This is a genomic window from Streptomyces sp. NPDC055243, assembly GCF_044544025.1.
GTDB lineage: Bacteria > Actinomycetota > Actinomycetes > Streptomycetales > Streptomycetaceae > Streptomyces.
Map to the genome: position 1 here is coordinate 387,615 of NZ_JBITWR010000008.1, position 54,098 is coordinate 441,712.

The following is a 54,098-nucleotide window of genomic DNA, read 5'->3' on the forward strand; positions in this document are numbered from 1 at the left end:
GCAACGACGCCGGCCGGGAGGGCCGCCCCCTGAGCGAGGCAGCCACCATCGAGTACGCGGTGTGCGTACTCGGAGTCCGCGACATCGTCGTCTGCGGACACTCGCACTGCGGCGCGGTGGGCGCCCTGGTGCGGGGCGAAGACCTGTCGGCCGTGCCGGCCGTGCGCGACTGGCTGGACCACTCCGTCGCCCCCGACGCCGCCGTGCGCGCTCTCGTCCCGGCCTCCGCCGACGTGGCCGAGGCCGTGCAGACACACGTGCTCGCACAGGTGGAGAGGTTGCGCGCGTACCCCTGCGTGAGAGAGCGGATCGACGAGGGATCGCTCACCCTGCACGCCTGGTACTACGAAGTACACACCGGCACCGTCACCGCCCATCGTCCGTCGTTCGACGACCGGCCGGCGTTCGGTCCGCTGTGAGAGCCGCCGCGCCCCACCGACCGGACCGCTCCCACGACAGGACCCCCCACCCTCATGCCCTCCTTCCTCTCCTCCCTTCGCTCCCCCTTCCGCCCACTGCGTGAACCGGGCGTCCTGCGCCAGGACTTCCTCGCCTCACTCGTCGTCTTCCTGGTCGCCCTGCCGCTGTGCGTCGGCGTGGCGGTCGCCTCCGGCGTCCCGGCCGAACTGGGCCTGGTCACCGGCATCGTCGGCGGCCTGGTCGTCGGCTTCCTGCCGGGCAGCGCCCTTCAGGTGAGCGGGCCCGCCGCCGGACTGACCGTGCTCGTCTTCGAGGCGGTGCAGGAGTTCGGGCTCGGCATGCTCGGCGCGATCGTGCTGCTCACCGGCGCCCTGCAGATCGTCCTCGGCCTGCTGCGCTGCGGCCGGTGGTTCCGCGCCATCTCCGTGTCCGTCGTACAGGGCATGCTGGCAGGCATCGGACTCGTCCTGATCCTCGGTCAGCTGTACACGATGGCCGGCGCCGAACAGCCGCGCTCCGGGCTCGAGAAGATAGCCGGGCTGCCCGGACTCCTTGCCGACGTGCTGGGTGACACCACCTCACTGACCGCCGTGGCATTGGGTCTTGGCACCATCGCCGTGCTGGTCCTGTGGCCGAAGCTGCCCGCGGCCGTGCGCGTGGTGCCCGCCCCGCTGGCCGCCGTCGCCCTGGCCACCGCCGTGTCCGCCGGGCTGAGCCTGGACGTGGCCAACGTGACGGTGCGCGGCCTGTTCGACGCCATTCAGCCGCCGGGCTTCGGCGACCTGACGGCCCTGGGCGGCGTGGCCGTGCTCGGCACGGTCCTGGCCTTCACCCTCATCGCCTCGGCCGAATCGCTGTTCAGCGCCGCCGCGGTGGACCGCATGCACGACGGACCGCGCACGCAGTACGACAAGGAGCTCGTCGCCCAGGGCGTCGGCAACACGGTGTGCGGCGTGCTCGGCGCACTGCCGATGACGGCGGTCATCGTGCGCAGCTCGGCCAACGTCGAGGCCGGCGCCCGCACACCGCTCTCCCGCGTCCTGCACGGCGCCTGGCTGCTGCTGTTCGCCGTGCTCCTTCCGGCCGCGCTCGGCATCATCCCGCTGGCGGCGCTCGCGGGTGTACTGGTCCACGCGGGCTGCAAGCTGATCCCCGTCAAGGAGATCGTCCCGCTGGCCCGCGCCCACCGGGGCGAGGCCCTGGTCCTTGCCACCACCGCGATCGCCATCGTGGTGACCAACATGTTCGAGGGCGTCGTCCTCGGATTGGTGCTCGCCGTGGTCAAGTCCGCCTGGGACACCTCCCATGTCCACCTGGACGTACGGGAGTTGACCGGCGGACGGATGGTGGTCACCCTCACCGGCAACGCCACGTTCCTGCGGCTGCCGCGCATCCTGGAGACGCTGGAGGCCCTGCCCAAGGACCGGCCCATCGAACTGGACCTGACCGCGCTGCGCCATCTGGACCACGCCTGCCGCACGACCCTGGAGAACTGGGCGATGCGGCACAACGACAGCGGTACGGAGGCCGTACGCATGAAGACGTTCCCGGTTTCCGATGCCGGGACCGAGGAACCCGTGGAGGCACCGATGCGGCGCTGACGCGTCCGCCCCACCTGCCCGCCGCGACGCCCGCCACCCGCCCCGGTGGCGGGCGTCGCGGTGTCCCGCGAAATCCATCCGCCGAAGCAGGCATGACGCCGACTTCTCCGGGCACCCGCCTCTATGGCCCCGCCGCGTCCCCCCGTCGCGGCGGGGTCGCTGTGCTCTGCCCCCTTGCCACGGGGCACTGTTTTGCTACGGTGCGCCGATGTCATCGATCAAGCAGTTCCAAGTCACCTTCGACTGCGCTGAGCCCGCGCGCCTGGCCGGCTTCTGGTGCGAGGTGTTGGGGTACGTCCTTCCGCCGGTCCCGAAGGGGTTCGCCAGTTGGGAGGAGTACCACCGCTCGCTGCCGCCTGAGGAGCAGGTCACCTACTTCGCGTGCAGTGATCCCTCGGGTGCGGGCCCGCGCCTGCTCTTCCAACGCGTTCCCGAAGGGAAGATCGTCAAGAATCGGGTGCATCTCGACGTGCGAGCCGGCACAGGACTCGTCGGTGATGAGCGCCTCGCCACGCTGGAGGCCGAATGCGCACGGCTGGTCGCGCTCGGCGCCGTACACGTGCGCACGCTGCTTGCCGACGACGACAACGAGTCGTGCATCCTGATGCAGGACATCGAGGGCAACGAGTTCTGTCTCGACTGAGCCTCCAGCGGCGCCACCTGCCGCGGCGTCCGGTTCGGCATCCCCATGCTGAACTCCTAGTCGACGATGGCCCCGCAGGAGATGTTCACGTCGGTCGACGTCAGCGTGCGGGCCCGGTCCGAGGCCACGAACGCGGCCACCTGGCCGACGTCCCTCAGCTCGGCGGTCCGCCCCAGCAGCGTCGCCTCCTCGAGCGCGGCGGTGATCTCGTCGCCTCCCGGGAAGCCCTCGGGGATGGCCTGGGGCACGCCGCCCGACTTCAGCGTGACCACGCGGACGCCGTGCGGCCCGAGTTCGCACGCCCACTGGCGGCGCAGCCCTTCCAGCGCGTCGAGGGCGACCTTGAAGCCGCCCAGACCCGGCAGGGTCTGCGGCCCGCCCCCGCCGAAGGCCAGGATGACGCCCGTCCCGCGGGGCACCATGTGCCGGGCCGCGGCCCGGGTGGTCAGGAACTGCGAGCGCAGCACCGTCGTCACGGGCTGCAGGAAGTCTTCCACCGAGATCTTCTGGAGCGGTTCCTGGACATCGGCGGCTCCGATGGCGTTGAACGAGATGTCGATCCGCCCGGCCTGGGCGACGATGCCGTCCACGCACTCCGCCACCGCCCGTTCGTCCAAGGCGTCGACGACCACGGGCTGCGCCAGGCCGCCGCCCGAGCGGATCGTCCCGGCGAGCGCGTCGAGGGTGGCCCGGGTGCGTCCGGCGACGAACACCCGGGCTCCTTCCTCGGCGAAGGCGCGGGCCGCCGCTTCACCGATCGCCCCGCCAGCCCCGTACACCACAGCGATCTTGTTCTCCAGCAGCATCTCCACCACGCCCTTGCGAAACGGACCTCTCCGGATTCCTCCGGCTTCCATGAGATACGTCGGAGCGGCCCACCGGAATTCGACACGTCGGCCCGCTTTCCGGCTGATGCGTGACGGGCGATGGGTGCTGCTGGGGTGCGTGGGGAAGACGGCCCCTATGACATACGACAGTGAGACGGGCGTCGCCCACGGCATCGGCGCGGAAGAGCCGCTGGCCGTGGTGGCCGCCGCGATCGTTCAGGAGAACCGCCTGCTGGTCGTCAGCAAGCAGGCGGCTCCCGACGTCTTCTATCTGCCGGGCGGCAAGCCCGATGCGGGTGAGGCCCGACTGGAGACCCTGGTCCGCGAACTGGACGAAGAGCTCGGCGTGCAGCCCCTGGAGCCGCGGTTCCTGGCCGACGTCGAGGCCATGGCCGCCCTGGAGCGGGCGCCCATGAGGCTGTCGGTCTTCGAGGCACGCATCAGCAAGGAGCCCGAGCCCGCCGCCGAGCTGGCCGCCCTGCGGTGGATCTCCGGGCGGGAAGGCGACGTTCAGCTCTCCCCCGCGGTCAGGGACCACGTCCTGCCGCTGCTCAGGCAGCGCGGCAGCATCGCCTCATAGCGCGGCACGCGGCCGCCGCCCCACTAGCGGCGGCTGCGCACCAGCAAGTACACGAAGTACGGCGTCCCCACGACCGCCGTCATGAGTCCCGCGCCCAGCTGGGCCGGGGCGATGACGGTCCGGCCCAGCAGGTCCGCGAGGCAGACCAGAGAAGCGCCCAGCAGCATCGCGACCGGAACGACCCGTGCGTGGCGTCGGCCCACCAGCGCGCGTGCCGCGTGCGGCGCCACCAGACCCACGAAGCCGATCGTGCCCGCCGCGGCCACCGCGGTGGCGCTGAGCAGCACGCTCACGACGAGGAAGCCGAGACGTCCGCGTGCCAGGTCCAGGCCCAGGAGCCGCGGGGTGTCCTCGTCGAGCGACACGAGGTCGAGTTCCTTGCGGCGGGCAATGGCCACGACCGTCCCTGCCACGAGCACGGCCGCGACCGGCAGGATGTCGGTGCCGGACCGTCCGTAGGTGGAGCCCGAGAGCCAGATCAGCGCCTTGGTCGCGCTGAACCGGTCGGTGAGCACGATCAGCAGGCTGATCAGCGCCATCGTCCCCGAGGACACACCGATGCCGACCAGGACGAGCCTGCTGTTCTGGAAGCCGCCCTTCGCCGCGAGGCCGAAGACGACCAGGGAGCTGACCGCGGCGCCGGCGAACGCCGCGCCCGCGATGCTCCACGACCCGGCGCCCGGCGCCGAGGTGACGAGGATGACGGCGCCGAGCGCCGCTCCGCCCGAGACGCCGAGGACACCGGGTTCCGCGAGCGGATTGCGGGTCACGGACTGCACGAGCGTGCCGGACAGGGCGAGCGCGGCACCCGCGCAGAGTGCGGCGAACACCCGTGGCACCCGGGTGTCCAGGACGAAGGTGATGGCCTGTCCCGACTGTCCCCGCACCCAGTTGACCACGTCGCCGAGCAGGAGCGTGCTGTCGCCGACGAGCACCGCGGCGGTCATGACGCCGGCCAGCGCGGCCACGAGGACCACCACGGTGACGAGGTAGGCGGTCCTGCTCGGGATGCGCAGCCGGTCCGGCGCCGAGGCACCGGCGCCGTCGCGCGTGCGCATCGCCATGACGACGAGGAACACGGCGCCGACGACGCTGGTGATGACGCCCGTGGGCACGGTGACCGCGGTCTGCGAGGACGTCACGGTGCGCAGGAGCACGTCGGAGCCCAGCACGAGGGCGGCGCCCACGAGACCGGCGACGGGGATGCGGGTCCGGTGGCGCAGGAGGCCACGGATGCGGCCCGCGAGCGGCCGCACCAGGGCCGGCGCGCACAGGCCGACGAAGGCGATGGGCCCGGCCAGCGTCACCGCACCGGCCGAGAGCAGCGAGGCGAGGACGACGGCCGTGACGCGGGTGCCGCGGACCGGGATGCCCAGGCCCCGCGCGGCGTCGTCGCCCAGAGCCAGGGCGTCGATGCGGCGGGCGATGAGCACCAGGCCCACCAGCGCGGCCAGGACGACGGGCGCCATGTCGGCCACTCCGTCGAAGCCGTTCTGGCTGATGCTTCCCTGGCCCCACTGGTAGAGGCCCTGGGTCTGTTCGGGCGCCAGCAGGAGCAGCGCCTCGGTGATGGCGTTGAGCCCCAGGGCCAGCGCGCTGCCGGCGAGGACGAGGCGGACGGTTCCGGCGCCGCGTCCGGCGAGCACGAGGACGACGGCGGCAGCCGCGAGGCCGCCGACGAACGCCACTCCCGATGAGGCCAGCAGCGGCGCCGTCGCACCGCTGGCGACCATGAGGGTGATCGCGAGGTACGAACCGGCGTTGACGGCGAGGGTGTCGGGTGCGGCGAGCACATTGCGGCTGACCGCCTGGAGGGCTGCGCCCGCCGCGCCGAGCGCGACGCCGACGAGTATCCCCGCGGCCATCCGCGGCAGGCGTGAGGCGATGACGACGGAGGAGTCGCCCTGCTCGGCCTGACCGGTGAGGGCCCGCCACACCTGGCCGGGACCGACGGACGCGGTGCCCTGCGTGATGTCGACGACCGCGAGAGCGGCGACCAGAAGAACGAGACCGGCCGTCACCGCGACCGCGCCCAAGGGGGAGGCGACCGCGCGCTCGGGCGTGGCTGAGTGCGTTGCGGTGACGGCCACGGCGCTACTTCTTCAGGGTGTCGACGAGGGCGTCGATGTACGCCTCCATCGCCCCGGGGCCGCCGAACATCCAGATGCCGTCGGGCAGCCGGTGCACCTCGTCGTCCTTGACGAACGGCAGCGACTTCCACACGGAGTTGTCGGCGAGTTCGTCGGTGAACACGTCCGAGCTGTCGTCGCCCTTGTTGCCGATGTAGACGAACTTCACGTCGTCACCGAGCGCCGTGAGGCCCTCGACGTCGGTGGTGGCGAGTCCGTAGTCCTTGTCGCCCTTGATCTTCCAGGCGTTCTTCAGGCCGAGCTCCTCGTTGACGGCGCCGAGCAGGGAGTTGCTCGTGTAGCCGCGCAGGGAGACCTGGTTGGAGGCGGCGTAGCCGTCGGCGAAGGCGACCTTCGAACCGTCGAGCTTGGCCTCCTTCAGCGCCTTCTTGCCTTCGGCGACCTTGGCCTCGTACGACTCCTTCGCCTTCTTGGCCTCGCCGGTCGTGCCGGTGGCCTTGGCGATGACGTCCAGGGTGTCGAACATCTGGCCCACCTGGTCGGAGCCGTCGGCGGCCTTGACCTGGAGGACGGTGCCGACCTTCTGCATCTGCTTCACCGCGGAGGCCGACATGTCGGTCGTTGTGACGATGAGGTCGGGGGTGAGACCGGCGAGGGTGTCCATGCTCGGCTCGCCGCGGGTGCCGATGTCCTTGGGGTCGTTCTTGAGCGGAACGGCGGAGTCCCACGCCTTGTAGCCCTTGACGTCGGCGACACCGACGGGGTCCACGCCGAGCGTGACCAGGGACTCGACGACGTTCCACTCGGTGCCGACGACCTTCTTGGCCGGACCGTCGAGCTTCACCGTCTTGCCGTTGGCGTCGGTGAGGGTGATCGGCTCGGACTTCTTGTCCGCACTGGTCTTGGCGGGCTCGGAGGTGCCGCAGCCGGACAGGACGAGGGCCACGGCGGTGGCGGCCGCCGCGGCGAGGAGGGGGCGTCTCATGAGGAGGTGTGGAGCCTTTCGCTTCTGCTGTGGTGGCGGCCTATCGCGCGGGTGCGCAGCCGGCCGGTGAGGGGGTCGGTGTCGACCTCGATGCGGATGCCGTACGTCTCGGAGAGGCGCTCCGGTTGCAGTACGTCCTCGGGGGCGCCGTCGGCGACGATGCGCCCGGCGTCGAGCAGGGCGATCCGGTCGGCGACGGCGGCGGCCTGGTCGAGGTCGTGCAGGACGACGCCGACGGCGATGCCGCCGTCGTCCGCGAGGTCACGCATCAGGTCGAGGAGTTCGATCTGGTAGCGCAGGTCCAGGTAGGTGGTCGGCTCGTCGAGCAGCAGTACGCCGGTCTCCTGGGCCAGGCAGCTGGCGAGCCACACCCGCTGCAACTGCCCGCCCGAGAGCTGGTCGACGGCGCGGTCGGCCAGGTTGTCGACGCCGGTCAGGAGGAGCACGCGCTCCACCACGGCGGCGCCGCCCGCGTCGGCCTGGCCCCAGCGGCCCCGGTAGGGGTAGCGGCCGAACTCGACGACGTCACGGACGGTCAGGCCGCCCGGTGTGGGGCGTCCTTGGGTCAGGAGGGCGACGCGGCGGGCGAACTGGCGGGCGGTGAGGTCGAAGCCGTCGGCGGCCTCGGCCGTCCCGGAATCGAGGGTCAGCGTGCCGTGCCGTGCGCCCTGCAGGCGGGCGACGGTACGCAGCAGTGTCGACTTGCCGCTCCCGTTGGGGCCGACGAGAGCGGTCACTTCGCCGGGCCTGAGCTGGATGGCAGCGTCGTGCACGACATCGACGCCGTCGTACGACACGGTCATGTGCTCGGCGGACAATTCGTGACCGCGCGGACGTGTGGCGCTACCTGCGCGTTCACCTGATCTCACGGCGTGCAGGTTAGCCTAACCTTAGTCTGGCTGGAAGTAGGGGGTCGGAATCGGGGCGAACGGCACGAGCCTCACTCCCCCGCCGACGCCACCACCGAACCAGTCTGTTTTCTGTTCAACAAGGCCGCACGGCAGCCCAGTTGAAACGCCTTGAGCAGTGGTGCGCCCGGCCCGGACGAGGGCCCGAACGCACCGATGCCGCCCATCGGTCGATATGACGGGCGGCACCGGAGCACACGGTTCGTCAGTACAGCTTGTTGACGGCCTTGAGGGTCGTGGTCTTGAAGTCGGCCACCTGCGCGTTGGCGAAATCGCCCATTTGCCCCCACTGGACGAGTGTCACCGTGTTGCCGTCGCGGCCGACCGAGAACATGTTGATGTCGGAGGCTCCCCACGTGGCCTCGGTGTGGACGCCGTAGACGTGGGCGCCCTCCTCGACGTTCAGCTTGCCGTAGTACTTCTGCGTCGCGGTGATCTCGGGATCCTGCTGCATGACCTTCTCGGCGCAGCCGGCGAGGTTCTTGCGCAGCAGGGCCGCGAAGTCCTTGGCGCGCTGCTCGCTGCGCTCCACCACCGTCACCTGGAGGGCGCCGGTGTCGAGGTCCGTGCGGTAGGCGCGGTGCACGGAGATCGACGGCAGGGCCTCACCCACGCACATCGGCAGCGGGTCGGGCTGCCCGGCGGTCACCGGACCGGCCGTCCACGCCGACGACGCGTGCGGCGGCAGTTCGGACGCGGCCAGGAACCGGGGCGAGCCGGCGGCGGCCGCCGGACCCGTACTGGCGACCACCCCCGCCACGGCCACTGCCGCACCCAGCGCACACAGTCCTCGGCTCATACGAACACTCATGATCGTCAACTCCCCGTTCACGGAGGGCCGGCTTGCCCGACCCCCACGCCACATACGACCCGCGACACCCTGCGTCCGTTGCCCTCGCTCGCGTCACAGCCCTGTCCGATATATCACCGAACGGTAACGTCCGCGGCTCTTCATCCGCCCGCCACGGGGAAGACGCATGGTCAGGGCGTGAACCTCCCCGCGCACGAGCGCCCAGGGCGGCTGCGATCGGCATCCGGGGGCAGGGGAAGATTACGTTCCGGATGCTCCCGCGTAACGGACCCGGGCGACCGGCGTCCAAGGGGCGGAGCGTGGACGGCGGTGCGTACACCGTCGGCAACGGACAACGAGGAGTAGCCCATGGACAGTTCCGCAACGCCTGCCCGTGCGACGTCTGCCCGCGTCGTGGACGGGTCCGGCGCGCTCGCCGCGCCCGCGGGACCGGCCGGGGCCCCGTCCCCGTGGGCGCGGCGGGGCGCCGCGCTGCGCCGCACCCCGGTGGCGATGTGGAACGACGACGTGTCGGACTGGGCCGCGGCCCTGACCTACTACGCGATCCTCGCCCTGCTGCCCGCCCTCCTGGTCACGGTCAGCCTGATCAGCCTGGTCAGTCCCGACACGACCCAGACGCTCATCGCCGAGGTCACCGACTGGGCTCCGGCGCAGTCGGGCAGCGCCTTGAACGACGTACTGACCGAGATGGCCGGCGCGCGTTCCGCCGCCGTGACCGTCGTGGTCGGCGGCGCCGTCAGCGCCCTGTGGTCCGCCTCCAGTTACGCGGCCGTCTTCCGCCGGGCGCTGCACGCGATGCACGGCGTGAAGGACACGCGGCCCGTGTGGCGCAAGGCGCACCGGGTCCTCATGACCGCCCTCGCCCTGCTCGCGCTGCTGGCGACCAGCGCGCTCGTACTCGTCCTCAGCGGCTCCCTCGTCCAGGCGGTCGGGCGGCGCGCCGGGGTCGGCGACGCGGGGCAGACCGTCTGGACCGTCCTGCGCTGGCCCGCTCTGGTCTGCCTGGTGGTCCTGCTCGTCCTCGTGCTCTTCCGCAACGCGCCGCCCTCGGAGCGCGGTTGGCGCCGCAGCCTGCCGGGCGGTCTGCTCGCCGCGCTGCTCTGGCTGGTGTCCTCGGGCCTGTTCACCCTGTACGCCTCGGGGTTCGGCACCTACGGCAAGCTCTACGGCTCCCTCGCGGGCGTGGTCGTCTTCCTGGTGTGGCTCTGGATGTCCAACCTGGCGCTGCTCGCCGGAGCGCAGTTCACGGTGGAGATGGCCCGCGCCCCGGCCGCCGCACCCGGGTCCTGAGGCCTACCAGGGGACACGCCCGGCACGTCTCGCCGCCGTCAGGGACTCCATCAGGATGAACAGCCGACGCGAGCGTGCCCACGCCCCGGACGTGAACGCGACCTGGCGCTCCAGATCACGGACGAGCGTCGCCGCCAGTTCGGCCCGGGTGGACGCCTCGCCCATCAGGCCGGGAACGCTGGGGCGGCGGTGGACGAGAGGGGCGTCGTCCACCGTGAAGGGGACGAACTTGGTCACGACCCGGAGTGCTTCCTCCATGGTGGGAGGAATGCGGCCGTCGCGGGCGACGACCACACCCTCGATGCTTTCGGGGTCCGTCGGCTCCACGTCATGACGTCCGGTCGGAAGCACCGGCGTCGTCAGCACGCCGTCGCAGCCGGACCCCGGGCAGGGCCGCGAGACGATCTCCGGCATTTCGACCGGGTCGGTGTACGACCGGGGCCGCTGATTGCGGCCGCACCCGCCACGCACATCCCCCTACGCTGGATGACACCGTCCAGACCCACCCACGGACAGATCAACTGCCCCTAACCATCGGCGAGTTACGCTCCCCGGACCACCTCTTCTACCACTTCCGTGTGGCGTTCACGCAACCCCACCCGCCACGTCCGTCAATCGCCCTACGGGAGTTCCTGGATCGCCGTAGGCTGGCAGGCTCCTCAACCTCCGGGAGAAGGCAGGTCACGTCCTCATGGTGGTAGGCCCAGAAGCCACGGTCGTGGCGAAGGCGGCGGGCAACGTGCTGCGCGGTGTGTCCGACCGGGCCACCAGCACACCGGCATGGCCGAACATGCACGAGGCGCTCATGGAGCTCCACGAGATCCTGAACGACTGGTGCGAGGCGGCGCGCAAGACCAGCGAAGCGCTGGAGCAGCTCAGAACGCACCACCTCACCCGCCGGTTCATCGCGCACATCGGGGGTGGCGGAAACGGCGCGGGGCCGCGCCCGGTCACCTTCATCGGGCTCCCGTTGAGGCGCGGGTACATCGAGATCGCCCAGCGCGACATCGATGCGGTCCTGGCGCCTCCCGCGCCCCTGATACAGCGCTGGAGCACGACCAAGCGCCGACAAGCGGCCCGGCGTTCGCTGCGCAGCCTGATGAGCATCTACTGCGCCGAGCTTCTCGACGACTTCGATCGTGCGGTGGAGGGTCGCGTCGACTGGGTGGAGTGCTATCGCGACGACATGGACCGCGCTCTCAAGCACGGGCTGCAGCCCGAGGACCTGGTGCGCATGATCCAGAACACGACGCGCACCACCCGGGAGCTGGTGGCCGTACGGGATGACATGAAGCGTCTGATCCAGGAGTGCTACCCGATGGGCAGTACCGACGCGCAGACAGCCACCGGGTAGAGCCCCGCCCCCACCACGGCGGACCCCGGTCCGTGCGCCCCCGGGCGGAAAGACCGGTCGGTGCGCCCGTCCTCGCCCTTCCCTGCGCGCCGCGTGCGCTCCCCCCGCAGGGGTTCGGGTCGGGCACACACCGGTGATACGCCTGAAGGACAAACTACTCGTGCGCGTGTTCGCCCGAGCGGCATCGAACCCGAGCGGTATCGAAGAGGAGTCATCCCATGGCCTCGTTCGACACGGGACGGTTGTGCGCGATCGTCAAAATCCTGGACCAGGCAAGCATCCACCTTCGGCTGGCTGCCCGCGAGTGTGCGCCCGCCGGCCCCTCGACAGCCGTGGCCCGGCCGGCCGCGGAACCCACCGCGTCCGGCATCACCGCGCTCCTGAGCGTCTCGGAACAGGCATCGGGCAGTGTCCGGCGCGCCCTCGTCCACATCGGCAACGGTGAGGTCCAGCGCGCCCAGCACGAACTGGACCGAGCACGCACCCAGCCGTGCGGGGCGGCCCTCACTCCAGCGGGGCTGCCCCGCCCCCTCCCCCGGCGCGTGGCCACGGCGCTGCGGCTGATGCAGGGGATCAGCAACTTCTTCCCGTCGGAAACGGAACAGGTCCTGGTGCGGGCGGGCCTCCCCTAGCCGGCACCGTCTCCGCGTCTCCGCGTCTCCACGTGTCCGCGTCTCCACGAACGGTCCGGCAGGACGCTCACTCGTATGGACTAGTTGGCGGTGCGGCGCCCCAGATCGGCCCGATCGCCGCAAACACCCCGCCGAAGAGCTTCCGTCGAGCCGTCCGCACACGCTCCGTGACTCTCCTGGTTGCGTCGCGCACCCGTGGGGCGCGCGATGGAGGGGACGCGTGCGACGTCCGTGGCGAGATTCGATTCTGCCCGTCGCGCGCTGCGAGGGAGTGATCACCCATGACTCAGGGCGAGGCCTTCACCAGCGCCGATGGGCTCGCGGGCCTGACGGCCTACGACCGGACCGGCGAGAAGATCGGCAGCGTCGAGCAGGTGTATCTCGACGACCGAACTGGGCGTCCCGAGTGGGTGACCGTCAAGACCGGTCTCTTCGGCATGAAGCAGAGCTTCGTGCCGCTCTCCGGAGCCCGCCGCCAGGAGGACCAGCTGCACGTGGCGGCCACGAAGGAGGCCGTGAAGGAGGCTCCGCGCGTGGACGCCGACCAGCACCTCGAGCCGGGACAGGAGCAGGACCTCTACACCCACTACGGCCTCACCCGGCCCGACGGCGCGAAGCCCCGCACCGCCCCGGCGGCAGGTGGTCGCGACCGCGCCGGTGCCGCAGGCATGGCCGGAGCAGGAGCGGGTGCCGGGATGGGCATGGGCGAGGGCCGCAACACGGGCTCGCGCGAGTTCGCGACCCGCTCCGCCGCGGGCGACGACAGCAAGGCGGACGAAATGATCCGCTCGGAGGAGCGGCTGCGCGTCGGGACGGAAGAGACTGAGGTCGGGCAGGCCCGACTGCGCAAGGTGGTCGTCACCGAAGACGTGAAGACCTCCGTCCCCATCTCCCACGAGGAAGTTCGCGTCGTCCGCGAGCCCATCCGCGAGGGCGACCGCACGCGCGCCAACATCGGCGAGGAGCAGACCGAGGTGACCCTGCACGCCGAGAAGGCGGTGGTCAGCAAGGAGTCCGTGCCGGTCGAGCGCGTGCGTCTGGAGACCGAGAAGGTCACCGAGACGCAGGAGGTCTCCGACACGGTGCGCAAGGAGCAGATCGAGTTCGACGACGCCAAGGGCGAACGCGGCGCGAAGGGCGAGGGCTGGCGCGACCGCAAGCAGGGCCCGCGGCACTGACGCCCCTCAGGGCGCCCTGATCGAGGGCAGCTGACGGCGGAGGGAGGGAGCACTCGGCGGGAGTGCTCCCTCCCTCCACGTTCGGTGCTGGCGACGGAGCGGCCGCTCTGGAGCGGCGGAGGAAAAGCTGGTTTGCTGGTCCACCGTGACCCGCGCCGCCGAAGAGACCAACCGCCGCATGCTCCGGGCGCGGGACGCGATGGACCGCTCCTACGCGCAGCCGCTGGACGTCCCCGCCCTGGCCCGTATCGCCCATGTGTCGCAGGCGCACTTCACGCGCACTTTCCGGGCCACGTTCGGCGAGACCCCGCACCGCTATCTGCAACGCCGCCGCGTCGAGCGCGCGATGTCCCTGCTGCGCGATACCGACCGCAGCGTGACGGACATCTGTTTCCTGGTCGGCTTCGGCAGCCCGGGAACCTTCAGCCGCACCTTCCGCGACATCGTCGGCCGGTCACCGCGGCAGTACCGCAAGGAAGCGGCACCCACGAACGTACCGACGTGCTTCACGAAGGCATGGACGCGCCCAAGGGCCTGACCGACACGTTCCGACTCCTCGCCGCTGAGCAGTTCTGGATAAGTTTCCGTCCGGCGTGCCCAGTAGCGTGACGGACATGTTCAACGCCATCACGCACTCGCAGATCTACGTACTCGACCAGGACGAGGCCCTCGAGTTCTACGTCGGCAAGCTGGGCCTGGAGGTCAGCGCCGACGTCGACCTGGGCTTCATGCGCTGGCTGACCGTCAGCATCCCCGGACACCCTGATCGCCAGATCCTGCTGGAGAAGCCGGGGCCTCCGGCCATGTCCGACGAGACGGCGCAGCAGGTCCGTGAGCTGGTGACCAAGGGCGCCACGGGCGGCTCGCTCATCTTCAGCACGGACGACTGCCGCAAGACGTACGAGACGCTGCGGGGCCGCGGCGTCGAGTTCACCGAAGAACCCACCGACCGCCCGTACGGAATCGACTGCGGCCTGCGCGACCCCTTCGGCAACAGCATCCGCTTCACCCAGCCGAAGGTCTGAGAGCGGCCCGCCGCAGCCCGTCCGTCCGTACCCGTGGCACGACCGGGCGCTAGCCGCGGCCGGCTTCCGCGCACTCGAGGCAGACCGGCTCGCCGTCGATCGTCGCCCCCGCCTCGGAGGCGGCTTCGCAGATGCCGGGGCGGCCGGGGTGATTGGCCTGGCAGTGGCAGGTGCAGGTGTCGGTCACCGCTTCGAGGTCGGAGTCGCGTTGAGGGGCCAGGCCCATGCGGATGTCGTGGCAGTTCCGGCACAGCGGCATGCGCCGCGGGCCGGTGGCGGGCGCGTTGAAGACGACGGTGAAGCCTGGTTCGGCGTAGCCCCTGCACGTCCCGGGGAACTCGGGGTGGGTGTCGCACGGACAGTGGCAGGAGCCGAGTTCGGGGTGCTGGGCGGTGAGCGGAAACGGGTTGCCCGCCTGCTCGTCGACGATCGGGGCCATCTCCCTGTGCAGGGCCTGGACGTGATCGGCCATTCCTTGCACGGCGGGCACCATCGCCCGCCTGAGGGCATGGGCGAAAGCCTGAAGCTGCTCTGCGTTCTGCGCGGGTGCAGGCTCGGTCATGCCTCCATTGTCCCCGCCAGGTCACGCGTCAGGGGCGATACCCGCGAAGGCGTCCGTCGGTACGCCGCCGCTGCCCGGCCCGGCCGCCGAGCCGCCGGTCCGGCACGCCGCCGCCGATGCGGTGATGACCTTCTCGTACTGCTCGTCGTCGAGTAGGACGGTGAGCCCGCAGCCGATCGCCCACGCGACGTGAGCGGCCTCTCCACCGAGGGCCTGGACGCGCTGGTGCAGTTGCCGACCGAGGTGCTCGCCGTGCAGGTCCCTGGAGTCCTGGCTCTCCGCGCGGCGCCGGATGGCCTCCACCGCGCTTTCGGTGAACGTCTCGTAGTGGGTGTCACCGAGCAGTCTGCGCAGTTGCTCGAGCTGGGCGTGCGCGGCACGAAGGTGCAGCGGCCAGTCCCGGCAGGTGCCGAACTGCCCTTCCATGGCCCGCGTCAGGTCGATCCGCCGGAACATCTCGTCGAGGGGGTCGTAGGTCATGATCGATCGGTAGCCGCTGCCGGCGTCGGGGCGACGAAGGCTCGCTGCGGGCTCCCCCGTGTGGCCGCACACCGGCCCGTTCCGCGGACGGTCGTTCGTATCCATGAATAAGAATCATGTACATGACCATTGACGCGTCCATGGCGTAGCAATAGCTTCCAGGAAAGCGCTTTCCAGCAGCAGGTGCAAGGGGTGTTTCCGCAGCCATTCATGCTGCCGAATGCCCCTGCGTCATCGCACCCAGCCCCGTCACCCCGCCCCGCCCGCCAACCTGGAGACCCTCGATGCGAACACGACCCATCACCGCGTGCGTCGGATTACTCGCCGGCACACTCGTCGCGCTGTCCGGCAACCCGGCGCAGGCCGCGGCCACCCTCTACGAGGCCGAGAACTCCCCCGCGGTCTGCACCGGCACCGTCGACTCCGACTGGGCCGGCTACTCCGGCAGCGGGTTCTGCAACGGCACCAACGCGACCGGCGCCCACGTGCAGTTCACCGTGAACGCCTCCGCCGCGGGCACCGCGACGCTGAAGGTCCGCTTCGCCAACGGCACCACCACCGCGCGGCCCGCGGACCTCACGGTGAACGGCTCGGCGGTCACCTCGGCGTCGTTCGAGGGCACCGGCACGTGGGGCACCTGGGCGACCAAGACGCTCACGGTGCCGGTGAGGTCGGGCAGCAACACCGTCCGGCTCAGCCCCACCGCCTCCGCCGGCCTGCCCAACATCGACTATCTCGATGCCGAGGTGGGCGACGACACCACCCCGCCACCATCGGCCTCCGCGCTGTACGTGTCACCGAACGGCACCGACGGCGCGACCGGGACGCAGTCCGATCCCACGACGCTCACCTCGGCCATCACCCGCATCACTCCCGGCGGCACGATCTACCTGCGCGGCGGGACCTACCGCCACGCGCAGACGATCACGATCCCCCAGGGGAACAACGGCACCGCGAGCGATCGCACCGAACTGTCCGCCTACCCGGGCGAGACGCCGGTCCTGAACTTCTCCGCCCAGAGCGAGGCCACCTCGAACCGCGGGCTCGCGGTCAACGGGTCGTACTGGCACGTCAAGGGCATCGTCGTCGAACGCGCCGGTGACAACGGCATCTTCGTCGGCGGCAGCAACAACGTCTTCGAGCGCACGGTGACGCGCTACAACCGTGACACCGGACTCCAGCTCTCGCGGATGCTCTCCAGCACCCCCAGCAGCCAGTGGCCGTCCAACAACCTCATCCTGAGCGCGGAGTCGCACGACAACGCCGACTCCGACGGTGAGGACGCCGACGGCTTCGCCGCCAAGCTCACCTCCGGGCCCGGGAACGTCTTCCGCCACGCCGTGGCCCACAACAACATCGACGACGGCTGGGACCTGTACACCAAGTCGGACACGGGCCCCATCGGCGCGGTCACCATCGAGGACTCCCTCGCCCACGACAACGGCACCCTCAGCGACGGCTCCCAGGCCGGCAACGGGGATCGCAACGGCTACAAGCTCGGCGGCGAGGACATCGGCGTCAACCACGTGATCCGGCGCAACATCGCCTACAACAACGGCAAGCACGGATTCACGTACAACAGGAACCTCGGCACGATGTCGGTGTCGGACAACGTCAGCATCGACAACGACGAGCGCAACTACTCCTTCGACGGCGGCACTTCGGTGTTCCGGAACAACACCTCGTGCCGCGGCGGCAGCGGCACGAACGACAAGATCGTCGGCAACTCCGACAGCTCGAACCAGTTCTGGTCCGGCTCGAACGGCTCTCGCTGCTCCTCGTACGCCGGGGCCTTGAAGTGGACCTACGCGGCGGACGGGCGCCTCGTGGTCACCTTCGGCGGCAATGCGATTGCTCCGTAATCGCTCCATGGACGCCGCTGCCGGCCGGGGTGACACCCCGGCCGGCAGCTCTCGCTCAGGCCGCGGGCACCGCCCCGGTGGCGAAGTACGGCTTGCAGACCGAGCCGGACCAGTCCGTGGCGATTTCGAGGAGCCGGTTGCCGTCGGCCGACGGCAGCAAGCTGGAACTGTAGTTGGGGCAGTAGTCGACGGTCGTCGACTCGACGGCGACCGGGGCGGGGATCTCCCGCCAACTGCCCGCACCGCCGTTGCCGTTGACCCAGACGGTGCGCCCGCTGCCGGCCGCCTTGCTGCCGTCGCGGTTGTACATGACCTGGCCGACGAGGAAGAGCCTGCCCTTCGGGTTGCCCGCCTCGGGCGCCCACGCCAGGTTCGGCGCGTGCTTGAAGTACTTGCCGTCGGCGGTCTCCGGGCGGATACCCAGGGAGGTGGCGGCGCCCCAGTTCCAGCCGTCGGACGAGGTCCGGTAGTGCACGACGCACTGGAACTGGCCCGCGGCCGCGCAGATCTCGAACGACATGAAGTAGGTCCCGTCGCCCATCCTGCGCACCACCGCCATGCCGGGCCGGTCCGAGGCGAGCGTGCTGGCGACGGTGTCGTGGTGCCCGGTCCAGGTCACCCCGTTCGCGGTGCGGGCGGCCACCAGCTTCTGGCTGTGCACGCCGTCGGTCTCGTCGGAGTAGTGCGCCACCAGTCGCCCGGAGGCGTCAACGGAGAACTCCGGCTCCCACAGTCCCTTGTCGTTGGACGCGGTGGCGATGGTGGACAGATAGCTCCAACTACGGCCCACGTCATTGCTCTTGAAGACGCGCAGGGCCATGCGCCGGTTCGGCTCGTCCTGCCCGACCGACGCCGCCCACAGCAGCGTGCCCGCGGGCAGTTTGCCGATGCGCTGCGGCAGTTCGTACAGCGTCGAACAGCACAGCCCCTGCCCGCCGGCCGCCTCGGGGTCGCGCACGGTGCCGACCTCGCGGAACGACGCGCCCCCGTCCGTGCTCTCGTGGATGGCGCCGAGCCCGTTGTTCCCGGAGAACGTGACCACGGAGGCCAGGACCCGGCCGTTGGCGTCGCCACTGTGGGCGAGTCTGACCGCGCGTGGGTACAGGCCGGTGCCGTCGCGCAGCAGGGTGCCGGTCGCGGCGTCGGCCGACGATCCGGACTGCGTGACGAACAGCGCCGCCAGGAAGGCGAGCAACAGGGGGAACAGGACGGTGGGGCGGAGGAGACGTGGTCGTGCGGGGTCGTGCGCTGACATGGGCCTCTCCTGACTCTGCGGGGATGGGGGTGAATCGGTGAACTGGGCCCGGCTATCAGCCCTGTTGGGGCGCGAGGCGGATGACGTTCCAGGAGACCGGCGGCAGCTCGGCCGCCAGCGTCCCCTCGGCGGTGATGTGCGTGCCGGACGCGTGGCGCGGCACGACCCGGTCCGGGTCCGCCTCGGTGTTGACCGCGTCGGGGTCCTGGTCGGCGAGGACCAGGTGCTCCACGACGCGGTATCCGCCGGCCGCCCCGCGCAGCGCGGCCTCAAGACGCAGCGGCTGCTCCTGGTCACGGTTGACGGCCAGGACGGTGAGCGCGCCGGTCTGCTCGTCGTGCGTGACCACGGTGTCCAGGGCGGACACGTCACCGTACTGAGGCGTGTCGATGCGAGGGCCGGTGGCGTCGGTGCGCAGGACGCGGCCGGTCGCGAAGCGGGCCGCCTGGGCGAAGGGGTGGAAGATGGTCTGGCGCCAGCTGGCGCCGCCGGGCTCGGTGCGGATGGGTGCGATGACGTTGACCAGCTGGGCCAGGCAGGCGATGGCCACGCGGTCGGCGTTGCGCAGCAGCGTGATGAGCAGCGAGCCGACCACGGCGGCGTCGGTCACGCTGTAGGTGTCCTCGATGAGCCGGGGCGTCTCGGCGGTCTCCAGGTTGCGCTCGCCGACGAAACGGGCCGCGTACCAGACGTTCCACTCGTCGAAGGAGAGCTTGATGTGCTTCTTGGCGCCGCGCACCGCCCGCACGTGGTCGGCGGTCGACACCACGTCGCGGATGTACTGGTCCATGTGCGCGCCCGATGCGAGGAAGCTGGCGCGGTCGCCGTCGAACTCCTCGTAGTAGGCGTGCAGGGAGAGGTAGTCGACCTCGTCGTAGGTCTGCTCGAGGACTTCCCGCTCCCAGGTGCCGAACGTGGGCATCCGCGAGTTGGAGCTGCCGCACGCGACGAGCTCGATGGAGGGGTCGACCTGGCGCATCGCCTTGCCGGCCTCCGCCGCGAGGCGTCCGTACTCGACGGCCGACTTGTGGCCCGTCTGCCAGGGTCCGTCCATCTCGTTGCCCAGGCACCACAGCTTCACGCCGTGCGGATCGCTCACGCCGTGCTTGATGCGCAGGTCCGACCAGGCGGTGCCGCCCGGGTGGTTGCAGTACTCGACGAGGGCGCGGGCGGCGTCGATGCCGCGCGTTCCGAGGTTCACGGCCATCATGGGGTCGAGGCCCAACCGGCGTGCCCAGCCGAGGAATTCGTTGGTGCCGACGTGATTGGTCTCGATGGAGCGCCATGCCAGGTCGAGGCGGCGCGGGCGCTCGGATACCGGTCCGACGCCGTCTTCCCAGTGGTAGCCGGAGACGAAGTTGCCGCCGGGGTAGCGCACGAGGCCGGTGCCCAGTTCGCGGACCAGCTCGGCGACGTCGCCGCGGAAGCCGTCGGCATCGGCGGTGGGGTGCTCGGGGTCGTGGATGCCGGTGTAGACGCAGCGTCCCATGTGCTCGACGAAGGTTCCGTACAGGCGCGGGTCGACGTCGCCGACGCTGAACTCGGGGTCGATGACGAACCGTGCGGTGTGCGGCATGTTCGGGTGCCTCTCTCTGTGGTGCGGTGTGCTGGCTCGGGTCGGGCAGGGGGTGGGCTATTTGAGGCCGGTGCCGGCGATGCCCTCGACGATGCGGCGCTGGAACAGCGCGAACACGGCGAGCAGCGGGATCGCGCCGAGCACGGCGGATGCCATGAGCTGGGCGTAGGGCACGCCGAACACGTCCTGGACGGAGGTGAGTCCGACGGGCAGCGTCATCATTTCCGGGTCGGTGACCACGAGCAGCGGCCACAGGAAGTTGTTCCAGACGCCGACGAACACGAAGATCGTGACGGCGGAGACGGCCGGACGGGAGATCGGCATCACGATCTGCCAGTAGGTGCGCAGCCAGCCCGCGCCGTCCGCGCGCGCCGCGTCGATCAGCTCGCGCGGGATCCCGTCGAAGAACTGCTTGAAGACGAACACGGCGACCACGTTGGGGACTTGGGGCAGGACGACGCCCCAGTACGTGTTCAGCAGACCGGCCGACTGGAGCGCGAGGAACTGCGGGATCATCAGAACCTGCCCCGGGATCATGATGCCGGCGAGCAGCATCACGAACGCGGCCCGGCGCATCCGGAAGCGGGTCTGCGACAGGGCGAACGCGGCCAGGGATGCCATGACCACCGTGAGGACGGTGGTGAGGATCGAGGTGATGAAGCTGTTGGCGTACCAGTAGGGCAGCTTGCCCGCGTCGAAGATCTCCCCGTACGCGTCCAGGGTCGGATGCGCGGTGAACCATCCGGTCGGATTGGTGACGACCTCCTGCGCGGGCCGGATCGAGGTGGCCAGCGCCCACGCCAGGGGAACGAGCCACAGCAGCGCGAGGGCGATGAGCGTGCCGAGGGCCACCCGGTTGAACAGGCGCTCCGAGTCGCGGCGGCGGGCCGGCGGGGCGGTGGTGCCGCGCTGTCCGGTCTCGGGGCGCGTGGCGATCGCGGTCATGGTCAGTTCTCCTTCTCGGCACGGCGTACGAGAGCGAACCAGACGAGGGAGACGAACAGGATCACCACGAACAGCAGCAGCGACACGGTCGAGGCGTAGCCCACGCGGCCCTCGACGAACCCGGTGTCGTAGATGAGCTGGAGCGAGGAGCGGGTGCTGCCGTCGGGGCCGCCGCCGGTCATCATGTAGATCTGGTCGAAAACCTTCAGCGAGGCGATGACCTGCAACACCGTCACCAGCGTCGTCGTGCGGCCCAGCATCGGCACGACCACGTGCCGGATGCGCTGCCAGGGTCCTGCCCCGTCGATGGCGGCCGCCTCGTGGACCTCGCGCGGCACGTCCTGCAGGCCGGCCAGGTAGAGCACGAAGTTGAAGCCGATGGTCCACCACACGGTGGCCGCCGCGATGGAGAGCATCGCCCAGTCCGGGTCACCGAGCCAGGACGGCGGGGTGTCCACGCCCACCCACTTCACCGCCTCCTGGGCCAGGCCCAGTTGATCGGCGTAGATGAACATGAAGAGCAGCGAGATGACCGCGGAGGGCAGCACGAACGGCGCGAAGAACGCGAACCGGAAGAACCAGCGGCCGCGCACGAACCGGTCGGCGAGCACCGCGAGGACCAGGCTGAGCAGCACCAGCGGCACGGTCGTCAAGGCCGTGAACCACAGCGTGTTGCGCAGGGTCCGCCAGAACTCCGCGTCGCTCAGCACCGCCGTGTAGTTCGACAGGCCCGCGAAGTCACCGAGGCCGCTCTTGAGCAGGCTCGTCTCGAAGAACCCGGCGATCACGGTGTAGATGAGCGGACCCACCAGGAACACCAGGTAGAAGAGGGCGAAGGGCAGCAGCATCCCCGGTCCTGCCCAGCGGTCGCCTCTGCTGGACGTCGGGGAGGGGGCGGTCGTCGTGGCCACGGTTCGGCCTTTCGGTCAAGGCGTACGGGATCCGGGGGAGGGTGGAGCAAGGGGCGTCGAGCGGCGGTCGGGGGCGGGCCCGGTCATACGGGAGCGGGGCGCGCCGCCAGGGTTCGCAGGTCGCGGCGCAGGCGCGCGGCGCCCGCCGTGGGGCTGGTGTCACCGGTGAACACGGAGGTCACCGCGTCGCCCACCACGTTCTGCAGGGTGCTGCCCGCGCCGCCGTACCAGGCGGCCGGGTCGTAGACCGCGCCGTCGGCGGCCGCGGCGTAGTGCGACTGCGGCACCAGTTCCTCGTACGCGCGTGAACGCTGGGTCGGCAGCCATGCCGGCACGTGCCCGCCCTCCGCCCACAGCTTGCTGGAGTGCAGCATCGAGGCGATGAACCCCAGGGAGAGATCGAGGCGTTGGGCCGACTCGGTGGGGGCCTTCGGCAGCACCAGGGCGTGCGAGTCGGCGGCGCAGGCGTAGGGCGCGTCCTTGAAGATGCGCGGCAGCGGGCGCATGTCGAACTTCACCTTCGCGGACTGGACCGCGAGGGCCTGCCAGACGCCGTCCATCAGGAACCCGGCCTTGCCCGTGGTCAGCAGCGTGATGGCGGCCTTCCCGTCGGTGTTGGCCGGGATCACCTTCTCCTGGCTGAGGCGGCGGACGTACGCGAGCGCCTCGGCCGCGGCGGCGGTGTCGATGACCACCCGCTTGCCCTGGTCGGCGACCAGGTCTCCGCCGCCGACCTGCCGGTAGAGCGACCAGAACAGCCGGAACTGCATGGAGGCCTCCTTCACCGAGGCGACCGAACCGCCCCAGGCGCCGGTCACCTCCTTCGCCGCGCGCAGCGCGTCGATGAAGGCGTCGGGCCCGTCCACGTCCACCAACTGGCCCTGCCCGTCGAGCAGTCCGGCCTTCTCGGCGATGTCCGTGCGGAAGTAGAGGACGAAGGGGTGGGTGTCGAGCGGCACGGCGTGCGGCTGCCCGCCGACCTGGGACGTGCGCCACGGCCGTGCGTCGAACTTGTCCTCGGTCAGACCGTGCCGGGCCAGGTCCTCGGTGTGCAGTTCGGTGAGCAGACCGGCCTGGGCGAGCGTGGGCAGCTTCGACAGGTGGATCACGGCGACCTGCGGGGGCCGGTCGCCGAGCGTGGCAAGGGTGAGCTTCGTGTAATACGGGTTGCCCCACAGGAACGTCGCCGATTTCAGTTCGGTCGAGCGGTGCGCGGTCCGGTAGGCGTCCTGCATCGCCAGCATCCGCTCGCCGTCACCGCCGGTGAAGGGGTTCCAGAAGTTCAGCCGCGACGGCGAGGGCGCGCCGCCGGTGAAGCCCTGCGCCAGGGTGCTGCCGCAGCCTCCGGCGGTGAGCGCGGTGGCGCCGGAGGCTCCGAGCGCGAGCCCTGTGCGCAGCACACGGCGGCGGGACGGGGCGGGCGGCGACGGGGTCGGTATGCGGTCCCGCATGGGCATGCGTCCTTCCACGGCAGACGAGCAATACGCAGTGCAACGTTGGAATATGCAGCAACGGCAACCGCGTCTCGTGGCCGCCCGCTGTGTTTACAACGTTGTACTCAGGTGGCAATACGGCGTCAACACCTAGGCATGCATTACCTGTTCACGTACCTGCTCATGGATCTGGTGCATCCTTGCCGTCCTCACCGGTTACAACGTTGGACCATGACGTACGCTGCTGCTGTCGGGGGAGGGAGAACACCGTGGCAGGCACCCGCCTGAAGGACGTCGCGGAGCGCGCCGGGGTATCGATCAAGACAGTGTCGAACGTCGTCCGCGGCGAGACCAAGGTCGCCGACCGGACACGCGAACGCGTCCTGCGCGCCATCGCGGAACTCGACTATCAACCCAACGCCTCGGCACGCCACTTGCGCACCGGACGCAGCGGCATCATCGCGCTCGCCGTCCCCGAACTCGTCGCGCCGTACTTCGCCGAACTGGCCGCGCAGGTCATCGCGGCCGCGAAGAAGCGCGGCTGCACCGTGCTCATCGAGGACACCGGAGGCAGCGCGGACGAGGAACTGCGCATCGCCTGCGGGCTCAGCGACCCGCTCATCGACGGCGTCCTGCTCAGCCCGCTGCGCCTGGACGAACAGGTCCTGGCCGCCCGCGAACGCCGCGTACCGCTCGTGCTCCTGGGCGAGCAGTCGTACGAGATCCCCGCCGACCACGTCCTGATCGACAACTCGGCGGCGGCGCGCGAGGCCACCGACCATCTGCTGTCCCTGGGCCGACGCCGCATCGCCGTCATCGGACAGCCCTCGGGCCCCGCCCACGCCACGACGGTCCAGCGCATGCACGGCTATCTGACCGCACTGCACGCGGCGCGCGTCCCGCACGACCCCCAACTGGCCCCGGACACCCGGGCGTTCACCCGCGCCGAGGGGGCCAGCGCGATGCGCGCGCTCCTGGCGCTGGGAGATCCACCGGACGCCGTCTTCTGCTTCAACGACCTGCTGGCCTCCGGCGCGCTGCGGGTGGCGCACGAGCACGGGCTGCGGGTCCCGCAGGACCTGGCCGTGGTCGGCTTCGACGACGTGGAGGAGTCCCGCTACAGCGTGCCGAGTCTGACCACCGTCTCCCCCGACAAGCGGGGCATCGCGGAACTGGCCGTGGACGCGCTGCTGCGCAGGATCGACGCGGGCGCGATGGCCCCGCACACGCGGCTCACCGCGGACTACGAGCTGGTGGTACGGGAGAGCACGCGCGCCGACGCCTGACCGGGCCGCGTTGCTCCGGGGGCGACTCGGCCCCGGCGAGGCCACTGCGCAGGGGGCTTCGGACCGGCCGTGGGGGCACGCGCCGGGCCTTGCGTGCGCGGCTTGCGTCGGCCACCGAAGCTGAAGCTTGGGTGCCTGCAAGGAAACCCGAGGATTGACTTGGATACGGCGGGGGCGGGACGCTCTTCGCGGGCCCATGGCGGCAACCCGGCCACGTCCGCAGTGCTGTTCCGGACGGCATCGCGGGGTGACCGGGTGCCGACCCCGCCTCCTCCGTCGCCGCGACCCGGTTCATCAGCAACCGGCAGCCGCCGTCCGGAAAGGAACCCGAGTCCATGCTGGACGCCACCGATGCCACCGACACCGCCGACGCCGCCCGTGCCGCACGGCAACTCCTCCTCGACCTCGGCGCCGAGACCCTCGACCACCCCGGCGGCACACTCCTGGCCCACCTCGAACGCGTACACCGACAACTGGCCCACTGGAACGCGCGGCCGGCCCTGCGGCTGGCCGGACTGTGCCACGCGCTGTACGGCACCGACGGCTTCGCCCCGGCGCTGCTGCCGCTCGACCGGCGCGCGCAGGCCACCGCGGCCCTCGGCCCCGAAGCCGAGTCACTCGTGTACTTCTACGCGAGCTGCGACCGGCGGGCCTCCTACCCCACACTGACCGGCCGGTCCCCACGCTTTCGGGACCGCTTCACCGGCCGCGCCTTCGTACCCTCCCGCCGCCGACTGGAGGACTTCGCCGAACTCACCGCGGCCAATGAACTCGACATCGCGCGGGTCGACAGCGACTTCCGAGCCCGGTCGGGCGCCGATCTGCTGCGGCTCCTCACCAGGCTCCGCCCCCTGCTGAGCCCCGCGGCCCGACAGGACTGCGAAACCGTCCTGGGCGGCGCCGCCGGGCAACCGCGCACGGCCCCGGCGCCTCGACCCTCACCCTCCCCCTGAGGGTGAGACACCACTCGATGCGCGCAACACCCCCGGACTTCACCCGTGGCCAGATCCTTGCACTCCCTGGCCATCTGGCCACTCGTCCCCCGCCGAACAGCGGCGGAGGATCGATGGCATGAAGATTCTTTGGATATTCGCCCACCCCGAACCGCACTCCCTCAACGGCTCCCTGCGCGACGACGGGATACAGGAACTGCGCGACCTCGGGCACGAGGTCCGCGAGTCCGATCTCTACGCCATGGACTGGAAACCCGTGGTGGACTCCGGCGACTTCCACCGCGAAGCGGTCGACCGGCTCCTGGTCGGCGCCGAGCAGGAACACGCCTACAGCGCGGGCAAGCTGACCGACGACATCACGGCCGAGCAGGAGAAGATCGCCTGGGCCGACACACTGGTGTTCCAGTTCCCGCTGTGGTGGTTCGGACCGCCCGCCATCCTCAAGGGCTGGTTCGACCGGGTCCTCGTCCAGGGCTTCGCCTTCGGACTCCAGGACGACGCGGGGCGAACCCTGCGCTACGGAGACGGCGGCCTCTCCGGCAAACGCGCCATGGTCATCACCTCGGTCGGCGCACGGGAGTCGGGCTTCGGCCCGCGCGGAATCCACGGGCAGCTGGACGAGGTGCTGTTCCCGGTGCTGCACGGCACGTTCTGGTACACGGGGATGGACGCACTCCCGCCGTACGTCGTCTACGGCGCCGACCGCCTGGACGCCGCCGGCTACCGCACCCGCGCCGCCGAACTGCGCGAGCGCCTGCGCACACTGCCGGTCACCGAGCCACTGCCCTACCGCCACGAACACCGCGGCGACTACGACGACGCACTCGTCCTGCGTCCGGAGATCGAGCCGTACCTCACCGGCGTCGCGGCGCACCGCTCCCGAACACCGGGGCGCTGACGGAGGCCCTGAGCGCCGCACGGTCACCGGCGCGGTTCCCAGCGGAAGAGCCGGGCGGCCAGGGCGGCGGAGACGACGACCCAGGCCAGGGTGGGCAGCAGCAGGGGCAGGGACTCGGCCACGGGGACGCCGCCGTTCCAGGCGTTGAGGACCAGTTCGGTGGCCGAGCCGCCGGGGAGCAGCCGCTTGAGCAGGGTGAGCTCCTGGGTGCCGGTGATGGCCACCCAGTTGGCGACGGCGATGGCGCCGAGGCTGATGGGCAGGGTGGTCACCTGGGCGTGTTCGGGAGAGTTCGTCACACCCGCCGTGGCCAGTCCCAGGGCGAGCATCATGATCACTGTCGAGAGGACCGCTGCCACCAGGAGAAGGACGTTGTCCGGCTCGCCGGCCACCGCCGCCAGCACCGCGAGGATCGCGGTCACCTGGACCAGGGCGAGGACGGTGACCGGGAGAACGAGCCCGGAGAGGATGCCGGCGTCGCCCGCCGGGGTGGAGCGCAGCCGCTTGAGGAAGAGGGTCTGGCGGCGCGATGCCAGCGTGGTCACCGTGGTGGCGTAGAGACCGAAGGCGGCCACGGTGAACATCACCACCGCCGCGATGTACCCGAGGCTGCGCAACTCCTCGAAGGTCTCGTGCTTGTAGACGAAGAACACGCAGACCGCTACGGGGATGATGAAGCTGTTGAGCAGCACCAGCCGGTTCCGGAAGATCTGGGTGAGCTCGCTCAGGGCGATGGAGAGCATGGTGGGGCCTCTTCTCGGGAAGTTCCGGGAGCGGACTGGCTTTGGGTGCGCGGGAACGGATGTGAGAGCGGACGCGGTCTATGCGCTGCCGATGGCGCGGAAGACGTCGTCGAGCCGCGTCGGTCCGGCTTCGAGCTCCCGCAGTTCCACCGCGTTGTCGTGTGCCCAGCCGAGCAGGGTGTGGAGGTCCTTCTGCAGGCCAAAGGTCTCGATGAGGACCTTCCCGTCGCTCTCGCGCGTGGCCCGCAGCGGCAGCGCCGGCGCGGGCGTGGGCAGGAAGAAGCGGATGGCGGCCGGCAGGGTCCGCGTCAGCTCGGCGACGGTTCCTTCCTGATGGAAGGCGCCCTGATGCATGAGCCCGACGCGGTCGGCGCGCTGCTGGGCCTCTTCCAGGTAGTGCGTGGTGAGCACGATGGTGGAGCCGTCTTCGCGCAGTTTGTCGACGGCGTCCCACAGGGCGTCCCGGGACCGGATGTCCAGGCCGGTGGTCGGCTCGTCCAGAAAGACCAGTTCGGGGCTGCCGTAGACGGCGGTGGCGAAGTCCAGACGCCGCTTCTCACCGCCGGAGAGCTGGGAGACCTGGGTTCCGGCCTTGTGCGTGAGGTCGACGACGCCCAGCACGCGCTCGACCCGGTCCCTGCGCCGGGAGAGGTTCCCGATCAGGCGGACCGACTCCCGCACGGTCAGGTCCGGGGAGAATCCGCTCTCCTGCAGCATGATGCCCATCCGGGGCCGCACGGCGCGCCGGTCGCGCGGGCTCTGCCCGAAGACCCGCACGGTGCCCGAGGTGGCCGTACGGTGGCCTTCGATGGTCTCCAGGGTCGAGGTCTTGCCGGCCCCGTTCGTGCCGAGCAGCGCGTAGAGCTCCCCCTTCTCCACCTGGAAGGACAGGTCCTTCACGGCGTGGAAGTCGCCGTAGCTGAGGTTGAGACGGTCAACGTCGATGACGGGTGTCGAGGTCATGCATCGATTTCAGCCGCCGCCACGCCCGTCCGGCAGGGGCGTGGTGTCATCACCGCGCCATGACATTCCTCGGGGTGAAGGCATGACGTGGTGTCACTGGTGACGCCCGCGGAGCCGGAAGAATACTGAGGCACAGACTTTCCATCCCGACCCCGGCCCCTACCCTGGTGACGACCGGTGAGACCGACCCCACGAACGGCCCACACGATGCCCGAGTACGCCCGCACGACGCAGGGGCGGCTGCGCAACGTCAACCTCACCGCGTTCCTCCCGCCGCTCGCCGTCGTGGGCGCGGTCCTTGTGGCGGTCGATGCCCGGAGCTGGTGGGAGGCCGCCCTCCTGACCCTGGGGGTGGTGGCGGGCCTGGTGGTCGTCGAGCGGTGGACGACGGGCGACACCTCCCGCCTCGTACTCCCCTGCCTGATCGTCACCGCTGCCGTGTGGACGGTCGGCGTGCTGGTGACCGACAGCCACACGGCGTGCTACGGCATCACGATCGTGGGCCCCTACTTCATCTCGCAGCTGCCGCGCCACCGCGGGGCGGCCACCTTGGCACTGGCCTCGTTCATCGCCGCCGTAGGCGCGACGAGGCTCCTGGAGTCGCCGGACGACGCTGCCCGTGTGCTGGTCCTCTACGTCCTCCTGCCCACGGGCATCACCGTGGCGGCGACCGGCCTCATGTTCTTCAACCAGCGCTTCTACAAGGTCATCGAGCAGTCACGGGAACGTGAGGCGGAGCTGGCCGTCATCCGCGAACGCATCCGCTTCGCCGGCGATCTGCACGACATCCAGGGCCATACGCTGCACGTGGTGAAACTGAAGATCACGCTGGCCGAGAAGCTGCTGCGCAGCGACATCGAGCGCGTGGCGGAGGAACTGCGGGAGGTGCACGCCCTGGTCGGCGACACCATCGCCCGGACCAAGGAACTCGCCTACGCACAGCGGCGGCTCAATCTGTCCGTGGAGCTGGAGAACGCGAAGAACCTCTTCGAAGCCGCGGGCATCCATGTACGCGTCAACCGCGAGGCCGACGTCGACGAGAGCGTCAACGGGCTCCTCGGTCAGGTCCTCCGCGAGACGACGACCAACATCCTGCGCCACGCGCAGGCCACCCGGGTGCGGATCACTCTCTCGGAATCGGGCATCACCATCGTCAACGACGGCGCGCCAAAGGCTCCCCTGCCCGTCCTCGGCGGCCTCGCCACCCTCAAGGAACGCGTGGGCGACAGCGGAGGCGAGCTGACGGTGGAGCAGCAGGACGGGCGCTTTCGCACGGCTGCGGTGTTCGCCTCTCCTCCCCCGACCACACCGCCCTCCCCCGCGCCGAAGGACGACCGATGACCACCGTGGTGCTCGCCGACGACGAGGCCCTCCTCCGCAAGGCGCTGGCGGCGCTGCTGCCTCTCGAAGGTGAGATCACCGTGCTCGCCGAAGCGCAGGACGGCGCATCGGCTGTCCGGGCCACACTTCGACACCGGCCCGACGTACTGGTCATCGACCTGGAGATGCCCGGCATGGACGGCCTCGATGCCGTCGCGGAGATCCGCCGTGCGCGGCCGGACCAGGTGATCCTCATGCTGACCCGCCATGCCCGGCCCGGTGTGCTCCGCAAGGCCCTGAAACTCGGCGTCCAGGGCTTCGTCAGCAAGTCGGCGGAGCCCGCGCACATCACGTCGGTCATCAACACGCTGCACGAGGGCAGGCGTTGGATCGACCCGGACGTCTCCGCGCTCGCCGTCGTCGACGACTGCCCGCTGACCGACCGGGAGATCGACGTCCTGCGCGTGACCGGCGACGGCTACTCCGTCGCCGAGATCGCCACCCGCCTCCACCTGGCCCAGGGCACCGTACGCAACTACCTCTCGAACGCCATGCAGAAGACCCAGACCCGGACCCGCCACGACGCGGCGCGCTACGCGCGTGAGCACGACTGGCTTTGACGGCGGGCGGGCTCTCTCCCGCGCCCTGGCCGAGGCCTGGCCGACGTCCTGTGGTTCGTCGATGGGCGCGATGACGAGCAGGAGTTGCCCGGCGGCAGCATCGGCTTCGAGGTGATGGGCACCGCCGGGCACCGTCAGCGTGTCATGGCGCACCGACATCGCGGCCCAGGCCCCGCCTCAGGCGCGGCGGACCCGCCACAGCCACGCTGTCGTGCCGGCCAGCAGGGCGAACGTCACCAGGTTGGCGAAGAGAGCCGGGCCGTCTCCCGACGGGGCGCCGTCGGACGAAATCCAGATGCTGATGGCGACCGTCGGCAGGACGGCGGTGAGCAGCACGCCGGTGGTCTTCTGCACCGAGGTCCAGTGCACCGAGGTGCAGAGCAGCACCGCGCCGGCGACGCGGAACAGGGTGCTGCAGAGCTGTGCGGCGGGGACGTCGGGAAGGACCGCCGCCAGGAGGAACGGGAGGGTGAGCATCAGGAGCGGGGCCAGGGGGTGCACCTTGCCGCGCCGGGCGGGCGCACCGGCACCGCCGCGGGCCGGGGCCCCGGCGGCCCAGGCGGTTCCGTTCCCCGCCTCGGCCAGCGCCGTCGCCGCTATCGTCCGAGGGTCCCCCAGCTCCGCCAGAACCTCACCGATCACCGCATCGGGACGTTCGGCGCGCGTCACCTCGATGTGTTCGGCGAGATCGGCGAGGAGTTCCTGGCGCCGGTCGGCGGGGAGCGCGGAGGCCTCGCGCTCGACGGCGCAGAGATAGTCGCGTACGGGATCGGCAGAGGTCTTCATGCGAGGTCTCCGGTGGGGGGATGCGGGGTGGTCAGGAAGGCGTCGACGGCGTTGCGGAAGCCGGGCCAGACGCGGGTGAACTCGTCGAGTGCGGCGCGGCCGCTGTCGGTGAGCGCGTAGTAGCGACGGGGTGGGCCGGAGGCGGACTCCTGCCAGGTGGTGGTGACCAGGTCGTCGCGGCGGAGCCGGGAGAGCAGCGGGTAGACCGTGCCCTGGCTGGTGGCCAGGGCACCGGAGTCCTCCAGGGCCTGGAGGAGTTCCACGCCGTAGCGGGGGCGGTCCCGCATCAGGGCGAGTACGCAGTACTCCAGGACGCCCTTGCGCAGTTCGGCGGCTGCCCGGGCCTGCTTGGTCGAATCACCTGGTTCCATGCGATGCAAGATACCTGGCGAGGCAAACAGCAGGGGAAGGGGGGTGGCGCGGGCGACTACGACCTGCCGGGTCGCAAGCAGGCCGTGACCCGGCGGGTGGTCGACCAGCGGCTCATTCCCCCGCTGCGGTCCCGTCGCACCCGTCACTCCCGTCGCCCATCCGCGCCAAGTACTCGTCCACCAGCGCGACCTGCCGCTCGGCAGGAAACTCCCCGGGTGCGAACAGCGCCTGGACGACCAGGCCCAGTACGAAGCTCTGCGCCGCCGCGGCGGTGTCCTCGGGCCGCGGGGCGAGCGGCAGTTCGCCCCGGCGCTGGGCTTCCGCGACGTGTCCGGCCATCCGCTCGCGCGCGCGGCGGTAGCGCTCGGCGTGCTCCTGGGACAGCTCCGGGTCGGCGAGCGCCACGTCCCAGGAAGCCACCCAGATCCGGTTGCTCGCCGCGCTCTCGGCGTCCAGCGGGAGGATGTCCAGCAGCGTGGCCCGCAGCATCACCAGGCCCGACGCCGCCCCGGCCCGCTCCGCCGCCGGGCGCGGGCGCTCGGCCGAGCGCCGGTCTAGCACCTCCAGGGCGTGCCGCAGCAGGGCTCGCTTGCTGGGGAAGTAGTGCGTCAACAGGCCGGTGGTGGCGCCCATCTCCGCGGCGACCGCGCGCAGGGTGAGACCGCCGAAGCCGTGCGCGGCCAGGACCCGCCACACCGCCTGGGAGACCTCGGTCCGGCGGGCGTCATGGTCGGTACGGGCTGGCGGCGTCATGACCGCTAGAGTACATACCCAACGTTCGTTACGTACCTGGGTGCGCCGGGCCCGACACCGCGCACGCCCAGCCGGACAACCGCATAGGACCAGCCATGTATGCCATACCGCTGACCGAGAATGCCGAGCTCCGCACGCTGGAGCCCTGGCAGGACGCCGAGTTCCTGGCCCACATCGACCGGGCCCGCTCCAACACCGACCCCTGGATTCCGTGGGCCTCCCGCTCCACCGATCTGGCATCCGCCCGCGCCACCCTCCAGAGCTACGCGGACAAGCAGGCATCCGACTCCGGACGGATCTACGGGATCTGGCGGGACGGCACCTTGATCGGCGGGGTCATGTTCGTGCGGTTCGACGCGGAGGCCGGCACCTGCGAGATCGGCGTCTGGGCCGAGCCGGCGGGTGAGGGGCACGGCCTGATCAGCGCCTCGGTCCGGCACTTGATCGCGTACGCGTTCGGCGAGCGCGGCATGCACCGCATCGAGTGGTGGAACAGCGCCGGGAACTCACGCAGCCGCGCCGTCGCCCAGCGGATGGGCATGCGTCTGGACGGCACGTTGCGCGAGCAGTCCCTCTACAAGGGCGTCCGACACGACATGGAGATCTGGTCCCTGCTCGCGCACGAGTGGAGCGGCCGGCCCGACGCCGCGTGAGGCACCCGCCTCAGGCCGCGAGGCGCTCCGCGAGCAGCAGGACGCCGATCACGATCATGGCGGCGCCCGAGATGCGGGTGACCATGCGCGCGGCCTTGGGGCGTGCCCGCAGGATGGTGCGGGACAGGACGCCCACGCACAGGTAGATCGCGGCGCAGCTGAGCGTGTGGACCATGCCGAGCGTGCCGATCTGGGCCGCGAGCGGCCAGCTGCCGTGCGGGGCGGTGAACTGCGGCAGCAGGGCCAGGAAGAGCAGGAGCGCCTTGGGGTTGAGGCCGCTGATACCCACTCCCTTGAGTATCCGGGACCGCACCGCCTCGCTCCCCGTGTCCTGCGACGCGGTCCCGGCGACGGCGGGCCGGGCCAGCGTCGTGGCGCCGAGCCACACCAGGTAGAGGGCGCCGAGGACGGTCAGGGCGGTGAGGACGGAGGGCGTGCTCGCCACGACCGCCGCCACTCCGGCGGCGACCACGGCGGTCAGCGCGACATAGCCGAGCAGCAGGCCACCGACGGCCGGCACCACGGACCGGTCGCGGAGCCCGGCGTTGATCGCATAGGCCCAGTCCGCCCCCGGTACGAGGATGAGCAGGACTGAGACCGCCCAGAAGGCGGTGATGGAGCTGACTGCCACGACGTACTTCTCCCTCTCAAACTGGTTCTGAGTAGGAGATTAGTTCCGATATGCCCAAAGGTGTTTCCAAGTATTGCCAGCCGGGGCAGCTTCAGTGGCAGGATCTTCCCCATGGATGATGTGGACCGGAAGATTCTTGCCGAGCTCCAGAACGACGGCCGTCTGACGGTCACGGAGCTGGCGGCCCGCGTGCGGCTGAGCCTCTCGCCCTGCCACCGCCGACTGCGCGAACTCGAACGCGGCGGAGCCATCCGCGGCTACCGCGCGATCCTGGACGCGCGCGCCGTGGGCCTGAGCTTCGAGGCGCTGGTCTTCGTCACCATGCGCCAGGAGGACCGTGACACCGTCGCCGCCTTCGAGCAGGCCCTCACCGAGATTCCCGAGATCCAGCAGGCCGAGCGCCTCTTCGGGGATCCGGACTATCTCGTACGCATCGTCAGCAAGGACCTGCCCGCCTTCCAGCGGCTCTACGACGACAAGCTCGCCACGCTGCCCGGCGTCCAGCGCCTGAGCTCCACCCTCGTCATGAAGCACGTGGTGAACGAGCGCGCCCTGCCCCTGTGAACGCCAGGAGCGGTTCCGCGGCGAGGACGCCGCGCGTCGTGGCCAGGAGCAGAACCAGCGGGTTCCACCAAGCCGTCGGGGCGGCGTATCCGTGGATCAGCACCAGGGCCGGTGCGTTCGGCGATCCGTCGAACGGCGGCCTGCTCCTGGCGGTCCCCGCGGGGTGATGGCTGGGCATGGGCCCACCCTCACCGGCCGCGGCACCTCACGTCTTGGACGAATGTTCCGGCTGCGACGGCTGCCCCAGCGCGCCCGGCGTGCAGCCGGCGAAGGCCAACACGTCGCGATGCAGGTGGGACTGGTCGACGTACCCGCATGCCACGGCGACCTCGGCGGCGCCCCGGCCCGCCGACAGGCCTCGGACGGCGCGGTCGAAGCGCACGAGCATCGCGGCCCGCTTGGGCGTCAGGCCGACCTGGGCGGTGAACCTCGACCACAGCCGCTTGCGACTCCACCCGCACGACACCGCCAGCTCGTCGACCCGCACCTGGCCCCGGCGGGCGACGATGTGCTCCCAGCTGGCGACGACCTCCGGGTCCATCGACCGCGCCGAGGCGTGGCGCCGCGCCAGGAACTCGTCCACCAGCGCGAAGCGGCCCTCCCACTCGCTGATGCCGCTCAACTGCTCGCGCAGTCGGGGCTCATGGCGCCAGAGCTCGTCCAGGCCGACCACGAGGCCGTTCAGATCGGAGAGGGACACGCCCAGCAGCGAGTAGGCGCTCACCGGCGACATGCGTACCTCGACGCAGTCCACACGCTCCCCGCGGATACGGGTCTCGCCGGGCGAGAGGCCGGCGGCAAGGCTCCTCAACTCCCGGCTGCCGCCGGTGTTGTCGACGGCCAGGGCGTCGTCACCGAGCTCGATCACGACCGTCACGAGCGGCTGCGGAATGACCCGCGTGTCCAGTCCGGTCGCCGCCCTGTCGCGGAATCCGGCCATCTCCACGCCGGTGAACGGCGACGGGTGGCGCGGGCAGGCGACCTCCCACCCGCGCAGGCGGTCGTCCTCGTACGGAACCGGGTCCACGCCCCCAAGCTACCGGCTCGCCCGCCGCGACGCGGCCGGTGCCACCGCCGCCCTCGTCCCGCAGCCCTCTTCCCGCAGCCCTCTTCCCCGGCCGCGCTCACCACTCGGCGAACGAACCGTCCTCGTGCCGCCACACCGGGTTGTGCCAGTCCGCCTGGCTGTCGTCGGCCGCGCGTACCGCCTTCTCGTCGATCTCGATGCCGAGCCCCGGTCCGGTCGGGCGCAGCAGATGACCCTGGTGGAAGCGGAAGACCTCGGTGTCGGCGAGGTAGGACAGGACGTCGGCGCCGGTGTTGTAGTGGATGCCGATCGACTGTTCCTGGATGAGGAAGTTGGGCACGCTGACGGCGATCTGCAGGCTGGCGGCCAGCGCGACGGGGCCCAGCGGGCAGTGCGGGGCGATGAGGGTGTCGAAGGTCTCGGCCAGCGAGGCGATGCGGCGGACCTCGGAGATGCCGCCCGCGTGCGACAGGTCGGGCTGGAGGACCGCGACGCCGGCCTGGAGGACCGGCAGCACGTCCTGCCGCGAGTACAGGCGCTCCCCGGTGGCGATCGGCACGGGCGAGGAGGCGACCAGGGCGGGCAGCAGGTGGTCGTACTCCGGCAGGATCGGTTCCTCGACGAACATGGGGGCGAGCGGCGCCAGGTGCGGCAGCAACCGGCGGGCGTTCGCGGCGTGGAAACGGCCGTGGAAGTCGAGCGCGAAGTCCCGCTCGGGGCCCAGGACTTCGCGGGCCGCGGCGGCACGGGTGACGATCGCGTCGACGTCGGCGACAGTGGCGAGGCGGTTCATGCGACCGCTCGCGTTCATCTTGACCGCGGTGAAGCCCGCCTCCACCTGGGCCGTCACCTGCTCGGTGATGTGGGCGGGGCTGTCACCGCCCACCCAGCTGTAGGCGCGGACCCGCTCGCGGACCGGGCCGCCGAGCAGCACGTGCACCGGCACGCCGAGGCGCTTGCCCGCGATGTCCCACAGCGCCTGGTCGAGGCCGGCCACCGCGCTGGAGAGGACGGGGCCGCCCCGGTAGAAGGACCCCTTCGTCATCACCTGCCAATGGTCCTCGATGCCCGACGGGTCCTTGCCGACGAGGAGTTCGGCGAGCTCGCCCACGGCCGCGCGGACCGTGGCCGCGCGCCCCTCGACCACCGGCTCGCCCCAGCCGACCACTCCCTCGTCGGTCTCCACACGGCACAGCAGCCAGCGGGGCGGCACGGAGAACGTCTCGACACGGGTGATCTTCATCGGGTCAACCTCCTTGTACGGCAAGGCAGATGGCGGGGGCGGGGCGGGGCAGACAGGCAAGCGGGCAAGCGGGCAAGCAGCGGGATCGGCTCAGGCGGACGTCTTGAACACGCTCCATCCGCCGTCCACCACGAGGCTGGCCCCGGTGACGAAGGAAGCCTCGTCGCTCAGCAGGAACGCCGCGCTCGCCGCGACCTCGTCCGGCCGGCCCAGGCGGCCCGCGGGAGTCTGCTCGATGCTGCGGGCCCGGTCGTCAGCGCCGATCGTGTCCCAGGCGCGGGTCAGGATGGGCCCCGGCAGGACGGCGTTGACCCGTACGGCAGGCGCGTACTCCACCGCGAGCTGGCGCGCCAGACCGGTCAGGCCCGCCTTCGCCGCCGCGTAGGCGGGGCGTCCGGGCAGACCCATGACGGCGTGCACGGACGAGACGAAGACCACCGCGCCCCGGGTGGCCCGCAGGTCGTCCAAGCAGGCCCGTACCCCGAGGAACGTGCCGGTCAGCATGACCGACAACTGCAGGTTCCAGTCGGACACTTCGATGGCGTCGGCCGCACCGCCGCGCACCGTGTACGCGTTGCTGACCAGACCGGCCACCGGGCCGAAGTGGGCGCGGGCGACCGCCACCGCCCGCGCCCACGATTCTTCCTCGGCCACATCACACGCCTCGAACACCGCACGCCCGCCGTCCTTGCGGATGGCCTGCGCGGTGCGCTCGCCCTCCTCGACGTCCACATCGGCGATCACCACGCCGGCCCCCTCGGCGGCAAGCCGCCGGGCCGTGGCCCCGCCGATCCCCTGGGCTCCCCCGCTCACCACCACGCAACGATCGACGAAGCGCCGGCCGGAGCCGGCTGGCACGCCACCGGTGGAGCCCTGCGCCCCTGATGACGCAGGTGACCCCGACGACTCAGGTGACCCCAACGATTCAGGTAACCCCGACGATTCAGCACTCACAGGCAACTCCCGCCCTTCGCACCGGCACGCACGGCAGCAGCAGGCATCCCCCACCCCTGCACCCTGCCATTAACCATCACCGGGCCCCCTGCCGCCAACACCCTCTCCATCCCCGGATGAAGCTCGCCTCCCCCTCCCCCTCCCCCTCTCCCCGGTCCGCCGAGCAGAAGTTGGTGGACGTGACCGTGTGGCGTGACCGACGATCTGCCGGTGGAACATCTCGTCGATCTCGACCAGGCAGCCGCCCAGATCAGCAGCCGTCGGCCTCAGTGGACGGCCACCGGCCTCGTGGTCGGGCCGCTCACCTGGCGGGACGGTGCCGCGGCTTGGCCGCAGCAGCTGGAACAGAGCCGTGCACAGGTGGAGGACCCGGATTCCGTCGGCGTCCACGTCACCGGTCCCGGAGACTCTGAGCTCTTGGTGGTTGTGTTCCGGGGCGGCTGGGCCGACGTGGACTTCCTCGCGAGCCTCGCGGAGGAAGTCGTGATTGAGGCCCCGGACATCGGTTCAGCCCGGTCCTTCGGGGAACTCCTCGACGGCTACGTATCCCGGGCCTTCGGTCAGGCCCCCGCCTTGTCGTGCCGGCGGCGCACCATCTCCGAGATCCAGGTGGGCGCGAACGGAGACGTGCACCCCGGGGAGGTCGGATAGTCCTTGAGCACCCCCAGGCGCTCACCGATGCCGATGGCACGGGCGCGGTGCTCGGGGTGCTCGATCCCGATCTGCGCCAGGCAGTGGTTCATCGCCCACTGGAGGCGATCCGGGGCGTCCTTCATCTGCGCCTCGATGACGTCGAGCAGCCCCGGCAGATCGAGGCCATCGGGCTTCTTCGCCACCCTCTCGGTGGTCAGCGCCCAGCCGGCGCTCGCGACCACCGGATCCGCATCGGCGGACCAGGCGACGCGCAGCTCCTCGGCATGCGGGTTCTTCTTCACCACGTAGTTCACGAGCCAGTCGTGCACCTTGGGTGCGCGCGCCTGGCGCAACATGGCGTCCAGCTCGTCGCGCTCGAACGCCTTCGGGCGGCAGATCAGGAGCGCCAGCAGTCTCGCCGCGGTGTCGTCCGTCTCCCAGAGCCCGCGCGCGAGGTCCTGCTGCGTCTTCAGCCGCTTCGCGATCGCGCGCAGCTTGCCGAGGTTCACACCGTGATCGTCGCCGTGTCTCTCGTTGACCTGGCGTGCCTTCGGGTCCTCGAGCCCGGCCAGCTCGGCCATCACCTCGGCCACCGTCGTCTCGGCCACCTCGGCCTCCCTTCCGTCACGTGCGGGACTCACCCTACGAGGGAAGCGGGCCGCCCGCCGTGCACGGCTGGTCACGCGCGCCTGACCAGTGGAAACCCCTGGTCCTCGCCGTCGCCGTCGGCTAGGTTGACGCGGCCGATGATCAGTTGGCTTGGGGGGAACGATGGACGGACGACGAGTGGCTCCTGCGCTGGCGGCGGCCTTGGTGATGGTCACGGGCCTGGCGGGCTGCGGCAACGAGGCGAGCCGGGCGGGAGAGGGCGAGGCGTCCGCGTCCGCGGCGGCGTCCCCGCGCCCTTCGCCCTCTCGTACGCGGGAGAGCCCCGCTCCTGAGGTCGTCGCGCCCACCGGGCCGGCGACCGCGCCCGGCCGTGACACCGTCACGCACCCTCAACAGGTCTTCAGCGGGAAGGAGTTGGAGAAGGTGCTGCTGCCCGACTCCACCTTCGGCCGTCGTCTGCAGCGCGGCGACGAGCACGCGATGCCGTTCGAGAGCACCCACGAACAGCGGAGGCAGCGTTGGCAGTTCTGCCTCGGCGGGGACGAGGACCCGGCCTGGCTGGGCCCGGCCACCTACCGCGGCGCGGAGGCAGTGGCCCACACCCTGCGCGTGATCGGCAACGAGGGGGAGGCGGTGGCCGTACAGCGCCTCGTGTCGCTGCCCGTGGCCTCGGCCCGCGACCACATGCGGGTCGAACAGGACATCATGCGGCACTGTCCGTCCTTCTCCTCCGACATGGAGGCGGGGTCGGCCCAGGAGGAGTACGCCGTGGAGCCGCTGGAGGAGCTGGGCGACGAGGCATACCTGGTCATCCACAAAATCAGGTACGAGGGTGATGTCCGCACCGAGTACTCCGCCCACATCCGCGTCGGTGGAGTACTCGCATCCGTCATAGGGGTCGCGGGCATGGCGGACCGCGAGGACACCGTCCGGTGGGCCGCGCAGCTCGCCCGGGAGACGGGCAGCGCGTTGTACGGCGCCGGCCAGGGGTGACCCACCTGCCTGCGACTCGCTCATGGCCCACACGATGACAGCAAGCACTGACAGTCGAGGGAGCACCGGCGCCTCAGTTCTGCCCGTGCAGCAGCGGTGCGGATACGGCCAGGCCCGCGTCGAGCTGCGCCATCAGGGCCGTGGGCAGGGCAGGGGGCAGCGGTGGAACGAGGGCGGCGGTCCACCGGTCCACGGAACCCAGGAAGCCGACGAGGTTGTCCCGAACGGATTCCAGGAGTTCCGGCAGCTCTGCCCGGGGGATGTCGATGTGGGGCCCCGTCCGGCGGTTCTCATCGGGCCACAGCCGGATGCTCGTTCCGACGTGCTCGGTTCGTGGTGTGGGATCGTGGCCCAGCCACGGCTCTTCGCCCTTCGTCAGGTCGAGCCAGTCCCGCCAGTTCTCCAGCCCGAAGCAGCATCCGGGCGATGCCGTGACTCCGGTGGCGGTGTCCCGGACCCTCAGGCCGCCGGGAGCGGCGACGGTCTCGGCCGCCACCAGAGCGCGCATTTGCTCCGCAGGGTCCTCGGCGCAGCGCTGTCCGCGCTTGCGCTGCCCCTTGTTGTAGTCGGTCAGGACCGCCATCGCCGTACCGACCTGACGTGGTGTCAGGGGGCCGGACAGGCTCAGGAGACCGTCTGGGGGGAAGTCGGCGACGGGCCACAGAGTGAACTCCTTGGCCTGGTAGGTCTCCAGCACAGCATCCATGATCAGCACGGCCCCAGCGTCTCGCGCCTGTCGCTGCGAACACCTCCCCTTTTCCTGGCCCAACCGGAGCCTCACGTACGCACACGTGCTACCCCGGAACGTCGAGCCGTTCCTCATTCCCGCGAGGCGGGTGCCGCCTCCTCGACTCGCCGCACCGACGACGGCCCTCCATCCCGGTAGCGATCGCGGTCGTAACCACGGCCCCGCTCGGCGGCAGGCGCCTCACGCCCCGTCGGCCCCTCACGCGAGGAGGCTCCACCCCCGACCCCGTCACGTCCTCCCCCTCGTACTGCGGGAGAACGGAGGCGGTCACCAGGCCCCTTCGGACCGGCCTGCGGGCCGTTCTTCGGACCGTTCTTCGGACCGAACCGCTCGGGTCCGTCACAGCAACCGACCTCGGCATACCGCCTTTCGACTTCGCCGCGCCGGGGCGAGTCCGGCGAAGGCTGCCGCCCCTTGCCCTTCGTCCCGTCGCCGCCCTTGGGACCGGACTTCCGCTCTCCGGGCGAGGACGGCTCGCAGGGCGGCGATTCGGTGCAGTCGTCGCCGTACCGCCGCAGCGCGTCAGGGCCGCTCTTCGCGGAGGGGCCGGCCCCACCGTCGATCGACCGGGTGTCCGGGGCGGCCGTCGAGGAGCCGAGCGTCCATCGCTGCTTCGCGGCCCCGTCACGGACCTTGACCACGACATCGGCGCCCTTGCGCAAGGAGGAGGGCGCGACCGCCAGCCGTTCGTGCCACCGGGGCAGCAACTCCCCCAGCACGGTCAGGTCGTAGCGCACCTCGTCACCACGCGCCGCCGAGGGTGCCGCACACCTGCCCAGGGCGATCACGCCGTCGTCCGCGTGCGAGTCGAGGCAGAGGTCGGGCCGGGGAACACTGCTCAGCAGACCGTTGTCGTCGTACGACCACTGCTGACTCGCCTCGGCCGAACACTCGGCCAGCTTCGTCCGGACACCCGGCTTCAGCTTCCGGCCCCGGACGTCGAGGCACAGGTCCGCCGCCACATTGCGGAGCCTGCCCTGGTCGGAGCTGTCGGGGTATCCCGCGGAGGTGGGGGCGGAGGAGCCGACGGGCGGCTCATCGGGATCCGCGCTCGGTCGGTCGTCATGGCTTCCCGCCATGCCGGTCGGGGACACGGACCCGCCGCTGCCGCCGTCACCCGACGAGAGAGTGGCGATGAGCACCGCCGCGAGCAGCGCGGCGGCCCCGAGGGCCGCTCCGGTGCGCAGCGCCCTGGAGTACGTGCGTGCCTGCCCCGGCGGGCCGCCGCCCGGCAGGGGGGTGCGCGGGGAGGGGCGATGGCGCCCGCCGCCGCCCGAGCGCCTTCCTCCACGTCCGGTGGCCGCTGCCCCGCCCCTCGCGAAGGCCGCGCGCCCCGGCCTCGACTCCAGATAGCGGCGGGCGCCCCAGCCGAGGACAGCTTCGGCGAGGAGAATACCCAACTCGCTCTCGAAGTCGGAGAGTTGATCGGCCGTGTCACGGCAGTGGCGGCAGCCCGACAGATGCTGCTGGACATCGGACAGCAAGGCGCTGCCGCGGCGCATCGTGACGTCGAGGAGTCGGTTGTAGCGGGGGCATTCCTCGGTCGGCGCGAGTTCCCGGTGAGCGCGCACGATGCCCGCCCGGAATTGTTCACGCGTCTGATCGAGGGAGTCGGCCGCGAGATCGGCACTCAGGCCCGACAAACCGGCGGGTATGGATATGTGCTCGGCCTCGACCGCGGTGTGCCACAGCAGGCACTGGGCGACTGCCGGCAGAGCCCAGAAGGAGCGCGCGGCGAGTTGCCGCTTTTCGAGGGTCACGGAGGTCGCCGCCCGCATGCCGCGACCACCGGTCGGCTTGCGGAGTTCGGGCATGAAGGCGGATATGCGGTCGTCGACGGACCATCCTCTGACCGTCTCCCGGACGGTCACCAGGAGATACGGACGCAGGGCCCCGCCCGGCTCGCCACGCGCCATGTCCCCGAGCACCTGGTGGAAGGCTGCCGTGGCGACCATCGAGGCCGAACTCGCGCGCGTGGCAAGGCAGATGGCCGAGTAGTCGGACGCCGACTGCCAGTGCCGCGCGAGCAGCAGGGCGACGGGCCGGTCCGCCTCACTCTCCGGCCGTCCTCGCAGTCGGGCCGCGAGGTCCATGTCGGATTCTCCGGGGCTCACACCGGGGCGAGGGGGGTGGGTCGGGCGTGGGGGGTGGGCGGGTTGCACAGAACCATTTCCTTCCAAGTCGAAGGACGGCACACGGGAAAAGGCGCCCATCCAAGAAAGCGGGCGTCTGATTGGTGCATACCTGGAACTCGCCAAGGCGGGAAAACGGATCAACGAGCCACGGGACTGCCCGCATACGGCCGACTAAAGACCTTTTGGGTCAACCGGCACGCAATAGCGGACAAGAAAAAGCGGGCGTGATCATTGCCTCGGCGCGAGGACGCTCACCTTGGCACAGCCGACTCACAGGGAACAAGAAGTTCGAGCGACATCCGGTGAAGAAGGGAGAGGAACGCCGACGTTACCGCCAGTACTCGCACCCGCTTTCGAAACCTGCCACGGATCGCCCCCGCCAGAATCACCAACCGCGACCGGGCAGGGACGCCCACTCCCCCCACACTTACCCGCCAAGTGCGTTTCCTGGTGGTGTCTTTGACGGGGTGTCGCGGTGCGAGCTCCAGTACGCGGACTCCCGGAAGGAGCCCAGCCATCGGCGCCCGTCGCGTACGCGGAGGGGCCCTCTGCATCCGGAGCTCCCCGGAGAATCCGTCCACTGCGGCGCGCACACCCCGGACGCCGCCGTCCTTTCATGAGGCGGCGAGTGCCTCGCGCCAGACGGGGCTGTCGACGTAGTGGTTGTCGTAGCGCTCGGAGGACTCCGCGATCTTCTTCGGGTCGGTCTCGCCGCGCATCACGCTGCCGAGCAGGCGCAGGTAGTCGAAGCGGCCCATGCCGGGGGTGAAGACGAACAGCACGTCGGCCGTGCAGCCCGGGGCCGCGGCGAAGGCGTGCGGGGTGTGGGGAGGCACGGCGAGGAAGTCGCCGGCGTTCAGGACGGTGATCTCCTCACCCACCAGGACCCGGAGGGAGCCACTGATGACGAAGAACAGCTCCGTGGCCTTGGTGTGGAAGTGCGCGGGAGCACCGACGGCCCCCTCGGAGAACGTCGAGCGGTAGGTGGTGAACCCGCCGTCCGGCCCGTCCGTGTCCGCCAGCAGGGTCATCACGCTGCTCGGGTCGGCGGAGGTCTCGGCCTCCGCGGCGCGGGTGAGGAGGGCGGCGAAGTCGGCGTTCGTGCTGCTCATGGTGGTGTCCCCTTCGGTTCCGCAGCGGCCTCGCCGCTGCTGTGATCACCACTCTATGGAGCTGAAAGACCCATGACGGAGTGCAATTCAGTGACAGAAACAAGGGTCAATCTTGACCGCTTCCGGCTCAGGTCCCGTCGCCGAGCCGATCGCGCTGGATCTCACGGGCGAGGGTGCGCCGCACGGAGGGCGAGCCGGTGGCGGTGACTTTCGCGGGGATGTCGAGGCGGCGGCTGATCTCGTCGTACGCGCGCCGGTGGCTGCCCGGCAGCTGTGCCTGATGCTGCCTCAGGTCCTCTTCGAGCAGCCGCCGCAGCTCGTCGACGTTCTGGGGCGTGAAGCGCTTCTTCCCGCGGGCCAGGGCGTTGACGCAGCGGGCGCAGTGGGCACGGTCGTCCAGGGCCTCGGAGACTTCCTCGGCAAGGCCCCACAGGCGCCCCTCCAGCCAGGGGAGGTCGCGCTGGTCGAGGTGGAGCTCCATCGGCGGCTGCCGCTCGCCCGTCCTGGACTTGGCCATCTGCTTGGACACGGCCGGCTGACTCATGTCCGCGAGCTCGGCGATCTTGTCCTGCGTCCAACCGAACCCGGCGAACAGCTGGATCATCTCCGCGCGCAGCTTCCGCATCTCCTCGCCCGCACGGATGACCTCGTTCATGCCGGCGAGCATCCGCTCGGCCTGCCCCTCGGTCAGCGCCCCGGGGTTCTGGTGAGAGTCCTCGCTACCTGCCATGGCTCGGTTATACAGCTCCGCACCCTCGCCGCCATAACCAGGTTGTATAACCTGGTTATGGCTGTCAGGATCTGCGGCATGCCCACCTATCGCGCACCCGACGGAACCCAGCTCGCCTACCACGTACACGGAGAAGGCGACCCGGTCGTCTGCGTCCCCGGCGGCCCCGCGGACTCCCGCTACCTCGGCGACCTCGGCGGCCTGTCCGCGCACCGGCAGCTGATCGTCCTGGACACGCGCGGCACCGGCCGGTCCGCCCTTCCCGAGGACCCCGCCTCCTACCGGTGCGACCGCCTCGTCGAGGACGTCGAGGCGCTGCGCGAGCACCTCGCACTCCCCCGGACGGACCTTCTCGGCCACTCAGCCGGAGCGAACATCGCGACGCAGTACGCGGCCCGGTACCCGCAGCACGTCGGCAAGCTCGCCCTGATCGGCCCCGGGACCCGGGCCGTCGGCATCGCGATCCCGGGAGAGACCCGGCGTGCGGTCACACAGCTGCGGAAGGACGAGCCGTGGTTCCCGCACGCGTTCGCCGCCCTGGAGGCGATCACCGAGGGCACCGGCACGGACTGGGACGCCATCAGCCCCTTCTTCTACGGCCGCTGGGACGCCGCCGCACAGGAGCACTGTGCGGCCAGTCGGCCGACCAACGACGACGCTGTCGCCGGCTTCGCGGCGGAGGGCGCCTTCGACCCGCCGACCACGCGTGCGCGGCTCGCGCACCACAAGCTGCCGGTCCTGCTGCTCACCGGGGAGTACGACGTGAACAGCCCCCCTCGGCCGGTGGCCGAGTTCGCGGCACTGTTCCCGGACGCGACTTACGTGGTGCAGCCGTCGGCGGGTCACTATCCCTGGCTCGACGACGCCGAGCAGTTCGTGGCGACCACCGCGGCGTTCCTGGGATAGCGGACTCCTGCCGTCGGACGGGCCCCCCGAAGACCGCCGCCCATCCCATGTACACCCCACCGATCGATGTCCCCAAGCACGTGTGACCGGTCGAATTCGGGTCAGATGGGCCCCATGACGCGTTACGCAACGGTGGGCCTGTTGATGGTCTGCGCAGTGGCCGGGGTGCTGCTTGCCCTCCTGGCCTCCCCGTGGTGGTGGCTCGCCGCGGCTCCTCTCCTGGCCCTGGCGCTGACCGGGACGTACGACCTGGTCCAGCGGCGGCACTCCGTACTGCGGAACTACCCCGTGCTCGGCCACCTGCGGTTCCTCATGGAGACGCTGCGCCCCGAGCTGCAGCAGTACTTCGTGGAGCGCAACTACGACGGCAGGCCCTACGACCGCGACACCCGCAGCATCGTCTACGAGCGGGCCAAGGGCGTCGACGCCGAGGAACCGTTCGGCACCGAGCGCGACATGGACGCCCGCGGCTACGAGTTCCTCGTGCCGTCCATGGCACCGTCAAAGGTGCCCGAGGAGCCGCCCCGCGTCCGGGTCGGCGGACCCGACTGCACCCAGCCGTACGACATGGCCCTCCTCAACGTCTCGGCGATGAGTTTCGGCTCGCTGTCCTCCAACGCCGTCGTGGCCCTGAACACGGGCGCGGCACGCGGCGGGTTCGCGCACGACACCGGCGAGGGCGGCCTGTCCGACCACCATCTGCGGCCCGGCGGCGACCTCGTGTGGGAGATCGGTACCGGCTACTTCGGCTGCCGCACCCGTGACGGAGCGTTCGACGCCGAGCAGTTCGCCGAGAAGGCCGCCCATCCGTCCGTGCGCTGCGTGTCGCTCAAGCTGTCGCAGGGCGCGAAGCCGGGGATCGGAGGCGTCCTTCCCGGCAGCAAGGTCAACGCCGAGATCGCCTCGGTGCGGGGCGTTCCCGAAGGTGAGACCGTCGTCTCGCCGCCGTACCACCGCGTCTTCTCCACCCCGCGCGAGCTCGTCCAGTTCCTGGCCCGGATGCGGGAACTGACGGACGGCAAGCCGGTGGGCTTCAAGCTCTGCCCCGGGTCCCGGGCCCAGTTCCTCGCCGTGTGCAAAGCCATGAGGGCGGAAGGGATCACCCCGGACTTCATCGTGGTGGACGGGGCGGAGGGCGGCACGGGGGCGGCGCCGCTGGAATTCGCCGACAACCTCGGCATGCCGCTGACCGAAGGCCTCTACACCGTGCACAGCGCCCTGACGGGCACGGGACTGCGCGACCGCATCCGCATCGGCGCGAGCGGCAAGGTGGCGACGGGCTCCGACATCGTCAAGCGCCTGGTCATGGGCGCCGACTACACCAACGCGGCCCGCGCGATGATGTTCGCCGTCGGCTGCATCCAGGCCCAGCGCTGTCACACCAACCGCTGCCCGACCGGCGTCACCACGCAGGATCCGCAGCGGGCCCGTGCCCTGGACGTCGTCGACAAATCCGCGCGCGTCACGCGCTACCAGCAGGCCACCGTCCACAGCGCGCTGCAGATCATGGCCGCGATGGGCGTGCGCGACGCCGCGGATCTGGGCCCGCACCTGCTGCGGCGCCGCGAGGACCACGGCCGCTTCCGGTCCTACGCCGAGCTGTACGAGTGGCTGTCCCCCGGCGAACTGCTCGCCGCGCCGCCCGAGAGCTGGTCCGTCGACTGGCAGGCCGCCGATCCGGACACCTTCGCCGTCTGACGGCCACGGCCCCGGACCGCGAACGCACCGACCCTTTGAGAGGAACACGATGACCCGCAATGTCGCCCGCGTCACGATCGACGCCTTGGAAGAACTCGGGGTGCGCCATGTCTTCGGCGTGGTGGGGGATGCCCTGAACCCCTTCACCGACGCCATCCGCGAGTCGGAGTCCGTCGAGTGGGTGGGCTGCCGCCACGAGGAGGCCGCCGCGTTCGCCGCCGGCGCCCAGTCCCAGCTCACCGACACCCTCGGGGTGTGCATGGGCACCGTGGGACCGGGCTCGGTGCACCTGCTCAACGGCCTTTACGACGCCGCCAAGAGCGGGACCCCGGTGCTGGCCATCGCCGGCCAGGTGCCGCTCGCCGAGGTGGGCACCGACTACTTCCAGGAGGTCGACAACGATCTCCTCTTCCGTGACGTCGCCGTCTTCCGGGCCACCGTCACCTCCCCCGAGCAGATGCCCGGCCTGCTGGAGATCGCCGTACGCAGCGCGATCGGGCGCCGCGGCGTGGCCGTCCTCACGGTCCCCGGGGACGTCGGCGACCAGGAACTGCCCAGGGACCGGCCGACCCGGCTCTCGGTCGCACAGTCCGCCAACCGACCCGACGACCCGATCCTGGACGAGGCGGCCGCCGCCCTCTCCGACGGCGGCAAGGTCACCATGCTGGTCGGGCGCGGAGCGCGCGGCGCCCGCGAGGACGTCCTGGCCCTGGCGGAGCAGCTGGCCGCGCCCATGGTGCTCACGCTCAAGGCCAAGGAGGGCTTCGAGGGCGACAACCCCTACCAGGTCGGCCAGACGGGGCTGATCGGCAATCCGGCCGCCGCGCACGCGATGGACCACGCCGACACCCTGCTGCTGCTCGGCACCGACTTTCCCTACCGGGAGTGGTATCCCCAGGGCAAGAAGGTCGTTCAGGTCGACCGGGTCGCCGAGCACATCGGCCGGCGTGTCCCGGTCGACGTGGCGCTCGCCGCCGACGTCGGCCCCACGGTGCGGGGACTTCTGGAGCGGCTGGGGCGGACCACTGAGCGAAAGCACCTGGACGAGGCGCGCGAGAAGTTCACCAAGTGGCAGGAGGGCCAGCAGCGGCTTGCCGCGCCCGGGCACGACCGCGGGCTGATCGGCAAGGTGCGCTCCGCCTTCGACAACCGCGATCACCTGGTGCGCCCGGAGGCGCTGGCCGCGGCGGTGGACGCCATCGCGGCCGACGACGCCGTGTTCACCTCGGACACCGGCATGGCCACCGTATGGCTCTCGCGGTTCGTCGAGATGCGCGGATCCCGGCGTCTGCTCGGCTCGTACAACCTCGGCTCGATGGCCAACGCGATGCCGCAGGCCATCGGCGCGCAGCTCCTGGACGACGACCGGCAGGTGGTCGCCTTCTGCGGCGACGGCGGTCTGGGGATGCTGTTGGGCGACCTCATGACCATCCGCAGCCGGCGCCTGCCCATCAAGCTCGTCGTCTTCGACAACCAGCGGCTCGGGATGGTGAAGCTGGAGCAGGAGCAGGCGGGCCTGCCGGAGTTCGGCACCGAACTCGACAACCCGGACTTCGCCGCGGTCGCCGAGGCGCTCGGCATCACCGGCATCCGGGTGACCCGGGCCGAGGACCTCGCCGAGGGGGTCGGCCGGGCCTTCGCCACACCGGGGCCGGTCCTCCTGGACGTCCTCACCAACCCCGAGGAGATCGCGGTGCCGGGCAAGCCGACCGTCCAGCAGGGCTGGGGCTTCGCCATCGCCAAGGTCCGCGAGAACCTCACCAGCCCCGGCGGCCGCTGAACGGTCGCCCGCCGTGCCCCCTCGTGCCGCGTCAGGAAACGGAAGGGCTCGCCACGTATCGGCGGCGCCGAGGCGGGCACTCGGAGGGGGTCCGACGAAAGATCCACCCGTACCGGCAGGGTCAGACCCCTCCAGGAGGTCGACAACAAATGGCCACACCGGGAGAAAAGCCGCAAGATGGACTCGACGTCGACGGACCGCCGAATCCGCCACGCCAGAGACCGGTCCTCCCGGACAGCCCTTCGCAGCCGCGGAGCCAGACCCTTGCGGCGCAGAGAACACCACCCACCGAAAGGCACTCGTAACCCATGAGCGACGTCACAGGTAAGGCGACCACCACGGACGCCGGCGTTCCGGTCGAGAGCGATGAGCACTCGCTCACCGTCGGCGCCGGTGGGCCGATCCTCCTGCAGGACTCCTATCTGATCGAGCAGATGGCGCAGTTCAACCGGGAGCGGATCCCTGAGCGGCAGCCGCACGCCAAGGGCAGCGGCGCCTTCGGCCACTTCGAAGTCACCCAGGACGTCAGCGCCTACACGAAGGCCGCCCTCTTCCAGCCCGGCACCCGCACCGACCTGGTGGCCCGCTTCTCCACCGTCGCCGGCGAGCGCGGGAGCCCGGACACCTGGCGTGACCCGCGCGGATTCGCGGTGAAGTTCTACACCACCGAGGGCAACTACGACATGGTGGGGAACAACACCCCCGTCTTCTTCGTGAAGGACCCGATGAAGTTCCAGCACTTCATCCGGTCCCAGAAACGCCGGGCGGACAACAACCTCCGCGACCACGACATGCAGTGGGACTTCTGGACGCTGTCCCCCGAGTCCGCCCACCAGGTCACCTGGCTGATGGGCGACCGCGGCATCCCGCGCACCTGGCGCCACATGAACGGCTACACCTCGCACACCTACATGTGGATCAACGCGCAGGGCGAGCGGTTCTGGGTGAAGTACCACTTCAAGACCGACCAGGGCATCGAGCACTTCACGCAGCACGAGGCCGACCAGATGGCCGCGGCCGACACGGACTATCACACCCGGGATCTCTTCGAGCACATCCGGGACGGCGAGTACCCCAGCTGGACGCTGCACGTGCAGGTCATGCCGTACGAGGACGCGGCCACCTACCGCTTCAACCCGTTCGACCTGACCAAGGTGTGGCCGCACGGCGACTACCCGCTGATCGAGGTCGGCAGGATGACCCTGGACCGCAACCCCACGGACAACCACGCCGAGATCGAGCAGGCGGCATTCCAGCCGAACAACCTGGTCCCGGGCATCGGCCCGAGCCCCGACCGGATGCTGCTCGCGCGGTTGTTCTCCTACGCCGACGCGCACCGCCACCGCATCGGCGGCAACTACCAGCAGCTGCCGGTCAACGCTCCCGTCGCGCCTTTGCGTACGTACTCCAAAGACGGGGCCATGGCGTACAACAAGACGCAGGACCCGGTCTACGCACCGAACTCCAAGGGCGGCCCGGCGGCCGACACCAGCCGCTACGCCCCGCCCAGCTGGCACGCGGACGGCGACATCACCCGCGCCGCCTACGTCGATCACGCCGAGGACGACGACTGGGGCCAGCCGGGCACCATGGTGCGCGAGGTCCTGGACGACGCCGCACGTGACCGCCTCGTCGACAACGTCGTCGGACACCTGCTCAACGGCGTGAGCGAGCCCGTGCTCGCCAGGGCCTTCGAGTACTGGTCGAACATCGACAAGTCCATCGGCGAGCGCATCCAGCAGGGCGTGCGCGCCAAGGCGAACGAGAAGGACCCCAAGGCCGCGGAGCAGGCGAACCCGGCTCGCAGCAGCATGCAGGACAAGGCCTGACCCCACTGCACGCGTCGGCCGCTGCCCCTCGGGGCAGCGGCCGACGCGCGTGCTGGGCGCCCCCGCGGCCGGCCGCGGGCTGGTTCACGCGTCCGGCGCGGCGAAGTCGCACCAGACCGCCTTGCCCTCGCCGCGTGGCTCGATTCCCCAGCGCGACGCGACCGCCTCCACCAGGAGCAGTCCACGGCCGGAGGTGGCGGTCTCCACCGGGGACCTCTTGCGCGGGCGGGTGCTGGAGCGGTCCTTGACCCAGAGGCGGACACGGCGCGGCGGGCCGGTGAGCACCTCCAGCGTGAGGATGGCTCCGCCGTCGGTGTGGACCAGGGCGTTGGCCAGGAGTTCGCCCGCCGCCACCTCGACGTCGTCGGCGACCGCCCCCAGCCCCCACGAGGCGAGGTGTTCGCGCAGCGCCGCACGCGCGTCGGCGAGCCCTTCGGGGTCGGCCTGGTGGACGTAGCGATGGATGCGCGGCTCCTGGAGCGTGCCGGGGTCGGGGAGCCGGCGCAGGACCAGGAGCGCCACGTCGTCGCTGCTGCCCCATCTCTCCCACAGCGCGCGCGACAGGTGGTCGGCCAGGTCCTCGGCCGACTCGGGGCCCGCGGACAACACCTCGGCGAGGTTCTGGATCCCGGTGTCGAGATCGAGACCGGCGTCCTCCACGAGGCCGTCCGTGCACAGCACCATGGTCTCGCCCGGTACGAGGTCGAGCCGCACCTCGGGGTAGTCCTCCATGCCGAACTCGGTGGCGAGGCCCAGCGGCAGCCCGCCCCGCACCCGCGGCACGCCCACCCGGCCGTCCACATGCCGCACCAGAGGAGGCAGATGTCCGGCCCGTACGGCGCGCACGATGCCGGTGGCGGGGTCGAACTGGGCGTAGGTGCAGGTGGCGAACCGCTCGGTGTCCAGCTCGGCCAGGAAGCGGGAGGTGCGCGAGAGCACCGTCGCGGGCGGATGTCCCTCGCCGGCGAAGGCCCGCAGGGCGATGCGCAGCTGCCCCATGATGGCCGCGGCGTGGGTGTCGTGTCCCTGTACGTCGCCCACGACCACGCCGATGCGTCCGCGGGGCAGGGTGATGACGTCGTAGAAGTCGCCTCCGACGTCACGACCGCCCCAGGCGGCGTGATAGCGCACGGCGACCTCGGAGTCCGGCACAGCGGGGATGCCGCGCGGCAACATCGTGGCCTGCAGGCTCTTGGCCAGGTCCCGTTCCTCGTCGAAGAGCATGGCGCGCTGCAGCGACTGGGCGACGATGCCCGAAAGGCCGATGCACAGGTTCCGGTCCGCGTCGGTGAAATCCTTGCGGCCGCGGTAGAAGAGCGCGAGGCCGCCGATGGCGCGGTCCTGGGCGACCAGGGGCAAGAACGCCGCCGAGTCGAGCTCCATGTCCTCGATGTAGGGCCCCAGGCGGGTGAAGCGCCGCCCCAGATCGGGCAGTGAACCCACGAAGCGGGGCTGGCGGGTCAGGACGGCCTCGGCCAGCGGCAGCGATTCGTCGACCTTGTGCAGCTTGAGTTCGTCGAGGACCTGCATCGTGTGACCCACCAGAGCGATCAGCTTCAGGTTCTCCCCCTCGACCAGGCCCAGGACCAGGCCGTCGGCGGCGAACCGGTCGAGGCCGCTGGCGCCGGACAGCACGGCCACCACGTCGTCGACCGTGACGGCCCGCGAGAGGGCTTCCGTGGTGCCCTGCACCATCAGGGCGATGCCCTGGCGGCGCTCCTCCCGGGGGTCGGTGGCCGCGAGCTCCGTCCCGTCCTGCGCGGCCGTCCGCAGGATTCCCACCACGCGCGCGGCCCGGCCCTCGTCGTCGCGCAGGATGCGGCCACGGGCGTGGCTGAGGTGCCGTGTGCCGTCGCGGTGGCGGACACGGAAGTAGACGCCGTAGAGATCGGTGCCCGTGGTGGCCGCCTCGGTGACGGCGAAGCTGATGCGCACGGCCTCCTCGGGAGGCACGCGTCGCTGCAGGGAGGTGACCAGGCCGTGGAACTCGTCGGGACGCAGGTCGAGCACCGCCAGGGCGCTGGCGTCCAGACTGAGCTCACCGCTGTCCAGGTCCCAGTCGAAGCTGCCCATGCCGGTCAGGAGCAGGCGCTGTTCCAGGTCGATGTGTGACTTCTTGGCTGACGTCATGGCTGTCTCCGTATGCCGCTCGGTCACCATAAGCGCCCGGCGTCCCAGGCGCGCGGCCGTCATGTGCTCGGGGGTCGGCGCCCCGTCCGGAAACGGCGCAGAAAGTGGAGATCACCCTTCCGGTGATCTATCGGAGCAATGGGGTAACCGGGTGTTCCGCGGCCCCGACGGCCGCGGCACGACCGGAGGGCGCAGCCGCCCTCGGAAAAGGAGCAGACGTGGTGAGGGGCAGCAGAAGCATGGCGGCCGTGGTGGCCGGAGCGGCGATCGTGGCCCTGGCCGGGTGCGGCGGTGGCGACGACTCGGACGACAAGAGCAAGCCGTTCGAGGGCAAGAGCGCCGACCAGATCGCCGCCGACGCGGTCAAGGCCACTCAGCAGGCCGACTCGATGCGCATGAAGGGGACCGTGCAGCAGTCCGCGGGTTCCTCGATGTCCGTCGATCTGGCGGTGGACCAGCGCAAGAACTGTGACGGCACCATCAAGTCGGAGGGCGCGTCCGCGGAGGTGCGCAACACAAAGGGCACCTTCTATCTGAAGGGCGACGAGAAGTACTGGGAGACGTCCCTCAAGGGCCAGCCCGGAACCGACAAGATCGTGCCGAAAGTGGCGGGCAAGTGGGTGAAGGCCCCCACGGACGACGCCACGACGAAGAACCTGTGCGACAAGACGGCGCTCACGGCTTCCATGGACAAGGACAAGTCGGAACGCAAGGGCATGAAGAAGGGCGCGACGACGACCGTCGGGGGCGCCGAGGCCATCCGCCTGACGAAGAAGACCTCCGGCGGCGAGACCCTCACGCTGTACGTGGCCACCGAGGGCAAGCCGTACATCCTGCGCTCCACGTCGAGCGGCGGCGAGCAGCCCAACACCGCCACCTTCAGCGACTACGGCAAGGCGGTCAGTCCTGAGCAGCCCGCGCCCGGCGAGACCGTCGACCTCAAGGAGCTTGCCTCAGGCGGCCAGAAGTCCTGACGCCCGCCCCGCGGAGTGACGTCCTTGCATGGTCCGTTCCCGAAGGGGTACCGGAGCCCATGCTTCACCGGCCCGGAGAGTCCGCGGCCACTCCCCGTCCAGAAAGAGGTGCGTATGTCCGCGTCCCTGCTCGAGTCCGTCGATCTCAACGCGCCGGTTTCCGTCGCCTGGGAGCTGTGGAGCGACGTGACACGCTGGCCCTCCTTCCTCAGCCACGTACGTCTGGTCGAGCCGATGGACGAGCGTCGCTTCGCATGGCAGCTGGAACTGCCCGGAGCGGAGAAGAACTTCGTCGCCGAGCTGACCGAAGTGGTGCCCGAGAACCGGATCGCCTGGCACACCATCGAGGGCGTGGACCACGCCGGTGTGGTGACCTTCCACCGCCTGAGCGACACCACGAGCCGGGTGACACTCCAGATCGAGTACGACCCCAAGGGTTTCGTCGAGCGCCTCGGTGCCCTCACGAACCTCGACTCCACCCTGGCCAACTACGACCTGGGTGAGTTCCAGAAGATCGCCGAGAAGACGGCACGATAGCCCCCGGAAGCCGGGGACCAATGACGCGACGGCGCCGCGCCCGCTTCTGCCGAAGCGGGCGCGGCGCCGTTTCCTCGTGCGTCAAGGGGCGGGGCGGTGGGGGGGGGCCCCCCGCCCGCCCTGACCGTCCCCCGGGCCAGCGCCCGGGAT

The 54,098-nt window shown here is 70.7% G+C and carries 55 protein-coding genes (1 of these 55 only partly in view); 27 read left to right on the top strand and 28 right to left on the bottom strand.

The window, feature by feature from the left end:
• The 3 genes from ACIGXX_RS24965 to ACIGXX_RS24975 form a co-directional block, all read left to right on the top strand.
• Positions 1 to 419: the 3' portion of a carbonic anhydrase gene (locus ACIGXX_RS24965; protein WP_351165890.1), read on the top strand. 223 nt of this gene lie to the left of the window's left edge; 419 of the gene's 642 nt are visible here — the last part of the coding sequence; its start codon lies off the left edge, out of view; its stop codon occupies positions 417 to 419.
• Positions 420 to 473: 54 nt separating this feature from the next.
• Positions 474 to 2,021, top strand: a complete 1,548-nt coding sequence (locus ACIGXX_RS24970) for a SulP family inorganic anion transporter (protein ID WP_361465990.1) — start codon at positions 474 to 476, stop codon at positions 2,019 to 2,021.
• Between the two features lie 208 nt (positions 2,022 to 2,229).
• On the top strand, positions 2,230 to 2,664 hold the full coding sequence (locus tag ACIGXX_RS24975) for a VOC family protein (protein WP_399978885.1): 435 nt from the start codon (positions 2,230 to 2,232) through the stop codon (positions 2,662 to 2,664).
• A gap of 56 nt (positions 2,665 to 2,720) precedes the next feature.
• On the opposite strand, the gene ACIGXX_RS24980 is transcribed toward ACIGXX_RS24975, so the two are convergent.
• Positions 2,721 to 3,470 carry an SDR family NAD(P)-dependent oxidoreductase gene (locus ACIGXX_RS24980; RefSeq protein WP_399978988.1) on the bottom strand — a complete coding sequence of 250 codons (750 nt, stop codon included), beginning with the start codon at positions 3,468 to 3,470 and terminating at the stop codon, positions 2,721 to 2,723.
• 157 nt (positions 3,471 to 3,627) lie between these two features.
• Here ACIGXX_RS24980 and ACIGXX_RS24985 point away from each other — a divergent pair, with 157 nt between their 5' ends.
• On the top strand, positions 3,628 to 4,071 hold the full coding sequence (locus tag ACIGXX_RS24985) for an NUDIX domain-containing protein (protein WP_399978888.1): 444 nt from the start codon (positions 3,628 to 3,630) through the stop codon (positions 4,069 to 4,071).
• 23 nt (positions 4,072 to 4,094) lie between these two features.
• Here ACIGXX_RS24985 and ACIGXX_RS24990 read toward each other — a convergent pair whose 3' ends face one another.
• The 4 genes from ACIGXX_RS24990 to ACIGXX_RS25005 all read right to left on the bottom strand — a co-directional run bounded on the left by ACIGXX_RS24990 (position 4,095) and on the right by ACIGXX_RS25005 (position 8,853).
• On the bottom strand, positions 4,095 to 6,161 hold the full coding sequence (locus ACIGXX_RS24990; RefSeq protein WP_351165880.1) for an iron ABC transporter permease: 2,067 nt from the start codon (positions 6,159 to 6,161) through the stop codon (positions 4,095 to 4,097).
• Between the two features lie 4 nt (positions 6,162 to 6,165).
• Entirely contained in the window at positions 6,166 to 7,146 is a 981-nt protein-coding gene (locus ACIGXX_RS24995; protein ID WP_351165877.1) for an iron-siderophore ABC transporter substrate-binding protein, read from the bottom strand.
• Positions 7,143 to 7,949 (bottom strand): ABC transporter ATP-binding protein, encoded by an 807-nt coding sequence (locus tag ACIGXX_RS25000; protein WP_383822154.1) that lies wholly within the window; start codon positions 7,947 to 7,949, stop codon positions 7,143 to 7,145. The genes ACIGXX_RS24995 and ACIGXX_RS25000 overlap by 4 nt, the downstream gene beginning before the upstream one ends.
• Positions 7,950 to 8,259: 310 nt before the next feature.
• The gene (locus ACIGXX_RS25005; RefSeq protein ID WP_351165873.1) at positions 8,260 to 8,853 is read right to left on the bottom strand and encodes a hypothetical protein; all 594 of its coding nucleotides are present in this window, start codon (positions 8,851 to 8,853) and stop codon (positions 8,260 to 8,262) included.
• 360 nt (positions 8,854 to 9,213) lie between these two features.
• Here ACIGXX_RS25005 and ACIGXX_RS25010 point away from each other — a divergent pair, with 360 nt between their 5' ends.
• Positions 9,214 to 10,155: a YihY/virulence factor BrkB family protein gene (locus tag ACIGXX_RS25010; protein ID WP_351165871.1), complete on the top strand. Its 942-nt coding sequence runs from the start codon at positions 9,214 to 9,216 to the stop codon at positions 10,153 to 10,155.
• Between the two features lie 3 nt (positions 10,156 to 10,158).
• On the opposite strand, the gene ACIGXX_RS25015 is transcribed toward ACIGXX_RS25010, so the two are convergent.
• Positions 10,159 to 10,569: a hypothetical protein gene (locus tag ACIGXX_RS25015; protein ID WP_351165869.1), complete on the bottom strand. Its 411-nt coding sequence runs from the start codon at positions 10,567 to 10,569 to the stop codon at positions 10,159 to 10,161.
• Between the two features lie 277 nt (positions 10,570 to 10,846).
• On the opposite strand from ACIGXX_RS25015, the gene ACIGXX_RS25020 reads away from it, so the two are divergent.
• The 5 genes from ACIGXX_RS25020 (at position 10,847) to ACIGXX_RS25040 (ending at position 14,344) form a co-directional block, all read left to right on the top strand.
• Positions 10,847 to 11,509: a hypothetical protein gene (locus ACIGXX_RS25020; protein ID WP_366462872.1), complete on the top strand. Its 663-nt coding sequence runs from the start codon at positions 10,847 to 10,849 to the stop codon at positions 11,507 to 11,509.
• A gap of 218 nt (positions 11,510 to 11,727) precedes the next feature.
• Positions 11,728 to 12,141, top strand: coding sequence for a hypothetical protein (locus ACIGXX_RS25025; protein ID WP_351165865.1), 414 nt, complete (start codon positions 11,728 to 11,730; stop codon positions 12,139 to 12,141).
• A 281-nt stretch (positions 12,142 to 12,422) separates the two neighbouring features.
• The gene (locus ACIGXX_RS25030) at positions 12,423 to 13,319 is read left to right on the top strand and encodes a PRC and DUF2382 domain-containing protein (protein WP_351165863.1); all 897 of its coding nucleotides are present in this window, start codon (positions 12,423 to 12,425) and stop codon (positions 13,317 to 13,319) included.
• 145 nt (positions 13,320 to 13,464) lie between these two features.
• Positions 13,465 to 13,857 (top strand): AraC family transcriptional regulator, encoded by a 393-nt coding sequence (locus ACIGXX_RS25035; RefSeq protein WP_366462871.1) that lies wholly within the window; start codon positions 13,465 to 13,467, stop codon positions 13,855 to 13,857.
• A 76-nt stretch (positions 13,858 to 13,933) separates the two neighbouring features.
• Complete coding sequence (locus ACIGXX_RS25040) at positions 13,934 to 14,344, top strand: VOC family protein (RefSeq protein WP_361466008.1); 411 nt, start codon at positions 13,934 to 13,936, stop codon at positions 14,342 to 14,344.
• A gap of 49 nt (positions 14,345 to 14,393) precedes the next feature.
• On the opposite strand, the gene ACIGXX_RS25045 is transcribed toward ACIGXX_RS25040, so the two are convergent.
• Complete coding sequence (locus ACIGXX_RS25045) at positions 14,394 to 14,906, bottom strand: hypothetical protein (protein ID WP_366462870.1); 513 nt, start codon at positions 14,904 to 14,906, stop codon at positions 14,394 to 14,396.
• A 21-nt stretch (positions 14,907 to 14,927) separates the two neighbouring features.
• Positions 14,928 to 15,386 (bottom strand): hypothetical protein, encoded by a 459-nt coding sequence (locus ACIGXX_RS25050; RefSeq protein WP_351165854.1) that lies wholly within the window; start codon positions 15,384 to 15,386, stop codon positions 14,928 to 14,930.
• 284 nt (positions 15,387 to 15,670) lie between these two features.
• Between ACIGXX_RS25050 and ACIGXX_RS25055 the strand changes: the two genes are divergently transcribed.
• A complete protein-coding gene (locus ACIGXX_RS25055) occupies positions 15,671 to 17,248 on the top strand; it encodes a carbohydrate-binding protein (protein ID WP_399978900.1) in 1,578 nt (525 codons plus the stop codon).
• 55 nt (positions 17,249 to 17,303) lie between these two features.
• Here ACIGXX_RS25055 and ACIGXX_RS25060 read toward each other — a convergent pair whose 3' ends face one another.
• The 5 genes from ACIGXX_RS25060 to ACIGXX_RS25080 form a co-directional block, all read right to left on the bottom strand.
• Positions 17,304 to 18,503 (bottom strand): sialidase family protein, encoded by a 1,200-nt coding sequence (locus tag ACIGXX_RS25060; RefSeq protein ID WP_399978903.1) that lies wholly within the window; start codon positions 18,501 to 18,503, stop codon positions 17,304 to 17,306.
• Positions 18,504 to 18,558: 55 nt separating this feature from the next.
• Positions 18,559 to 20,079, bottom strand: coding sequence for an alpha-N-arabinofuranosidase (locus ACIGXX_RS25065; RefSeq protein WP_366462867.1), 1,521 nt, complete (start codon positions 20,077 to 20,079; stop codon positions 18,559 to 18,561).
• 57 nt (positions 20,080 to 20,136) lie between these two features.
• A complete protein-coding gene (locus tag ACIGXX_RS25070) occupies positions 20,137 to 21,024 on the bottom strand; it encodes a carbohydrate ABC transporter permease (RefSeq protein WP_351165847.1) in 888 nt (295 codons plus the stop codon).
• A gap of 2 nt (positions 21,025 to 21,026) precedes the next feature.
• On the bottom strand, positions 21,027 to 21,935 hold the full coding sequence (locus ACIGXX_RS25075) for a sugar ABC transporter permease (protein WP_351165845.1): 909 nt from the start codon (positions 21,933 to 21,935) through the stop codon (positions 21,027 to 21,029).
• Between the two features lie 83 nt (positions 21,936 to 22,018).
• A complete protein-coding gene (locus ACIGXX_RS25080) occupies positions 22,019 to 23,386 on the bottom strand; it encodes an extracellular solute-binding protein (protein WP_351165843.1) in 1,368 nt (455 codons plus the stop codon).
• A 251-nt stretch (positions 23,387 to 23,637) separates the two neighbouring features.
• Here ACIGXX_RS25080 and ACIGXX_RS25085 point away from each other — a divergent pair, with 251 nt between their 5' ends.
• The 3 genes from ACIGXX_RS25085 to ACIGXX_RS25095 all read left to right on the top strand — a co-directional run bounded on the left by ACIGXX_RS25085 (position 23,638) and on the right by ACIGXX_RS25095 (position 26,505).
• Positions 23,638 to 24,654 carry a LacI family DNA-binding transcriptional regulator gene (locus ACIGXX_RS25085; RefSeq protein WP_399978909.1) on the top strand — a complete coding sequence of 339 codons (1,017 nt, stop codon included), beginning with the start codon at positions 23,638 to 23,640 and terminating at the stop codon, positions 24,652 to 24,654.
• 335 nt (positions 24,655 to 24,989) lie between these two features.
• A complete protein-coding gene (locus ACIGXX_RS25090) occupies positions 24,990 to 25,607 on the top strand; it encodes a DUF6817 domain-containing protein (RefSeq protein ID WP_361466030.1) in 618 nt (205 codons plus the stop codon).
• Between the two features lie 118 nt (positions 25,608 to 25,725).
• On the top strand, positions 25,726 to 26,505 hold the full coding sequence (locus ACIGXX_RS25095; RefSeq protein ID WP_361466033.1) for an NAD(P)H-dependent oxidoreductase: 780 nt from the start codon (positions 25,726 to 25,728) through the stop codon (positions 26,503 to 26,505).
• Positions 26,506 to 26,528: 23 nt separating this feature from the next.
• Here ACIGXX_RS25095 and ACIGXX_RS25100 read toward each other — a convergent pair whose 3' ends face one another.
• Together ACIGXX_RS25100 and ACIGXX_RS25105 are read right to left on the bottom strand one after the other, a co-directional pair.
• Positions 26,529 to 27,248: an ABC transporter permease gene (locus tag ACIGXX_RS25100; RefSeq protein WP_351165834.1), complete on the bottom strand. Its 720-nt coding sequence runs from the start codon at positions 27,246 to 27,248 to the stop codon at positions 26,529 to 26,531.
• A 78-nt stretch (positions 27,249 to 27,326) separates the two neighbouring features.
• The gene (locus ACIGXX_RS25105) at positions 27,327 to 28,211 is read right to left on the bottom strand and encodes an ABC transporter ATP-binding protein (protein ID WP_361466036.1); all 885 of its coding nucleotides are present in this window, start codon (positions 28,209 to 28,211) and stop codon (positions 27,327 to 27,329) included.
• A 207-nt stretch (positions 28,212 to 28,418) separates the two neighbouring features.
• Between ACIGXX_RS25105 and ACIGXX_RS25110 the strand changes: the two genes are divergently transcribed.
• Positions 28,419 to 29,552 (top strand): histidine kinase, encoded by a 1,134-nt coding sequence (locus ACIGXX_RS25110; protein ID WP_351165830.1) that lies wholly within the window; start codon positions 28,419 to 28,421, stop codon positions 29,550 to 29,552.
• A complete protein-coding gene (locus tag ACIGXX_RS25115) occupies positions 29,549 to 30,151 on the top strand; it encodes a response regulator transcription factor (RefSeq protein ID WP_351165829.1) in 603 nt (200 codons plus the stop codon). Before ACIGXX_RS25110 ends, ACIGXX_RS25115 begins: the two co-directional genes overlap by 4 nt.
• 177 nt (positions 30,152 to 30,328) lie before the next feature.
• On the opposite strand, the gene ACIGXX_RS25120 is transcribed toward ACIGXX_RS25115, so the two are convergent.
• The 3 genes from ACIGXX_RS25120 to ACIGXX_RS25130 form a co-directional block, all read right to left on the bottom strand.
• Positions 30,329 to 30,937, bottom strand: a complete 609-nt coding sequence (locus ACIGXX_RS25120; protein WP_366462859.1) for an HAAS signaling domain-containing protein — start codon at positions 30,935 to 30,937, stop codon at positions 30,329 to 30,331.
• Complete coding sequence (locus tag ACIGXX_RS25125) at positions 30,934 to 31,308, bottom strand: PadR family transcriptional regulator (RefSeq protein WP_399978918.1); 375 nt, start codon at positions 31,306 to 31,308, stop codon at positions 30,934 to 30,936. Before ACIGXX_RS25125 ends, ACIGXX_RS25120 begins: the two co-directional genes overlap by 4 nt.
• Before the next feature lie 112 nt (positions 31,309 to 31,420).
• On the bottom strand, positions 31,421 to 32,062 hold the full coding sequence (locus ACIGXX_RS25130; protein ID WP_351165822.1) for a TetR/AcrR family transcriptional regulator: 642 nt from the start codon (positions 32,060 to 32,062) through the stop codon (positions 31,421 to 31,423).
• Positions 32,063 to 32,157: 95 nt separating this feature from the next.
• Here ACIGXX_RS25130 and ACIGXX_RS25135 point away from each other — a divergent pair, with 95 nt between their 5' ends.
• Positions 32,158 to 32,715 carry a GNAT family N-acetyltransferase gene (locus tag ACIGXX_RS25135; RefSeq protein WP_399978921.1) on the top strand — a complete coding sequence of 186 codons (558 nt, stop codon included), beginning with the start codon at positions 32,158 to 32,160 and terminating at the stop codon, positions 32,713 to 32,715.
• A gap of 10 nt (positions 32,716 to 32,725) precedes the next feature.
• On the opposite strand, the gene ACIGXX_RS25140 is transcribed toward ACIGXX_RS25135, so the two are convergent.
• Entirely contained in the window at positions 32,726 to 33,346 is a 621-nt protein-coding gene (locus ACIGXX_RS25140; protein ID WP_351165818.1) for a LysE family translocator, read from the bottom strand.
• A gap of 111 nt (positions 33,347 to 33,457) precedes the next feature.
• On the opposite strand from ACIGXX_RS25140, the gene ACIGXX_RS25145 reads away from it, so the two are divergent.
• A complete protein-coding gene (locus tag ACIGXX_RS25145) occupies positions 33,458 to 33,910 on the top strand; it encodes an Lrp/AsnC family transcriptional regulator (protein ID WP_351165816.1) in 453 nt (150 codons plus the stop codon).
• Between the two features lie 38 nt (positions 33,911 to 33,948).
• Positions 33,949 to 34,077 (top strand): hypothetical protein, encoded by a 129-nt coding sequence (locus ACIGXX_RS25150; RefSeq protein ID WP_361466052.1) that lies wholly within the window; start codon positions 33,949 to 33,951, stop codon positions 34,075 to 34,077.
• Between the two features lie 38 nt (positions 34,078 to 34,115).
• On the opposite strand, the gene ACIGXX_RS25155 is transcribed toward ACIGXX_RS25150, so the two are convergent.
• The 3 genes from ACIGXX_RS25155 to ACIGXX_RS25165 all read right to left on the bottom strand — a co-directional run bounded on the left by ACIGXX_RS25155 (position 34,116) and on the right by ACIGXX_RS25165 (position 36,999).
• Entirely contained in the window at positions 34,116 to 34,937 is an 822-nt protein-coding gene (locus ACIGXX_RS25155; RefSeq protein ID WP_399978926.1) for a helix-turn-helix domain-containing protein, read from the bottom strand.
• A gap of 97 nt (positions 34,938 to 35,034) precedes the next feature.
• A complete protein-coding gene (gene dgoD / locus ACIGXX_RS25160) occupies positions 35,035 to 36,180 on the bottom strand; it encodes a galactonate dehydratase (protein WP_399978929.1) in 1,146 nt (381 codons plus the stop codon).
• A gap of 90 nt (positions 36,181 to 36,270) precedes the next feature.
• On the bottom strand, positions 36,271 to 36,999 hold the full coding sequence (locus ACIGXX_RS25165; protein ID WP_366462898.1) for an SDR family NAD(P)-dependent oxidoreductase: 729 nt from the start codon (positions 36,997 to 36,999) through the stop codon (positions 36,271 to 36,273).
• Positions 37,000 to 37,326: 327 nt separating this feature from the next.
• Between ACIGXX_RS25165 and ACIGXX_RS25170 the strand changes: the two genes are divergently transcribed.
• Entirely contained in the window at positions 37,327 to 37,785 is a 459-nt protein-coding gene (locus tag ACIGXX_RS25170) for a hypothetical protein (RefSeq protein ID WP_383821743.1), read from the top strand.
• On the opposite strand, the gene ACIGXX_RS25175 is transcribed toward ACIGXX_RS25170, so the two are convergent.
• Complete coding sequence (locus tag ACIGXX_RS25175) at positions 37,695 to 38,348, bottom strand: DNA alkylation repair protein (RefSeq protein ID WP_351166254.1); 654 nt, start codon at positions 38,346 to 38,348, stop codon at positions 37,695 to 37,697. The genes ACIGXX_RS25170 and ACIGXX_RS25175 overlap by 91 nt on opposite strands.
• 190 nt (positions 38,349 to 38,538) lie before the next feature.
• On the opposite strand from ACIGXX_RS25175, the gene ACIGXX_RS25180 reads away from it, so the two are divergent.
• Positions 38,539 to 39,369 (top strand): hypothetical protein, encoded by an 831-nt coding sequence (locus ACIGXX_RS25180; protein ID WP_361474399.1) that lies wholly within the window; start codon positions 38,539 to 38,541, stop codon positions 39,367 to 39,369.
• 73 nt (positions 39,370 to 39,442) lie between these two features.
• Here ACIGXX_RS25180 and ACIGXX_RS25185 read toward each other — a convergent pair whose 3' ends face one another.
• The 4 genes from ACIGXX_RS25185 to ACIGXX_RS25200 form a co-directional block, all read right to left on the bottom strand.
• Positions 39,443 to 40,075, bottom strand: a complete 633-nt coding sequence (locus tag ACIGXX_RS25185) for a hypothetical protein (protein WP_399978991.1) — start codon at positions 40,073 to 40,075, stop codon at positions 39,443 to 39,445.
• 113 nt (positions 40,076 to 40,188) lie between these two features.
• On the bottom strand, positions 40,189 to 42,210 hold the full coding sequence (locus ACIGXX_RS25190) for an RICIN domain-containing protein (RefSeq protein WP_399978933.1): 2,022 nt from the start codon (positions 42,208 to 42,210) through the stop codon (positions 40,189 to 40,191).
• 656 nt (positions 42,211 to 42,866) lie between these two features.
• Positions 42,867 to 43,364, bottom strand: coding sequence for a cupin domain-containing protein (locus tag ACIGXX_RS25195; protein ID WP_351165803.1), 498 nt, complete (start codon positions 43,362 to 43,364; stop codon positions 42,867 to 42,869).
• Positions 43,365 to 43,491: 127 nt separating this feature from the next.
• Complete coding sequence (locus ACIGXX_RS25200) at positions 43,492 to 44,094, bottom strand: sigma-70 family RNA polymerase sigma factor (RefSeq protein WP_351165800.1); 603 nt, start codon at positions 44,092 to 44,094, stop codon at positions 43,492 to 43,494.
• Positions 44,095 to 44,172: 78 nt separating this feature from the next.
• Here ACIGXX_RS25200 and ACIGXX_RS25205 point away from each other — a divergent pair, with 78 nt between their 5' ends.
• The 4 genes from ACIGXX_RS25205 to ACIGXX_RS25220 all read left to right on the top strand — a co-directional run bounded on the left by ACIGXX_RS25205 (position 44,173) and on the right by ACIGXX_RS25220 (position 50,307).
• On the top strand, positions 44,173 to 45,000 hold the full coding sequence (locus tag ACIGXX_RS25205; protein ID WP_399978938.1) for an alpha/beta fold hydrolase: 828 nt from the start codon (positions 44,173 to 44,175) through the stop codon (positions 44,998 to 45,000).
• 114 nt (positions 45,001 to 45,114) lie between these two features.
• Positions 45,115 to 46,698 carry an FMN-binding glutamate synthase family protein gene (locus ACIGXX_RS25210; protein ID WP_399978941.1) on the top strand — a complete coding sequence of 528 codons (1,584 nt, stop codon included), beginning with the start codon at positions 45,115 to 45,117 and terminating at the stop codon, positions 46,696 to 46,698.
• A 49-nt stretch (positions 46,699 to 46,747) separates the two neighbouring features.
• Positions 46,748 to 48,478 (top strand): thiamine pyrophosphate-dependent enzyme, encoded by a 1,731-nt coding sequence (locus ACIGXX_RS25215; RefSeq protein ID WP_366462850.1) that lies wholly within the window; start codon positions 46,748 to 46,750, stop codon positions 48,476 to 48,478.
• A gap of 308 nt (positions 48,479 to 48,786) precedes the next feature.
• On the top strand, positions 48,787 to 50,307 hold the full coding sequence (locus ACIGXX_RS25220; protein WP_351165790.1) for a catalase: 1,521 nt from the start codon (positions 48,787 to 48,789) through the stop codon (positions 50,305 to 50,307).
• Positions 50,308 to 50,391: 84 nt separating this feature from the next.
• Here the strand turns inward: ACIGXX_RS25220 and ACIGXX_RS25225 are convergent, their stop codons facing one another.
• Positions 50,392 to 52,437, bottom strand: a complete 2,046-nt coding sequence (locus ACIGXX_RS25225) for a SpoIIE family protein phosphatase (RefSeq protein ID WP_399978945.1) — start codon at positions 52,435 to 52,437, stop codon at positions 50,392 to 50,394.
• Between the two features lie 221 nt (positions 52,438 to 52,658).
• On the opposite strand from ACIGXX_RS25225, the gene ACIGXX_RS25230 reads away from it, so the two are divergent.
• Positions 52,659 to 53,411 (top strand): hypothetical protein, encoded by a 753-nt coding sequence (locus ACIGXX_RS25230; protein WP_361474652.1) that lies wholly within the window; start codon positions 52,659 to 52,661, stop codon positions 53,409 to 53,411.
• Positions 53,412 to 53,525: 114 nt separating this feature from the next.
• Positions 53,526 to 53,948 (top strand): SRPBCC family protein, encoded by a 423-nt coding sequence (locus tag ACIGXX_RS25235; protein ID WP_351165783.1) that lies wholly within the window; start codon positions 53,526 to 53,528, stop codon positions 53,946 to 53,948.
• Positions 53,949 to 54,098 lie beyond the last annotated feature (150 nt).

Bases quoted from the DNA above. Each gene is read 5' to 3' on its own strand.
- ACIGXX_RS24970 (WP_361465990.1), top strand. From the start codon at position 474: ATGCCCTCCTTCCTCTCCTCCCTTCGCTCCCCCTTCCGCCCACTGCGT.
- ACIGXX_RS24975 (WP_399978885.1), top strand. From the start codon at position 2,230: ATGTCATCGATCAAGCAGTTCCAAGTCACCTTCGACTGCGCTGAGCCC.
- ACIGXX_RS24980 (WP_399978988.1), bottom strand. From the start codon at position 3,470: ATGCTGCTGGAGAACAAGATCGCTGTGGTGTACGGGGCTGGCGGGGCG.
- ACIGXX_RS24985 (WP_399978888.1), top strand. From the start codon at position 3,628: ATGACATACGACAGTGAGACGGGCGTCGCCCACGGCATCGGCGCGGAA.
- ACIGXX_RS24995 (WP_351165877.1), bottom strand. From the start codon at position 7,146: ATGAGACGCCCCCTCCTCGCCGCGGCGGCCGCCACCGCCGTGGCCCTC.
- ACIGXX_RS25000 (WP_383822154.1), bottom strand. From the start codon at position 7,949: ATGACCGTGTCGTACGACGGCGTCGATGTCGTGCACGACGCTGCCATC.
- ACIGXX_RS25005 (WP_351165873.1), bottom strand. From the start codon at position 8,853: ATGAGCCGAGGACTGTGTGCGCTGGGTGCGGCAGTGGCCGTGGCGGGG.
- ACIGXX_RS25010 (WP_351165871.1), top strand. From the start codon at position 9,214: ATGGACAGTTCCGCAACGCCTGCCCGTGCGACGTCTGCCCGCGTCGTG.
- ACIGXX_RS25015 (WP_351165869.1), bottom strand. From the start codon at position 10,569: ATGCCGGAGATCGTCTCGCGGCCCTGCCCGGGGTCCGGCTGCGACGGC.
- ACIGXX_RS25020 (WP_366462872.1), top strand. From the start codon at position 10,847: ATGGTGGTAGGCCCAGAAGCCACGGTCGTGGCGAAGGCGGCGGGCAAC.
- ACIGXX_RS25025 (WP_351165865.1), top strand. From the start codon at position 11,728: ATGGCCTCGTTCGACACGGGACGGTTGTGCGCGATCGTCAAAATCCTG.
- ACIGXX_RS25030 (WP_351165863.1), top strand. From the start codon at position 12,423: ATGACTCAGGGCGAGGCCTTCACCAGCGCCGATGGGCTCGCGGGCCTG.
- ACIGXX_RS25040 (WP_361466008.1), top strand. From the start codon at position 13,934: ATGTTCAACGCCATCACGCACTCGCAGATCTACGTACTCGACCAGGAC.
- ACIGXX_RS25045 (WP_366462870.1), bottom strand. From the start codon at position 14,906: ATGACCGAGCCTGCACCCGCGCAGAACGCAGAGCAGCTTCAGGCTTTC.
- ACIGXX_RS25050 (WP_351165854.1), bottom strand. From the start codon at position 15,386: ATGACCTACGACCCCCTCGACGAGATGTTCCGGCGGATCGACCTGACG.
- ACIGXX_RS25055 (WP_399978900.1), top strand. From the start codon at position 15,671: ATGCGAACACGACCCATCACCGCGTGCGTCGGATTACTCGCCGGCACA.
- ACIGXX_RS25060 (WP_399978903.1), bottom strand. From the start codon at position 18,503: ATGTCAGCGCACGACCCCGCACGACCACGTCTCCTCCGCCCCACCGTC.
- ACIGXX_RS25065 (WP_366462867.1), bottom strand. From the start codon at position 20,079: ATGCCGCACACCGCACGGTTCGTCATCGACCCCGAGTTCAGCGTCGGC.
- ACIGXX_RS25070 (WP_351165847.1), bottom strand. From the start codon at position 21,024: ATGACCGCGATCGCCACGCGCCCCGAGACCGGACAGCGCGGCACCACC.
- ACIGXX_RS25080 (WP_351165843.1), bottom strand. From the start codon at position 23,386: ATGCGGGACCGCATACCGACCCCGTCGCCGCCCGCCCCGTCCCGCCGC.
- ACIGXX_RS25090 (WP_361466030.1), top strand. From the start codon at position 24,990: ATGCTGGACGCCACCGATGCCACCGACACCGCCGACGCCGCCCGTGCC.
- ACIGXX_RS25095 (WP_361466033.1), top strand. From the start codon at position 25,726: ATGAAGATTCTTTGGATATTCGCCCACCCCGAACCGCACTCCCTCAAC.
- ACIGXX_RS25100 (WP_351165834.1), bottom strand. From the start codon at position 27,248: ATGCTCTCCATCGCCCTGAGCGAGCTCACCCAGATCTTCCGGAACCGG.
- ACIGXX_RS25105 (WP_361466036.1), bottom strand. From the start codon at position 28,211: ATGACCTCGACACCCGTCATCGACGTTGACCGTCTCAACCTCAGCTAC.
- ACIGXX_RS25110 (WP_351165830.1), top strand. From the start codon at position 28,419: ATGCCCGAGTACGCCCGCACGACGCAGGGGCGGCTGCGCAACGTCAAC.
- ACIGXX_RS25115 (WP_351165829.1), top strand. From the start codon at position 29,549: ATGACCACCGTGGTGCTCGCCGACGACGAGGCCCTCCTCCGCAAGGCG.
- ACIGXX_RS25120 (WP_366462859.1), bottom strand. From the start codon at position 30,937: ATGAAGACCTCTGCCGATCCCGTACGCGACTATCTCTGCGCCGTCGAG.
- ACIGXX_RS25125 (WP_399978918.1), bottom strand. From the start codon at position 31,308: ATGGAACCAGGTGATTCGACCAAGCAGGCCCGGGCAGCCGCCGAACTG.
- ACIGXX_RS25130 (WP_351165822.1), bottom strand. From the start codon at position 32,062: ATGACGCCGCCAGCCCGTACCGACCATGACGCCCGCCGGACCGAGGTC.
- ACIGXX_RS25135 (WP_399978921.1), top strand. From the start codon at position 32,158: ATGTATGCCATACCGCTGACCGAGAATGCCGAGCTCCGCACGCTGGAG.
- ACIGXX_RS25145 (WP_351165816.1), top strand. From the start codon at position 33,458: ATGGATGATGTGGACCGGAAGATTCTTGCCGAGCTCCAGAACGACGGC.
- dgoD (WP_399978929.1), bottom strand. From the start codon at position 36,180: ATGAAGATCACCCGTGTCGAGACGTTCTCCGTGCCGCCCCGCTGGCTG.
- ACIGXX_RS25175 (WP_351166254.1), bottom strand. From the start codon at position 38,348: ATGGCCGAGCTGGCCGGGCTCGAGGACCCGAAGGCACGCCAGGTCAAC.
- ACIGXX_RS25180 (WP_361474399.1), top strand. From the start codon at position 38,539: ATGGACGGACGACGAGTGGCTCCTGCGCTGGCGGCGGCCTTGGTGATG.
- ACIGXX_RS25185 (WP_399978991.1), bottom strand. From the start codon at position 40,075: ATGGATGCTGTGCTGGAGACCTACCAGGCCAAGGAGTTCACTCTGTGG.
- ACIGXX_RS25190 (WP_399978933.1), bottom strand. From the start codon at position 42,210: ATGGACCTCGCGGCCCGACTGCGAGGACGGCCGGAGAGTGAGGCGGAC.
- ACIGXX_RS25195 (WP_351165803.1), bottom strand. From the start codon at position 43,364: ATGAGCAGCACGAACGCCGACTTCGCCGCCCTCCTCACCCGCGCCGCG.
- ACIGXX_RS25200 (WP_351165800.1), bottom strand. From the start codon at position 44,094: ATGGCAGGTAGCGAGGACTCTCACCAGAACCCCGGGGCGCTGACCGAG.
- ACIGXX_RS25205 (WP_399978938.1), top strand. From the start codon at position 44,173: ATGCCCACCTATCGCGCACCCGACGGAACCCAGCTCGCCTACCACGTA.
- ACIGXX_RS25210 (WP_399978941.1), top strand. From the start codon at position 45,115: ATGACGCGTTACGCAACGGTGGGCCTGTTGATGGTCTGCGCAGTGGCC.
- ACIGXX_RS25215 (WP_366462850.1), top strand. From the start codon at position 46,748: ATGACCCGCAATGTCGCCCGCGTCACGATCGACGCCTTGGAAGAACTC.
- ACIGXX_RS25220 (WP_351165790.1), top strand. From the start codon at position 48,787: ATGAGCGACGTCACAGGTAAGGCGACCACCACGGACGCCGGCGTTCCG.
- ACIGXX_RS25225 (WP_399978945.1), bottom strand. From the start codon at position 52,437: ATGACGTCAGCCAAGAAGTCACACATCGACCTGGAACAGCGCCTGCTC.
- ACIGXX_RS25235 (WP_351165783.1), top strand. From the start codon at position 53,526: ATGTCCGCGTCCCTGCTCGAGTCCGTCGATCTCAACGCGCCGGTTTCC.